The sequence below is a fragment of the Ruminococcus sp. AM26-12LB genome, from assembly GCF_003480785.1.
Taxonomy (GTDB): Bacteria; Bacillota; Clostridia; order Lachnospirales; family Lachnospiraceae; genus Blautia_A; species Blautia_A fusiformis.
In genome coordinates this window covers 2,236-59,906 of sequence record NZ_QUJX01000016.1, presented here as the reverse complement: position 1 = coordinate 59,906, position 57,671 = coordinate 2,236, and the positions used below count along the sequence as shown (strand labels likewise).

The window sequence follows — 57,671 nt, the reverse complement described above, 5'->3', positions numbered from 1 at the left end:
AATCCTTTTTCCTGAAATCTATGAATTTGCAGAAAGAAATATGACAGAAACCTTCTCTGGTCATATTATATATAGAAGAAATTTTTCAAAGGAATGTGATTATGGAATCTGAAAAAAAACAGGAACTTGTCATTGATGGAAATTCTTTTTATGAAATAGATCTGAAATGTCTGGAAGAGAAAAAACAGAAACAGGAGGAAACAAAAAAACGGCAGCAGAAAAGGCAGAGGAAATAACCTCTGCCTTTTCAAAAGATCAGCAGCAATTGTTGCAGCCGCATCCATTTCCGCACAAAAGCAGAAGAAGGATGATGATCCAACAGCTGTCGTTGCAGCCGTTGTTATTACAGCCACAGCCACTGTTGTTTCCACAGCAACACATCAGACAGATGATCCAAAGGATACAGGAGCAGCTGTTTCCACCGTTTCCAAACAGGGAATTTCCGCAGCCATTATTACAGCCACAGTTATTGTTACATCCACATCCTGTGCTACATCCGGAATCACAACCACATCCGCAATCACATCCACAATTGGTAGCCGCTAAGTCACTCATCGATAAGTCCTCCAGCAAATTTTATTTACACTTCATCATATGGCAGGAGTCCGTCCACAGTTACAAAAAAGTTGACAGTGTTTATTCATTACGATATAATAAACGAAATGTAACATTTTTGTAATTTTTGAGACAAACTAGCTTTTATATCTAAAACAGGAAATGGGGAAAATTATGAAGAGTTTCAGAACAAAAAAATGGCTGAAGGGTCTGATGCTTGCCATGCTGCTGATCGTGGGAAGCACAGTTTTTTCTGCTTCTGCAAAAGAGGTACAGGCTGCCACTGCAGGCTTTAAAACTATCGATGGAAAAACATACTACATAAAAAGTGATGGGAGCAAGCAGAAAGGCTGGATGACCCTGGGCGGATACAAGTACTACTTTAACACAAAGACCGGAGTACAGGTAAAGGGCTGGATGAAGGTCAATGGCAAATATACCTACTATTTTACAAAAGGCAAGGGTGTTATGGCAACCGGCTGGATGACAGATTCCAAAGGCCATAAGCGCTATTTCAATCCCAAAACAGGTAAGCTTACCACAGGCTGGGTAAACTGCAGCAAGGGAAGGAAACGTTATTTCACAAAAGGCGGAGGCATTATGGCAACCGGCTGGCTCACCAACAGCAAAGGGCAGAAACGTTATTTTTACAAAACTTCCGGTTATATGGCAATCAAATGGGTAAAAAACAAATCCAAAAATATCAGCTACTATTTTGCCACCAGTACCGGTTATATGTATACTGGTCTGAAGACGATCAATCAGAAGAACTATTATTTTAAATCCAACGGTGTCATGGCAGTAAGTACCTCCGTAACAGTGAATGGAATTACATACTCCATCGCAGCAGACGGAGTGGCCACTGCGAAGACTACCAAACCAAATCTAAATGTCAGCAATGGAGATGTCAAAGTTTACGATACCAAAAACAGCAGATATTACACTATGGTAAAAGAATATAAGAGCCATCCTGGAATAGCCAACGGCAAGACATCCGATGAAGCACTTCTGGCCGCGCTTTGCGAATCAGAAGCAGGCGATCAGGGCAAGATCGGAATGGAAGCAGTAGCACTTTGTGTTCTGAATCGTACGATCAAATCAGACAAGGAATTTCCATCTACGATACGAGGTGTGATCTATGAGAATATCGGAAGCAGCACAACCCCACAGTATTCTGTAGTGCGGAACGGGGCCCTTCTCAAACGTCTCAATGGTCAGTTTGAAAACCGTACTCTTGCTTATCAGGCTGCAAGAGAAGCAATGACTATTTTCAATAAACATGTCACTTCCGGCAAAGCCAGAACACTCAGAGGATTTAAACAGAAAGATTTTAATTATATGTATTTCATGATGACCAGCTATTTCTGGAACCAGAATCTGAATTTCAGCAAAGTGAAATATGAAACTTATAAAGGCCATACATTTTTTGTAGACTGGGTATAAGCAACATAGTCTCCGGCAGTAAACTTTGAACAAACAGGCGTATGGACATAAAATTGAAAATTTAAGGAGAAGCAAATATGCAGGTAAAAATCTATACGGATGGTGCAGCCCGGGGAAATCCGGACGGACCGGGAGGCTACGGAGCAGTTCTTCAGTACATCGATACCAAAGGCCAGTTACATGAACGTGAACTGTCCAGAGGCTACAAAAAAACCACAAACAACCGGATGGAGCTGATGGCAGCCATCGTAGCACTGGAAGCACTGAACCGCCCCTGCCAGGTGGATCTGTACTCCGATTCCAAATATCTGGTAGATGCTTTTAATCAGCACTGGATCGATGCCTGGCTGAAGAAAAACTGGAAACGTGGAAAAAACGAAGATGTGAAGAACGTAGATCTCTGGAAACGCCTTTTAAAGGCCAAGGAGCAGCATCAGGTAAGCTTCCACTGGGTTAAGGGACATGCAGATAATCCGTTAAATGAACGGTGTGATCAGCTTGCCACATCAGCGGCAGACGGCAATGACCTTTTCGTAGATGAGGGATTAAATGGCTTACAGAAATAAAAGTTCCACAGATCACTCACAGAAAACCCGAAACATACCGCGCGAATTTATGCGATCAGCGTAAATTCTGTGCATCGCGAAGCGTGTTACTGAGAACAGAGTAAAAAGTAACATTCTGCCACTTTAAGTTGTCAAAGCAATATTAAAATTTCTTGACAAACAAAAAAGCAGTTTGTATACTTCATATAGTATAGTAAAAGGCTTGGAAGGGAAGAAGTAGCTTGAGGAAAACCCCACAGAGAGCAGCCGGCAGGTGAGAGGCGCAGGGTAGAACTTTTGTGAATACATCCCGGAGCTGCGCACCGAATCGGGACTTGATACTGTAAATTATAAATTTTATAATAATAGCGTATTATAGATAGGCTGCGACGGAATGGCACCCGTTATTGTGCTGAAGTGGTTTTATATCTTGATATATATGGATATAACGGGATGTAGATTCACTTTATGAGGCAGGAAATGCGAGTTTTCTGTAAATTTAGGTGGTAACGCGGGACCCGGTTCTCGTCCTAAACGGACAGGAACCGGGCATTTTTTATATGACTATACAGGAGGAAAGAACAATGACAGTTTGGGAAGAACTGAAAGCACGTGGCCTGATCGCACAGGTTACAGACGAAGACGAGATCAAAGAGATGGTAAATAACGGGAAAGCCACATTCTATATTGGCTTTGACCCTACAGCAGACAGCCTTCATGTAGGTCACTTCATGGCTCTTTGCCTGATGAAGAGACTGCAGATGGCAGGAAACCGTCCGATCGCCCTTCTCGGCGGCGGAACAGGAATGATCGGTGACCCGTCCGGAAGGACCGATATGCGTCAGATGCTGACAAAAGAAACCATCCAGCACAATATTGACTGCTTCAAGCAGCAGATGAGCCGTTTCATCGATTTCTCTGATGGAAAAGCTCTTATGGTAAACAATGCTGACTGGCTTATGAACCTTAACTATGTAGAGCTTCTCCGTGAGGTAGGTGCTCACTTTTCCGTAAACCGTATGCTGACAGCAGAGTGCTACAAACAGCGTATGGAGCGAGGCTTAAGCTTCCTGGAATTTAACTACATGATCATGCAGAGCTACGACTTCTACATGCTGTACCAGAAATACGGCTGCAACATGCAGTTCGGTGGCGATGACCAGTGGAGCAACATGCTTGGCGGTACCGAGCTGATCCGCCGTAAGCTTGGCAAGGATGCCTATGCCATGACCATCACACTGCTTCTCAATTCTGAGGGCAAAAAGATGGGAAAAACACAGTCCGGAGCTGTATGGCTTGATCCGAATAAGACATCCCCGTTCGATTTCTACCAGTACTGGAGAAATGTAGACGATGCTGACGTTATCAAATGTATGCGTCTTCTTACTTTCCTTCCTCTTGAGGAGATCGACGAGATGGCCAAATGGGAAGGCAGCGAGCTGAACAAAGCCAAGGAGATCCTTGCATACCAGCTGACAGAGCTTGTACACGGTGAGGAGGAAGCCAAGAAAGCACAGGAGGGTGCCCGCGCACTGTTCTCAGGTGCAGATACTTCTCATATGCCTACAACAGAGATTTCAGAGGAAGATTTTGACGAGGAAGGAAAAATCGACCTGATCACACTTCTTGTAAAAACAGAGCTGGTACCAAGCCGTTCCGAGGGTCGCCGTGCGATCCAGCAGGGTGGTGTATCCATCGATGGTGAGAAGCTCACCGATATTTACCATACGGTTGAGAAGGATGCTTTTGCAGGGGACGGGATCGTTCTGAAACGAGGCAAGAAAAAATTCAAAAAGATCTGTGTAAAATAATTTCCCATATCTGTGACATTTCCGGGATAAAGCTACGGCATTCCGGAAATGCTGACAGGTAGGGTTGACACAAGGAGGATAACAACATGAAAAAGTACGGAGTGAACGAACTTCGTAAGATGTTCCTTGACTTTATGGAGAGCAAGGGCCATCTTGTAATGAAAAGCTTTTCCCTGGTTCCTCAGGGAGATAAGAGTCTTCTGCTGATCAATGCAGGTATGGCTCCGCTGAAACCATATTTTACAGGTGCTGAGAAGCCGCCAAGAACAAGAGTGACAACCTGCCAGAAATGTATCCGTACCGGAGATATCGAAAATGTAGGTAAAACCGCACGTCACGGTACTTTCTTTGAAATGCTTGGTAACTTCTCTTTTGGTGATTACTTCAAGAAAGAAGCCATCCACTGGTCTTGGGAGTTTCTTACTGAGGTTGTAGGGCTTGATGCAGACCGTCTCTACCCATCCATTTACCTGGATGATGATGAAGCCTTCAATATCTGGAACAAAGAAGTAGGGATTCCGTCTGAACGTATTTTCCGTTTCGGAAAAGAGGATAACTTCTGGGAGCATGGCGCAGGTCCATGCGGTCCATGCTCTGAGATCTACTATGACCGTGGCGAAAAATACGGCTGTGGCAAACCCGGATGTACGGTAGGCTGCGACTGCGACCGTTACATGGAAGTATGGAACAACGTTTTCACACAGTTCGAGAACGATGGAAACGGAAACTACACAACCCTGAAACAGAAAAACATCGATACCGGTATGGGACTTGAGCGTCTTGCTGTAGTTGTTCAGGATGTTGATTCTATTTTTGATGTAGATACAATTTGTGCACTTCGTAATCTTGTATGCGAGATCGCACATAAAGAATATGAGAAAAACTATGCAGATGACGTTTCCATCCGTCTGATCACGGACCATATCCGTTCCGCAACATTTATGATCTCCGATGGAATCATGCCAACCAATGAGGGACGTGGATATGTTCTCCGCCGTCTGATCCGCCGCGCAGCACGTCACGGACGTCTTCTTGGCATCGAGGGAACTTTCCTTGCAAAATTAAGTGCACAGGTGATCGAGAGCTCCAAAGCCGGATATCCGGAGCTTGAGGAGAAGAAAGAGTTCATCTTCCGTGTACTGACAAATGAGGAGAATCAGTTCAACAAAACTATCGATCAGGGACTTCGTATCCTTTCCGACATGGAAGAGGATATGAAAAAAGCAGGTGAAAAGACTCTTTCCGGTGACAACGCATTCAAGCTTTATGATACGTACGGATTCCCTCTTGACCTTACAAAAGAGATCCTTGAGGAAAAAGGCTACGGCATTGACGAGGAAGGCTTCCAGAAAGCAATGGAGGAACAGAGAGTCAAGGCACGTACTGCCCGTGAAGTAACCAACTATATGGGTGCAGACGCAACCGTATACGATGATATTGATGTAAACGTGACAACAGAATTCGTCGGCTACGATCATCTTACCTTTGATTCCAAGGTTACTGTCCTTACCACAGAAACAGAGATCGTAGATTCTCTCACAGAGGGACAGAAGGGTACCGTATTTGTTGAACAGACTCCTTTCTATGCAACAATGGGTGGACAGGAAGGTGATACCGGTGTGATCGAGACTGCAAACGGTAAATTTGTTGTTGAGGACACCATCAAACTCCGCGGCGGTAAATTCGGCCACGTAGGACATATGGAATCCGGTATGATTTCCTCAGGTGAGACAGTATCCCTGAAGGTAAACGAAGAAGCAAGAAAAGATACCGAGAAAAACCACAGTGCAACACATCTTCTTCAGAAAGCACTGAAAACCGTTCTTGGTTCCCACGTAGAGCAGAAGGGTTCTCTGGTAACTCCGGACAGACTTCGTTTTGACTTTGCTCATTTTCAGGCTATGACAGCAGAAGAACTCCAGGCAACAGAAGAGCTTGTAAACAAAGAGATCCAGGCAGGTCTTGATGTTCATACAGATGTCATGGATGTGGAAGAAGCCAAGAAATCCGGAGCAATGGCTCTCTTTGGTGAGAAATATGACCAGAAGGTACGTGTAGTATCCATGGGAGACTTTTCCAAAGAGCTCTGTGGTGGTACTCATGTAAAGAATACAAGCTCCATCATGCTCTTTAAGATCGTTTCCGAATCCGGTATCGCAGCTGGTGTACGCCGTATTGAGGCACTTACCGGCAAAGCAGTTATCGAATACTACAGAAAGCAGGAAGAGCTTCTCCATGAGGCTGCAAAAGCATTAAAGGCCAATACAGCCGAGGTTGTAGAAAAGATCAGTCACCTGCAGGCTGAAGTAAAGGCTCTTCAGAGCGAGAATGAATCCCTTAAGAGCAAAGCTGCCCAGAGTGCACTTGGCGATGTTATGGATAAAGTCGTTGAAGTAAACGGTGTAAAACTCCTTGCAGCCAAAGTTGAAGGCGTTGACATGAACGGTCTCAGAGACCTGGGTGATAAACTGAAAGAGCAGCTTGGCGAAGGTGTTGTCCTTCTTGCAGCAGTAAACGACGGCAAGGTTAATCTTCTTGCAATGGCAACGGATGCAGCTCAGAAAGCAGGCGCTCATGCAGGAAACCTGATCAAAGCAGTGGCAGCGATCGTTGGCGGTGGCGGCGGCGGACGTCCGAACATGGCACAGGCCGGCGGAAAGAATCCGGAAAAAGCCCAGGAAGCTATGGACGCAGCAGCAGGAATCCTTGAAAAACAGCTCACAAAATAACAAAGTTGTGCGTGATTTACAGTTTTGACATTTTTTTCATAAAAATCGAAAAAGATGTTGACGAAAGCACATGTTATGCTATATAATAACACTCGTGCAAGAAAAATACCCAGACAGTTGTATTTTAGCACAATCTACAACTGGAGGGAGGTTAGGTGTGAGTCTATGTCAAACGTTATCGTAAAAGAGAACGAGACTTTAGATAGCGCTCTTCGCAGATTCAAGAGAAGCTGTGCTAAGGCGGGAATCCAGCAGGAAATCCGTAAGAGAGAGCATTACGAGAAGCCAAGCGTTCGTCGTAAGAAAAAATCTGAAGCCGCAAGAAAACGTAAATATAATTAATTGTGCGCAAAAATCCCTGGCTGTATGGTCAGGGATTTTTAATTAAATAGAAACAGGAACGTTTGACGAAGGAAAGAAATATGAATTTGTTTATTAAACTGATTATCAAACCATTGCGATCGCTCCTTAAATTATTATTTAATCGAATTTTTTATGTAGCTCTGGCTCTTGTTGTGCAGCTGGCATGGTTGCTGATCGCCCTTTTCCGGCTTATGGAATACTCCAGATGGGTGACGATCGGAATGCAGGCCATAGGTTTTCTGGTTGTTCTGTGGATCGTAAATAAAAAGATCAATCCATCTTATAAGCTCGCCTGGACGATGCTGATCCTTATTTTTCCGGTATTTGGTGTTTCCCTGTACCTTCTTTTCGGTAAGTCACGGATCGGCACTGTAATGGAGCAGCATTATCAGAATCTTATTGATGAAACTGCTGAATACCTGGAAGGCTCAGAGCTCACAAGAAAACGTTTAAACGAAGACGACCGTTCCATGAGGATCCAGTCGGATTACATCTGGCAATATTCAAGATATCCGGTTCACGAGAATACCACAGCAGAGTATTTTCAGGTAGGAGATGATATGTTTCCGGTTCTGGTGCATGAACTGGAGCAGGCAAAGCATTTTATTTTTATCGAATATTTCATCATAAATGATGGGGTAATGTGGCAGACGATCCTTAATATCCTTGAAAAAAAGGCTAAAGAAGGAGTGGATGTCCGACTGATCTATGATGGCTTCGGCTGCCTTACCACATTGCCATACAAGTATGATCAGGAGATGCGCCGGCGAGGAATCAAATGCGAAGTATTCAACCGGTTCCGTCCGATTCTTAATATAATCCAGAATAACCGTGACCACCGTAAGATCTGTGTGATCGATGGCTGGACCGGTTTTACCGGCGGCATCAACCTGGCTGACGAATATATCAATCAGCGAAAACGGTTTGGCCACTGGAAGGATACAGCCGTTATGCTGAAAGGAGAAGGCGTCTGGAATATGACAGCTATGTTCCTGTATATGTGGGGAATCGTTACCAAAACAGATACTTCTCTTGATTTCGGAAATTATGTTCCGCACAGGTGGCACCCCAACGAATTTCCGGGAAACGGTTATGTCCAACCATTCTGCGATTCCCCCCTGGACGATGAGATCGTAGGAGAGAACGTTTATCTTAATATTATCAATCGCGCCAAAAACTATGTTTATATCTGCACACCATATCTGATCATAGATAATGAGATGATGACCGCCCTGTGCCTCGCTGCAAAAAGCGGTGTGGATGTCCGGATCATGACACCAGGTATCCCGGACAAAAAAATGGTATTCCTGCTGACACAGTCTTATTATAAGCAGCTTCTGGAAGCAGGTGTAAAGATCTACGAATACCAGCCGGGATTTTTACATGCAAAATCTTTTGTCTGTGATGACAAAGTAGGCGTCGTAGGAACCATAAATCTGGATTACCGAAGCCTTTATCTGCATTTTGAAGATGGTGTCTGGATGTATAAGAATGATGTGATCCTGGACATCCGGGATGATTTTACAGAAACTCTGGAGTACTGTGATCCCATTGATCTGGCATTCTGCCAGAAGAGAAATATTGTGGTACGTGCCATTCAGAACGTACTGAGAGTTTTTGCACCGCTATTATAAAAACTCTTTGACAGACAACTGTAAATTCTGTATGATATATCAGACGGGAGTTCAATGCTCCCGTCTGATATTGTCTAAAGAAAAATAATTTATAGATACATATGAAATTTTTAGTTATTGGAGGAATTGATTTGAGCCAGAACAAAGAAACAGAGATCCAGCTTCAGTACATTGAAAAATGTAAAGAACTTCTTGCCAAAAGCAGTACGAAACGTCCCACCTTCCACATCCAGAATGAAGGATGCCAGATGAACTCCATCCAGACAGAGTCTATTGCGGCCATCATGGAAAAAATGGGATATGAAATGGTAGATACCGAGGATGCTGATGCAGTTGTATTTAACACCTGCACAGTCCGGGAAAATGCCAATCAGAAGATCTATGGACATCTTGGACATTTAAAGAGCATCAAACGGGAGCACCCGGATATGAAGATCGTACTGTTCGGATGTATGATGCAGGAGCATCACGTAGTGGAAAAGATCCGCAAGGATTATAAATATGTAAATCTTGTATTCGGAACCCATAATATCCACAAATTCCCCGAGCTTTTTTACCGGACGCTGCAGACCGACGACCAGATCATTGATATCTGGAAGGAATCCGATGAGATCGTAGAGGGCATGCCAACTTCCCGCAAATACTCATTCAAAACAGGAGTCAGCGTAATGTTTGGCTGCAATAACTTCTGCAGCTACTGCATCGTTCCTTATGTCCGCGGCCGCGAAAAGAGCCGCGAGCCACAGGCCATCATTCGCGAGATCGAGGAACTGGTCGCAGATGGCGTTACTGAGATCATGCTTCTTGGTCAGAATGTAAACTCCTACGGAAAAACTCTGGAAACACCGGTAACCTTTGCAGAACTTCTGAAAGAAGTGGAAAAGATCGAAGGGCTGAAGCGTATCCGTTTTATGACTTCCCATCCGAAGGACCTGTCCGATGAGCTGATCCAGACCATGGCAGAGAGCCAGAAGATCTGTCACCATCTGCATCTTCCGCTGCAGTCCGGAAGCAGCAGAGTCTTAAAGGAAATGAACCGCCGTTACGACAAGGAGAAATATCTGGAGCTGGTAGATAAGATCCGTAAGGCGATCCCGGATATTTCGCTGACAACAGATATCATGGTCGGATTTCCGGGAGAAACAGAAGAAGATTTCCAGGAAACACTGGATGTTGTAAAAAAAGCAAATTACGATACTGCCTTCACATTTATTTATTCCAAACGAAGCGGAACCCCTGCAGCCGGCATGGAAAATCAGGTGCCGGAGGATGTGGTAAAAGACCGTTTCAGCCGTCTTCTTACCCTAGTACAGGAAAAGGGCCGGGAAAATTCCTCCCGTTTCCAGGGAACCATTCAGGAAATCCTGGTAGAAGACGAAAACCGGGAGAAAGGCACTCTTACTGGCCGTACCCAGCATAATCTCTTGGTTCATTTCCCGGGAGAAAAAGATCTCATCGGCAAATATGTAAAAGTAAGCCTGGATACCTGCAAGGGATTCTATTATTTCGGACATATCGTGGAAGAGTAGAATTATAGACAAGTCCCCACCCACTGCTTATTGCTTTTCGCAACCCCGTTGGGGACTTACCTGATTCGGCTAATTATAAGTTTATATTGCCCGCTCATTGCCATTATCGGATGAGCGGGCTTTTTTATTATAAAAATATTGTTTCTATTGACAAATACCCCATGAGGGTATATATTATTTCATATAAACAGGATACCCCATGAGGGTATTTATGGGAAAGGAGAGACAGCTTATGTCTGAAAAGAAAGTCTGTCCCTGCTGCTGTGAAAAACACACTGCGCGTTCAGAAGAGGAGAAAAAAAAGCTGATCAACCGTCTGAAACGTATTGAAGGCCAGATCAGAGGCATTATAGGAATGATGGAGAATGATGCCTACTGTAATGATATCCTGATCCAGTCTGCTGCAGTCAATGCTGCAGTGAATGCGTTTAATAAAGAGCTGCTTGCCAGCCACATCCGCACCTGCGTTGCCCGGGATATCCGGGAAGGTAAGGATGAGACCATTGATGAGCTGGTAGCAACCCTCCAGAAGCTGATGAAATAAAGGGACAAACTGGATTTTAGGAGGTACTGAAAGAAAATGGAACAATATAATGTAACTGGTATGAGCTGCGCCGCCTGCTCTGCCCGTGTGGAAAAAGCCGTATCGAAAGTTCCGGGGGTGAATAGCTGTTCCGTCAGTCTTCTGACCAACTCCATGGGAGTTGAAGGAACCGCTTCATCCGGTGAGATCATTGCCGCAGTGGAAGCCGCCGGATATGGTGCATCCTTAAAGGGCGGAACTGCCGGAGCGAAGATTTCCATGTCTGCGGCAGAAGAAGCGCTGGAAGATCATGAAACTCCGATCCTAAAGAAACGTCTTATCACATCCGTGGGATTTTTGCTGGTGCTGATGTATTTCTCCATGGGGCACATGATGTGGGGATGGCCACTGCCGAAATGGTTTGACGGCAATCACGTAGCCATGGGACTGATACAGCTGCTCCTGGCTGGTATCATTATGGTGATCAACCAGAAATTTTTCATCAATGGATTTAAGAGTCTGTGGCGCCGTTCCCCAAATATGGATACTCTGGTAGCTCTTGGCTCCATGGCATCCTTCCTGTGGAGCGTCTATGCACTGTTTGCCATGACAAGAGCACAGGTAGATGGAGATTCTGCTGCAGTTATGAATTATATGATGGATTTTTATTTTGAATCTGCAGCCATGATCCTGACACTGATCACCGTAGGAAAAATGCTGGAGGCCCGTTCTAAAGGAAAGACAACGGATGCGCTTAAAAGCCTTATGAAGCTGGCACCCAAAACTGCGGTCGTGGTACGAAAGGGACAGGAACTTACCGTTCCTATTGAGCAGGTTCAGAAAGGAGAAACCTTTGTCGTCCGCCCGGGAGAGAATATTCCGGTGGACGGAGTGATCCTGGAAGGAACCACCGCAGTCAATGAATCCGCACTGACCGGCGAGAGTATCCCGGTTGATAAAGAAACTGGAGATATGGTTTCTGCGGCAACTGTGAATCAGTCCGGATTTATCAAATGCGAAGCGACCAGAGTGGGAGAGGATACCACTCTTTCCCAGATCATCAAAATGGTCAGTGATGCGGCAGCCACCAAGGCACCGATCGCAAAGATCGCAGACCGTGTTTCCGGTGTGTTTGTACCGGCAGTGATCACAATCGCAGTGATCACAACGATCATCTGGCTTCTTGCAGGACAGACCTTCGGTTATGCTCTGGCAAGGGGGATTTCCGTTCTGGTCATCAGCTGCCCCTGCGCACTTGGCCTTGCAACACCGGTTGCCATTATGGTCGGCAACGGTATGGGTGCCAAAAACGGAATCCTTTTCAAAACAGCTGTTTCCCTGGAGGAAGCAGGAAAAGTCCAGATCGTCGCACTGGATAAAACCGGAACCATTACAAGCGGTCAGCCGGAGGTAACAGATATTCTCCCGGCAGAGGGAGTTACAGAAACAGAGCTTCTCTCTCTGGCCTGTGCACTGGAGAAAAAAAGTGAACATCCTTTGGCAAAAGCCGTTCTCAAAAAAGCCGAGGAAGAGAACCTTGCCACAGGTGAAGTAACCGGATTCCAGGCACTTCCGGGAAACGGACTTTCCGCTATACTTGGAAGTGACAAACTGACAGGCGGAAGCATGAAATTTATCAGCAGCCAGACAAAGGTTTCCGCAGACCTTAACAGGAGAGCCGAGCAGCTTGCAGAGCATGGAAAAACGCCCCTTCTTTTCACACGAAACGGTAAACTTCTGGGAATCATCGCAGTTGCGGATGTGATCAAGGAAGACAGTCCCCGTGCAGTAAAAGAGCTTCAGAACATGGGAATCCGTGTAGTTATGCTTACCGGTGACAATGAGCGTACCGCAAAAGCCATCGGAGCTCAGGCAGGAGTTGACGATGTGATCGCAGGAGTTCTTCCGGATGGAAAAGAAAGTGTGATCCGCGCTCTGAAGGAGCAGGGAAAGGTTGCCATGGTCGGTGACGGTATCAACGACGCGCCGGCACTTACAAGAGCCGATATCGGAATTGCCATCGGTGCAGGAACAGATATTGCCATTGATGCGGCAGATATCGTTCTGATGAAGAGCCAGTTAAGCGATGTTCCAGCGGCAGTACGTTTAAGCCGCGCCACACTTCGGAATATCCATGAGAATCTTTTCTGGGCATTTTTCTACAATATAATCGGCATTCCCCTTGCAGCAGGTGTCTGGATCCCGCTTTTCGGATGGACCTTGAATCCGATGTTCGGAGCTGCGGCCATGAGTCTTTCCAGCTTCTGTGTTGTAACAAATGCACTACGTCTGAATCTGTTTCAGATCCACAATGCAGCCAAAGACAAAACGATCAAAAATCCGGTAACATTACACATCAGTCATGATGAAAATATAAAAGAAGAAAAGGAGAACAAAACAATGGTAAAGGTAACGGTCAATGTAGAAGGAATGATGTGCGGACACTGTGAGGCCCACGTAAACAAAGCCATCCAGGCAGCTTTCGGAGCAGAAGATGTAGTTTCTTCCCACGAGAACGGAACAACTGTATTCTCTGTACCTGAGAAGGTTGACGAAGCAAAGGTTGAAGAAGTGATCAAGGAAGCCGGTTACGAGTTTAAGGGAATCACCCAGGAATAAACCGGATTTTTAAACCACATATTTGCCAAATGGCCAAAAGAAACAGTTCTGTAAAAGCGGAGCTGTTTCTTTTGGCTCATACAGAAAAAATTTTCCACTTCTATAAATCCGGCTAATATCTTTATAGTTTATTCTGAAAAAGCAGGATTATCCGCCAAATTGGTTTTTATTTTCAATTCTCTTATGCTATACTGATAGCGATTATGGATATAGGAACGATAACAGAAATCGTTAACATCATAGTAGTAGAGAGGAGCGCATTATGAGCGGATTTTTTGGAGTAGCATCGAAGGATGACTGTGTACTGGAGCTTTTTTACGGAGTGGATTACCATTCTCATCTGGGAACACGCCGCGGAGGTATGGCTGTTTACGGAGAACATGGATTTGACCGTGCCATCCACAACATTGAGAACACGCCTTTCCGTACAAAATTTGACGGAGATGTGGGTTCCATGAAGGGAAATATGGGAATCGGATGTATTTCTGATTATGAGCCTCAGCCCCTTCTGTTCAGTTCCAGGATCGGCAGCTTTGCCCTCACTTTTGTGGGAAAGATCAATAATTACGATGAACTTCTGCAGCAGCTGTATGATACGACCAAGGTACATTTTCAGGAGATGACCAACGGAACAGTCAATGTGACCGAACTGATCGCTGCACTGATCTGTGAAAAGGACAATTTTGTGGAAGGTATCCAGTACGTACAGGGACTGATCGACGGCTCCATGACTCTGCTTCTTATGACAAAAGACGGAATTTATGCAGCCCGTGACAAGATGGGCAGAACTCCTGTGGAAATTGGCCACAAAGAAGGGTCATACTGTATTTCCTTTGAAAGTCATGCCTATATCAACCTTGGATACGAAGATTATAAAGAACTTGGCCCCGGAGAGATCGTATTCGTAACAGCCGACGAAGTTAAAACTCTGGTTGAGCCCGGAAAGAAAATGAAGATCTGTTCCTTCCTCTGGGTTTACTACGGATATCCGACAGCCTCTTATGAAGGTGTAAATGTAGAGGAGATGCGCTACCGCTGTGGAAGCATGCTTGCAAAGAGAGACGGCGATTCCGTGCACCCGGACATTGTAGCCGGTGTTCCGGATTCCGGCATTGCCCATGCCATCGGATACGCCAATGAATCCGGCATTCCTTACGCAAGACCATTCATTAAATATACACCAACCTGGCCCAGATCTTTTATGCCGACCAATCAGAACCAGCGTAACCTTATTGCCAAAATGAAACTGATCCCGGTACGTGCGCTGATCAAGGATAAAAAACTTCTTCTCATAGACGATTCCATCGTACGTGGCACCCAGCTTCGCGAGACAACCGAATTTCTGTACCGCAGCGGAGCCAAAGAGGTTCATGTCCGTCCTGCCTGCCCGCCAATCATGTACGGCTGCAAATATTTAAACTTCTCCCGTTCCAAATCTGAGATGGAGCTGATCACCCGTCAGGTGATCGAGAAGAGAGAAGGCCCCAACTGTCCGCAGGAAGTTCTGGATGAATATGCAGATCCACATACAGAGAAATACGAGCAGATGGTACAGGATATCTGCAAGATGCAGAATTTTACAACTCTCCGTTATCACAGACTGGATGATCTTCTGGAATCCATTGGGATCGATCCTTGTAATGTATGCACATATTGTTTTAACGGTAAAGAATAAAAAATGTTTTGAAAATAGAGCTGCTGTTTCAGATGAACCTCCTTAACTCCCGGTTGCATTTTGGATATCTGCGGCTTATAATAAATGCGGATATATCTTTTGTGATATATCCGCGTTTTTTATATCAGTTTTTTATGTCATGGGAAATTATTTCGTAATGTTCCAATGACAGAGTATCACAAAAAAATTTTTCAGGAGTATAAACATGATTTTTCCTATAAAAGCCGTGATATTTGATGCAGACGGCGTCCTTCTGGATTCGCTCTCTGTTTGGAAGGAGCTTGGAAAACGATATATTACAGATCTGGGATATCAGCCGGTTGCGGAAATGGACGAAATCCTTTTTCCCATGAGTATGGAGCAGGGAGCAGCCTGGTTGAAAAACAGGTTTACTCTTGCGTATTCCGAAGAAAAGATCGTGATGGATCTGAAATCCCGGATCCGTAAATACTATTTTGAAGAGGTCCCGGCAAAATCAGGTGCCAGAGAACTTCTTCAATGTCTTGCAGAACAGAAAATCCCGGCTGCGGTGGCAACCTCAAGCCCCAGGGAACATATCTGCCGGGCGCTGGAAAGAAACGGACTTCTTTCCTTTTTTGATAAAATCTATACCACCAGTGAGATCGGAGAAAGCAAACATTCTCCGAGGGTCTATCTTACAGCTGCAGAAGCACTGGGAACGGAGCCATCCCGGACGCTGGTTGTGGAGGATTCACTCTACGCGTTGCAGACTGCCGGAAATGCAGGATTTCTGACTGCCAGTATTTATGACGCATTGGGAGAACCGGATCAGGAACAGATGAAAAAGGATGCCTATATCTACTGTCGGGATCTGACAGAGTTACAGAACCATATATTCACAGAAAACGGAGGAAACTAAAGATGAAAACAGCATTAACCATCGCAGGCAGCGATTCCAGCGGAGGAGCCGGAATCCAGGCCGATATTAAAACCATGATGGCAAACGGAGTATACGCCATGAGTGCCATCACCGCGCTGACTGCCCAGAACACCACCGGTGTCACAGCCATCCAGAATGCAACCGCAGAGTTCCTGGGTCAGGAGCTGGACTGTATTTTTACGGATATCTTTCCGGATGCAGTAAAGATCGGAATGGTTTCCGAAAGTGATCTGATCCATATGATCGCAGGAAAGCTCCGACAGTATCGGGCAAAAAATATCGTGGTGGACCCGGTTATGGTTGCCACAAGCGGTGCAAGACTGATCAGTGAGGAGGCGGTGGATGTTCTGAAGGAAGAACTGTTTCCTCTTGCAGATCTTCTCACCCCGAATATCCCGGAAACCGAGGTGCTTACCGGACGGAAGATCAAAAGCGCCGATGATATGATCGAAGCTGCAAAACAGGTTTCCGAGCAGTATCATTGTGCAGTTCTCTGCAAGGGCGGACATAAGCTCAATGATGCCAATGATCTTCTCTATGTGAATGGAACATATCAGTGGTTTGAGGGAAAAAGAATTGACAATCCCAACACCCACGGAACAGGATGTACTCTTTCCTCGGCCATCACTTCCAACCTTGCAAAGGGATTTTCCATGGTGGAATCTGTAAACCGTGCCAAGGACTATATTTCCGGAGCCCTTGCTGCCATGCTGGATCTGGGAAAGGGAAGCGGCCCTATGGATCATGGCTTTGCGATAAAGAACAGTTATACAGAGGAGGCATAAGATTATGACAGTTACAGAACGGATCACAGATCTTCGAAAACAAATGAAGGAAAAGGGAATCGATGCTTATCTGGTTCCGACCGATGATTTTCATGGTTCTGAGTATGTTGGGGATTATTTTAAATGCAGAAAATACATCACCGGATTTACCGGTTCTGCCGGAACTGCCGTGATCATGCAGGACATGGCCGGACTCTGGACAGACGGAAGATATTTTATCCAGGCTGCACAGCAGTTAGAGGGAACTCCGGTTACTCTGTTTAAGATGGGAGAACCGGACGTACCAACGATCCACAAATTCCTGGAAGAAAATCTGAAAGAGGGAATGTGTCTCGGCTTCGATGGCCGTACCGTAAGCGCAGAAGAAGCAGAGACGCTAGAAAGAATCCTTCAGAAAAAACAGGTACATTTTTCTGTAAATGAGGATCTCATCGGAAATATCTGGGATGATCGTCCGGCACTTTCCTGTGAACCGGTAATGGAATTATCCGAAAAATGGGCCGGAAGATCCAGAGCAGACAAGATCCGTGAGATCCGCAGCAAACTGAAAGAGAAGGGCGCAGACCTCTTTATCCTCACTTCCCTTGATGACATTGCATGGCTTTTAAATATCCGCGGAAATGATATCCACTGCTGCCCGGTAGTTCTTTCCTATCTTGTGCTGGATGACAGTGAGCTCCGTCTTTTTGTCAATGAAAAAGCCTTTTCGGATTCTGTTAAGGAAGCACTTTCCAAAGACGGTATTGCCATTTATCCATATGATGATATTTACACCTATGTACAGACGATTCCCGAAGAGAAAAAGGTATTTCTTTCCAGAAGCAATGTAAACAGCCGGCTGGTCAGCAGTATTCCAAAGACGGTAACGATCCTGGACGGTGAAAATCTGACCCTTCTCCCAAAAGCCATCAAAAATGAAACCGAAGTCCGGAATGAAAAGACAGCCCATATTAAAGATGGCGTTGCAATGGTGAAGTTTATCCACTGGCTGAAGAAGAATGTGGGAATGAAGGAGATCACCGAGCTTTCCGCTGCTGATAAGCTCTATGAATTCCGTTCCGCACAGGAGAATTTTCAGGGAAACAGCTTTGATCCCATCATTGCCTACGGTGCACATGGAGCCATTGTCCATTACAGTGCTACAGAAGAAACCAATATTCCACTTGAGCCAAAAGGGCTGGTTCTGATGGATACAGGCGGACATTATCTGGAGGGCACTACTGATATCACCCGCACCGTTGTACTTGGCCCGGTTACTGAAAAAGAAAAAAAATATTTCACAGCAGTACTCCGTGGACACCTGAACCTGGCAGCAGCAAAATTCCGTTACGGCTGTACCGGCCTGAATCTGGATGCCCTGGCTAGAGGACCTCTCTGGGCTATGGGAGAGGATTACAACCACGGAACCGGCCATGGCGTAGGTTATCTTCTCAATGTACACGAAGGACCGCAGAGCTTCCGCTGGAAAAGCCCTGCTGAGCTTCCGGCTCCTGTTCTGGAAGAAGGGATGATCACCTCCGATGAACCGGGATATTATGCGGAAAATGAATTCGGCATCCGTCACGAAAATCTTGTAGTTTGCAAAAAAGCCGAAAAAACATCCTACGGCCAGTTTATGAAATTTGAGCCACTGACTCTGGTCCCATTTGATCTGGAAGGTATCGATCCGGAACAGATGGAAGCAGGAGAGCGCAAATTGCTCAATCAGTATCATGCCCTTGTATACGAAAAGATTTCTCCGTATCTGAATGAAGAAGAGCAATCCTGGTTAAAAAAAGCCACACAGGAAATATAACCCGGAATTCACCTTAATATTTCCTTCCGACAGATACCATAAGAAACGCAAAACCATTTCAGGGATAAGAATAAATCCAACCAGGGAGGTACTTAGCGCCTATGAAAACAGAAAATAGAATTGATCACTACATCGATCTCCACGCACATCTGGACGGCTGCATTACAACAGAGATAGCCAGAAAACTTGCCGCATTGCAGCAGATCACGCTTCCGGCTGCCACAGATGAAGAGCTTCTTTCTCTCCTTTCTGTGCCGGATACCTGCGAAAATCTCAATGATTTTCTGAAATGCTTTGACCTGCCTCTTTCTCTTCTTCAGACAGAAGAGGCATTGGAAGAGGCTGTTTATCTTATTCTTTCTGAAATGAAGGAAGACGGTGTGATCTACGCAGAACTTCGTTTTGCCCCACAGCTCCATACACAGAAGGAAATGACTCAGGAAACAGCGATCCATGCTGCATTACGTGGTCTGAAAAGAACTCCCATCCCCGGTAATCTGATCTTATGCTGTATGCGCGGTGATCTTAACCAGAAAGAAAATCTGGAAACTCTGGAGCTGGCAAAAAAATATCTTGTTGAAGATGGTGGCGTGGTTGCTATCGATCTTGCAGGAGCCGAGGCACTCTTTCCAACAGAAAATTACGAGGCGCTTTTTGCAAAAGCAAGAGAATATCAGGTTCCATTTACCATCCATGCAGGCGAGGCCGGAAATGCAGAGGATGTAAAAACAGCTGTCCATATGGGGGCAGTCAGGATCGGTCATGGTGTGAGGATCGCGGGAAATAAGGAAGTGATACAGCTTGTAAAGGATAAGGGGGTTTTTCTGGAAATGTGCCCTACAAGCAATCGCCAGACAAAAGCTATGGAAGAAATGTCTGCTTATCCGCTGAAAACATTTCTCGAAATGGGACTTAAGGTAACCTTAAATACCGATGATCCGGCGATCGAAAGAACAACCCTTTCCCGGGAATTCCGATATATGGAATCTCTGTTAGATCTTACCCAGGAGCAGAAAAGGCTGTTGCTTCTGAATTCTGTGGAGGCAGCCTTTACTTCCAGGAACAGAAAATGGAAACTGAAAGAACAGCTTCTTTTCTGAACTGTATGAAAACTATCAGGCGAAAGGATAGCCCTGGACACCAATTTTGAACTGGAGCATGAAGATATGAGCCGTTTTTTTATTTCCGGGAATGGCACTGCACTGTCGCATGTATTGGAATGATCATAAAGAATAAACAGGACATCCGGATAGAAAATTTCTCATTACCCCATCTTGAACCCAAAATCCTTTTATGATAGAATTGAAAAATTATGTTGAGACGATACGAATTAACCGATGAAGAATGGATCCGTATAGCTTCATTACTGCCGCCTGAAAATTCTGGAAAACAGGGATGCCCACAAAAATGCAGCCGGACAATTCTGAATGGAATTGTTTGGATTGCTCGTAGCGGAGCTCCATGGCGAGACCTTCCAGAACGTTATGGCTCCTGGCAAACGGTTTATTCCCGTTTCCGTAAATGGATTGAAGACGGCACCCTTGATAATATTTTTCGTGTTTTGAGCTTAGAAGCCGAATTAACAGAACTGTCAATGGACGCTTCTATCGTCAAAGCTCATCAGCATAGTGCTGGAGCAAAAAAAGGGGGCCTCCAAACGAAATCGGACACAGCCGTGGTGGAGCCAGCACAAAAATCCATGCAGTTGTAGATGCATACGGTTATCCGGTTTATTTTATGATCCGTGAAGGGCAGCGTAACGATATCAATTACGCAATCCCTTTGCTGGATCATGTCAATCTAGGAAATGAGAGTACAGCTAATTGAATGAATCGAAAGGCTGTACTTTTGTTATAACTATAAAAGTTCTGGACAGCTACACTATCTGTAAATTATAACATATTATGCATCAGCTGCGATACAGGTATTTCCACAACAGTTACAAAAAGATGGTGAACCGGACTGAATCCACCATCTTTTTTCTTTATCTTCTGTTATTAATAACCTCTCTCGCCATATCTGCAAGTTCTCCGGCAGATAATTTTCCATCTATTTGCAGCAAATCATACTGGATGCCATCCTTATTCCAGTTAACGCTTTGAACCTGACTGACTTCAATCTGAGAAGCACTGTCATTGTAACTGAATATAACTTTTCCACTGGACTGGTCTTTTTTATCTTGTTCTGTCAATTCGTAATCATTTGATACCACTTTATTTATATAATGTACATAATACAAATTTGTTCCATTTACAGTGGCAATAATATCACCTGACGGAGTAAGTTTTGAGTTAAATTTCTGCTGTTCAAACGATACAACATCTCCATTCTTCTGATAATCAAAGGACACAGATTTAAAATTCTCAATTACATTTGCATTGCCATCCTTAAAACTGTTTTTTATAATATTGCCCTCTTTGAAGCAGTACCCGTTCTCAAAGGTATCAATCAATACCGGTCTATACCCAATATCCTTTGTAATCTGTTCTGACGTTGGAAGAGATGTATAATCAGCACGTGATGCAGATGAACCTGTCCACATTGAAATCTTTCCTGTTGCTGCCATAGCAGTAACTCCAATTGTAAGTGTTGCAGCTATCAACAAAGGTAATATTTTCTTTTTTGATCTCATAGTCGTTTGCTTCCTTTCTGTATCTGCGAAGTCAAGTTTTGCATAAACTCTCTGTCTGACATTCTCTGTATCAATATCAAGAGCATTGAGGGAAGCATCTGCCTGTTTTTGTATTCCCAATTCTTTAAGCAAATTTTTTCTTCTCATAATTTTTCCTCCGCATCCGATAACATTTTTCTGAGTTTTCTTTTTCCTCTTGAAAGTCTGGTCTTAACTGTAGAAATATTAAGTCCCATTGCTTTTGAAATATCCTTGATTTTTTCATCAAATTTATACCGCCTTACAAAAATCTCGCTGTCAGGTTCGCCAAGGCTCATAACTGTTTCCCATACATAATTATTGTGAAAATTCTCTTCCATGAAATTTTTGCCATCTGACAGCTCAATATCTTCAAGAGATGTATGGTCCATCTTTCTGTTTATCCGTTTCAGAGCAAAATTCCGGGCAACAGCAGCAAGATATGACCGTAATGTACCTTTCTGCAAATCTATCCTCCCGGTATTCTTCCAAAGTACAACAAACACATCTGCCACAATTTCTTCAATATCCTCTTTCGGCAGTGAATTGCCGGCCATATGATACAAAACAGTACTCAAATACGGCGTATAAATTCGGATTGCTTCATCTATTGAATTTTTTTCTCTGTTCCTGAGACGCTGCAAAAGTTCTTCTTCATCTGTCATATCAATCCTACTTTCTTTTTAATATTTTCAAAAATTAAAAGCTTTTAACCTTTACATTCTTATATATCTTGTCAAAGCGTAAAAAGTTTCAATTTTAGAAAATTATGATATTGATACACCACTTTACAACTTTTTTATAAAAAAATATCGTACAGGATTTCCTGATGTATAATGAATTTGGCATAAAACATTACAAAGGAAAGTGACCCTGTACGGCAAAAACATTATACAGCGAAAAAACACTGATAGGCAGACTTCAGCAATATTTTTTGATCTATTTTGAAACTTTTTCTGTTCCGACAGCAAATACCTTATTTCTGCTGATATTATCTATACTGAGCCGCACACAACGGTTCCAACTATCTGAATGGACACTGCTTTGTGAGAGTCATGCTCTGCGTACCTGTCTGGAATGGGGATAAAGTATCTCATCTTTCATTGCACATATACAGAGAAACTGGGTGAGAAAACAGTAAAAGCATATCGGATTGATCTAAGCAGTGTTTTGTTTTTGTCGCCTGTGAAGAGCAAGACAAAGAGAGGCTAGAGGAATATATTACGGAATTACATAAAAAATACAAATAGAACAGAGATTAAAAAAAGTGGATATTTCGTTGGCAATGGAAGAGGCAACGGAAAAAAATACTTTTATGAGAACCGATTTCCTTTCCGATGCATCTAATAAGTGTAAAAGTAAACATGAGTAGTAATCCGGCTGGACAAAAGGAGAAGACAAAGTTATGACAAAAGATGTATTTATTAAGGAGGTTCGGGATGCAGAAGCCATGCTGTATCATATATCAAAGTCCATTCTGAAGAATGACTCTGATTGTGGGGATGTTGTGCAGGAAACAATTCTTAAGGCATATGAAAAACTTCCCACTTTAAAGAAAGAAAAATATTTCCGAACATGGATCACAAGGATATTGATCAATGAATGCAAAGGGATTCTTCGGAAAAGAAAAAATGTTATTCCATATGAAGAATATATGGACAATATGAAAATGACTGAGGAGGACAGATACAGTCATTTGTATATGGCGATTATGGAACTTCCGGAGGATCTGAGGGTTTTGGTAACATTGTATTATTTAGAAGGATTTTCCTTGAAAGAGATCAGTGAGGCTCTGGATATTCCGGAAGGAACGATCAAAAGCAGACTTTCACGTGCAAGAGAGTTTTTGAAGGTGCAGTTATCCGAAGAAGAGAAAAGACCGGCAACTGGGAAAAACAACAAGCAATTAAAGAGAATAACAGGAAAGGGGAAAATGTCATGTTAGAGAAGAAATGGAATAATATCGCACCGGAAGTACCACAGGATTTTCATAATAAATTTGAAGATACACTAAAACAGATTGAACAGGCGGATTCAGTTGATAAAAAATACAAAAGAAAAAAAATCAGTGGACGATTATTGATTGCAGCAGCAGTAATCTGTACTGGTATGGCTGTTACTGTGGCTGCAAAAGAGTTCTTTAAATGGAATGATTACCTGGTGAAAAGACTGGATCCATCGGAGGAACAGCAGGAGACACTGCAGGAATCAACTTATATTCAGAATATAGACCAGTCTGTAACACAAAATGGTGTGACGGTTACCCTGACAGATTCTATTCAGGATCAGGGATTCCTGTATGCTTTTTTTGAAGTGAAAACAGAGGACAGTATTTCTATGACTGATCATACTTCTTTTGAGGAGATGACACATTTTAAGATCGATGGAAAAGAAGTATATGCAGTGGACGATAACAGATTTGGAAGTTTCAATACTGGGGTAGGACAGGATGTGTTACTGAAAACAGATCAAAATTCTACACATCTTAAATATTTTAACGCCTGTATATCTTATGACGGTGATTATGATCTGAGTAATAAAACAGTAGAAATCACATTAAAGAATCTTACGGAGGAAGGAGATTATGATACGACTGTTATTACAGATGGAACATGGGATTTTAAATGGACTCTGGGTGCAGTAAAGCCTCCGACAACTCTGGAAGTGAATCGGAAATGTGATTTTGGAGGTTATGAAATCACTGTGAAAGAAATGGAAGTAACGCCCCTTTTATGGTCATTATATCTTGATTATGATGAAGCTATGAAGGTGTATGAAGATGAAAAAAACAAATTTGAGTACGCAGGTACGGACTATGGCATGGATCTTTATGCCAGAACTAGTATTGACCAGGTGCGTTATAAAGATGGAACGGTTTTAACACTCGATCTGACCATGGGAGGCATCGCTGGCGGTGGAGAAAAACAGGATAAGGAAAATGGTGTCATGATCATCAGAAACAGCTTCCCGCAACTGGTTGATGTAGATAACCTGCAGGCGGTACATTTTGGGAACATTGACCAGTGGCTTGAAGTGCGGGAATAATAGTTTTTTCGGTGATACAGAAAAATCCTCCCATAATTAGATAATGAGAAAATAGGTAACCATACAGTCGGAAAAATGGCTCTGTAACAAAAGACCGTTTTTCCGGCTTTTCATTTTATCAGCAGTGAGGCATTCACACCGTTTGAAAATCTGTAAGAACTGAGTCATTGAGGTATGTCATGACGGGTAATCAAATATATGACATAGATTCTGCAATTGTAGAAAATAAGATTGACTTTTTGATTCTACAGATGTAAAATTAGAAAAGATTTCTACATCTGTAGAAAAATAGGGAGAACACAAGCTGAAGCGCAGACTCACAGACCACTATGATTACGATGTGACTATGTGGGATTCAATTGTGGTAAAAGAGTTGCTGCAGCGTATAAACTACATCAAATAGATACGGAGGATAAAATGTGCGGAATCTGTGGATTTACAGGTTACAGACAGGATCAGAAGACAGTAATTGAAAGGATGATGAAGGCCATTGAGCATAGGGGCCCGGATAGTGAGGGCTCTTTTTGCAGGGAGAAGATCACGCTGGGCTTTCGAAGACTTAGTATTATTGATTTAGAAGATGGGCAGCAGCCTATGGAAAGTGCGGACGGAAACCTTCATATTGTTTTTAATGGAGAAATCTATAATTATAAGGAACTGCGGGCAGAACTTGAGGCTTTCGGCATTTCTTTCTGTACTCATTCTGACACGGAGGTTCTGATAAATACTATTCAGCAGTATGGGGAGAAGGCACTGGATAAGCTCAGGGGAATGTTTGGGTTTGCTGTATGGAATGAACAGGAGCAGAGTTTGATGCTTGCAAGGGATTTTTTTGGAATTAAGCCTGTGTACTATGCCGAAATAGATGGACACTTTGTATTTGCTTCTGAAATTAAGAGTATCCTTGCATTTCCAGGCTATGAAAGGAAAGTAAATTAGAAGGCACTGGAGCAGTATTTGTCATTTCAATATTCCCCTCTGGAAGAAACTTTTTTCAGGGGGATTTATAAGCTTATGCCAGGTCATATGCTTTTATATAAAAACGGAAACTATGAGATAAAGACTTATTTCAAAACAAAGCTTGCACCAGGCCAATGGGACCGTAAGACGAATATGGAGCAGCTGCGGAATCAGCTTGCAGAGAATTTAAAGGATTCAGTGGAGCACCATATGTTAAGTGATGTGGAAGTCGGCGCGTTTTTATCCGGGGGAGTGGATTCCGGTTATCTGGCTTCTTCCTCTGGTGCAGATCAGGCATTTACAGTGGGATTCGATGAGGGAGACCGATATAGTGAAGTAAACAAAGCTGCCAAAGTGGCAGAAAAAGCTGGTTTAAAACACCATGTGAAAATCATATCCAAGCAGGAATTCTGGGATGCCCTTCCAGATGTTATGTATCATATGGATGAGCCCCTTGCTGATGCTTCTGCCGTTGCACTCTACTTTCTCTCAAAAGAGGCTGCAGGTCATGTCAAGGTTGTTCTTTCCGGAGAAGGAGCAGACGAGCTTTTCGGTGGATATAATATTTACAGAGAACCGGAATCATTGAAAAAAATTGCCTGGATTCCATTTGGTGTCAGACGTGTAATTGGAAAACTGGCTGCAAAGCTGCCGGATGTGAAGGGACGAGATTTCCTTATCCGTGCAGGAATGAAAGTGGAAGAACGTTTCATCGGAAATGCATATATTTACCGTGAAAAAGAGAAAGCGCAGATTTTGAAAAATAAAGTAACAGGACCTTCCACACAGGAATATTTAAGACCATTTTTTAAAGAACTTGAGTCAGAAAACAGAGGATCACTTCGAGACATGGAAAAAATGCAGTCTGTAGATCTGAGATACTGGCTTCCTGGCGATATTTTACAGAAAGCAGATAAAATGAGCATGGCACATTCATTGGAAGTCAGGGTACCATTTCTGGATAAAGAAGTTTTTGACTTTGCAGCAAAGCTTCCGAAAGAAGCCAAGATTGCAGCGGGTACAACCAAATATATTTTCCGTAAAGCTGTTTCAGAATTTCTTCCACAGGAAACCGATGAACGTAGGAAACTTGGTTTTCCAATTCCAATCCGTGTGTGGCTGCGGCAGGATGACTGGTATCAGAGGGTAAAGGAGTTATTTACCTCGAAAGAAGCAGAAGAGTTTTTTCATACAGATAAGCTTCTTTTACTTCTGAAAGAGCACAAAGAGAAAAAGGCAGATAACAGCCGTAAAATCTGGACAGTTTTGACATTCCTTATCTGGTATGATAGATTTTTTGCTACATGTTCGAAGTGAGAGAGTTGGTTATGAGACGGTAAAAATATAAATATACGAAAAATCCGTTGACAATGGTATTTGGGACTTTTATGATAAAACTCTATTTGTTTGTATAGAAACTTTCGGATTATTGGAGGAAGAGTTTAAGGAGTATGTGGGTGGAAATCTGAAAGATTTTACGGTTTTGGATGCTTTCGACTCATTGTTCTTAAATGGAAAGGCAAATTAGGAAGCGCAATTTCAGCAGTTTGCTTCCTTGGAAATCCACAATTGCAATCTGTGGCATCTAGGAAAGGAGTTATATTACTATCCTGTATATTTGTTGGATTTATTCTTTTGTTACTTTACAGAGAAATATTTGTTCATCTTAGCATAATTTACAGAAGAGAAAAATATAGTGCAGGTAGTAGTGTAAGAAATGTGATCGAACCAAAAGACCTTGGGATGCAGTCCGATTGTGACGATGCATGTAACTGGGATGATAAGGAGAATATTTATGATTGAAGCTGTAGCAGTACTTCCTTTTTTATAGTTGCAGGAACTCTATGGGGGATAATAGAAACTTTTAAATATAGGAAATTTTTTTCAAGAGACTGTGAAAACGGACAAATCTCCACTATTAAAGCGTACCGAATAAAGCGACGTGGATCCTGGCGGATTTTTGGTGACCGTATTCTAGATGAAAAATCGTTTCTGGTAATGAGGGAAAAGGAGTCAAAGTTAAAAATTCATTAATTCAATAGCGGGGTATTTTAAATGGCTGAACAAAATGTTTTTAATCTAATGCAAAACGATGAGATTGGACTGTTGTGGAAAAAGATATATCAATTACATCAAAAAACCAAAATTTATCTACTTACAGCCGAAGAAATATCAGAAAATGGGGATGCATTAATTCAGCCATTAAAAGAGCACCGGGATGCATATGATCATATTGTAAGGATTTTTGCAAGCACAACCAAAAAAGTGCCGGAAGGATACGATTACTATTCTTATATCAAAGGAAACCTTGAGAAAGCATATGGACATGAGTATCGTGCTTTTTTTGATACGGCAGACTGGCTTGCATACAATCTGCGGCATAATTTAAGAGAGCGCATAAATGTGATTCCATATAATAAAAGAAATCAATTAATCCCAAATTGCAAAGAAACAATCAAATTATTGAACCAATACCCATTTGAAATTTCTAATCTACGAAATGACAAGGATATAGTAAAAGAGTCTGACTCGGATGAGACAATAAAAGAATATGAAAATTTGCTTAAGCAATTAATAAAGTTATATAAAGAAATTGATTCAATTTGATGTTGCTACTAAAAACAATTAATAGACTGATTGATCGTCGAAAGGTATCTGTTTGTCCATATCAGTGATATGTTACTCCATAAGGAGAGTTCAGGAATATGTAGAATATTACACTTGCTAAAAAATCTGAGTGCAGAAGCGGCAGACCTTTTTTACAAGTGTAATACGGTTTTACTTTCAAGAGTGACTCAACGACTTGAATAATTGTGCGTCGCATTCTCGTTATTTCAGTGATGAGTTAGACGTGCAAATCTTTTCTAAAAAATACAAATAGAGGGAGTTTTATTGGACTAAATATTTTATAACAGCAGTTGCAGCCGGTATCTCATGATTTATAAAATGAGAATATCGGCTGCTTTTCATTATTTTTACCTCTAAAAGGTAATCTTCTGAAAACCAAAACTGTAGTTTGGATCTCAACTGAAAAAAATTAAATTTTTTTGTTACCATCCACTATTTTTTACGATATATAATATGAATGGAAATTTTTTTATTCAAAAAGGCGCCTTATCTGTTGCTGGTCAGATTATGGACAGTGACTTTTATCTTAAAGAAACCCGGAGGACAACCTGTAAATGAATGATGATGAAATTATAAACCTGTTTTTGAAAAGAGATGAGAATGGAATTATAGAATTGAGTACTAAGTATCATCCCTATTGCTACAAGATTGCCTGGAATTTATTGGCGAATAGAGAAGATGCCGAGGAATGTCTGAATGATACCTGGTTTTCAGTATGGTCACAGATTCCACCTACGCATCCTCCTGTATTGGCACACTTTTGCGGTCGGATTACAAGAAATCTTAGTATTGACTGCTTAAGGAAAAAGTTTGCAGGCAAGCGCCCGGATGTTCATATGGCAGATGTTATGGAGGAAATGGAGCAGCTAAATGTAACTTATACCGTGGAAGAACAGCTGGCGGAAAAAGAACTGATGGAAACCATAAATCGTTTTTTGGAAGAAATGTCTCCAAAGGACAGAAATATTTTTGTACGAAGATACTGGTTTTTAGATCCTGTTTCTGCAATATCCAAAAGGCATCATATGTCAGCGGGAAGCGTGAAAATGAATTTATACAGAAACCGGAAAAAGCTGTTGAAACTGTTGGAAAAAGAAGGAGGACGCATATGAAAAAGTTTGATTTTTCAAAAGAATTTGGTAATATTGATCCGAAATATATAGAGGAAGCAGAGCGGGAATGGAGTGAAAAAAAGGAAAACCGGAGACCAAAAGGGTGGAGCAAAGCAGCAGCTGCCTGTGTGATCGTCACCTTGGGTTCTGTTATCTTTTCTAATCCACATATCCAGGCTGCAATAAAAAATATTACATTGTCCATAGGAGAAACCCTTGGTTTCCCAAAAGGCATTGAATCTTATACGGAAGTGTTGAATACCTCTAAGGAAGACAAAGGAATTACTGTAACATTAAAAGAAGTTGTTCTGGATAATGGGGTTCTGTTAACAAAGGTGCATGCAGAAAAAACATCTTCCGGGCAAAAGGACACGGATGATGTCCAGGATGACTGGACCTTTGCCAATACACAGCTTGACATTGATTATCAGAAAACTACAATAAATGGACAGAAAATTGAAGAATACGAAAGCGGACACCTTCTGCCATATTCGGACGAAGATTTGCTAAATACTGGACTGGATGAAAATGTCTATGATGCTGTTCTGGAATCCCGGTTTTCCCTTGATGGTGATTTGGGAGAAAATCCAGAAGTACATTTGGTACTCGGTGCCTATCAAAATGAAAATCTTGGCGAAGATTATTTCGCAGAGTTTGAGTTTGATTTTTCTATTCCCCATGAGGAGCTTATGAAACAGACAGTTCATAAAAAGCTGGAAGATGTTTCTGTTAAAACAGAAGAAGGAACCGTAAAATTAACAGACTTTTCCATGAATAAACTGCAAAGTATAATTAAGGCAGAAATTCCGGAAGAACTTGAGGAAAAGCTGTATAATGGTAATGAGATGATGCTTATGGGGACAGACAGTAAAGGAAATCAGGTACAGTATGAACTGCGCAGTAATTCGGCAGCAGATGGTAAAACTCAATGGAGTTTTAAAACCAGTTTCTGGGGCATGTATCAGCTGGATTCTGACGGTCCGGTTCTTTTGCTCCCGGATATTGACAGCGATTATCTGGAATTACAGCTTTATACCAGAGAACCTTACATGGCTGCTGCAGACACTGTCTGGGGTGATGACGATTTTGTAGAAATTGGTGAGACTACAGAAGAGGTAGAAGAAGTTCCAGAGGATACTTTGGAGGGAGAAAATCCGTCAGATGCAGAGGATCAGGTTGAAACTCAAATTATCGGAGGGGCAGATGCTCCCACAGAAGTAAGGCTTCAAGACGATACAGACCAGAAAGAAAATACCGACGCAGCAGATAAAACGGATGAAGATTACGGAACCGAAGAAAGCGCATATTATGATGGAGCTACAGGTGAAATCACTGCAGAATCCGGCTGGACACCTGTCGGGGATAAAATAAGGATTCAGATTAAGTAGAGAAACGTGAATCTGTTTTCAAAAATCCCATGTCAAAGAAGCTTTGCATACCTGTTTTTTCGCTGTAAAAGGTAAATTGCTTTTCATTTGGCAGAAATTTTTATATAATCCAAGTGAGAAAGCAAAACCGATTGGAAGAACAGGAGCAGAGCAATATGAATATTGGAACGCAGATACTAAAAATACGAAAAGAAAAGGGACTGACCCAGGAGGAATTTGGAAAAATATTTCATGTTACCAGACAGACTGTGTCTAATTGGGAAAATGAAAAGAGCTATCCGGATCTGCAGATTCTCATAGACATCAGCAACCGTTTTGATATTTCTCTCGATGTCTTAATAAAGGAAGATGTCAAAATGGTAAAAACCATGGATAAAGAAAGAGTGCTTGGATCATTGAAACGGGAAAAGTCTGTTATTGACTTTTTTACTGGTGCAGGAACTGGAATTGTAATTTCCTGCCTGTTTTCAGCTGATACAATGGTCAGAACGGTTACCATTGTATTAGGCGTGGTCATGATCGGAATTGGCTGGTACCAGGAAGCAAAATATGACAAAAGATTGTTCAGATATATGAATAATGAAGAACGGTGAGGTGGAGAGCATGAAAATCTGGCGTGAACTGTTAGGCTATGTGAAATTGATTGTAATAGTAGTGGCAATTACTCTGGTTATCAATAATGTTGTTTTGATTAACGCAAAAATCCCTTCACCCTCCATGGAAAAAACACTTATGGTGAAAGACCGCCTTTTCGGCTTTCGGCTTGCGTATGGAATTAATCTTAATCTGTTCGGTTATGAAATTTCTGAAAAGTTCAAGGACCCGGAGCGATTTGATATTGTAATATTCAAATACCCAGATGATGAAAGCCGTCTTTTTATCAAAAGAGTGATCGGACTGCCGGGAGAGGTAGTGGAAATTAAGGATGGGAAAGTTTACATTGATGGTTCACCCACTCCATTGGATGACTCTTTCATTCCGGAGAAAATGATCGGAAGTTATGGTCCATATACAGTTCCGGAAAACAGTTATTTCATGCTTGGTGACAACCGGAATGATTCGAAGGATTCACGTTCATGGAAAAACAAATTCGTGCGATTTGACCAGCTTGTGGGGAAAGCTGTTGTAAGATACTATCCATCTTTCAAGTGGTTAGGATAATAAGAAACGCGAATATCAGTGGCTTATTAAGCACTGGAATATTCGCGTTTTTTATTTGATAATGGAAGTCGATTTTTGTCCTGTCTTGTGTATCCCAAAAGTGCCTGTTTTACAGGCTTTTCGGGGTATCAGTCATTTTGTCTGGTATTGTAAAGCAGTGTCAGATTTGTCGTAAATGTCGTAAATTTGTGGTCAAAAAATGATGAGAAATGGAGAGTGCTAACAAAATGAAACTAACGTATACGAATGTAAATGGATATCTGCTTCCAGATCTTACTTATAAATCCGGTGAGCAGATGGATCAACTTGGCAAGTATGGTTTTCTTCGCAGAGATTATCTGAAAAACCATCGAAATTCAACCTATCAGGTGATGCTTCTGCAGGATATGCTTATGATACTCCGGATGGAACTGGTGTAAGAGATTATATTCATGTTGTGGACCTGGCAAAGGGTCATGTAAAAGCACTTAAGAAAATCGAAGAAAATCCAGGGCTTGCGGTTTACAATCTGGGAACCGGAAAGGGCTGTAGTGTTCTTGATATTGTGAAGAATTTTGAAGCTGCAACTGGTGTGAAAATTCCATATGTGATCAAACCTCGCCGAGCAGGAGATATTGCAACTTGTTATTGTGATGCATCTAAGACAGAAAAAGAGCTTGGCTGGAAAGCAGAAAACGGTATCCGTGAGATGTGTGAAGATTCCTGGAGATGGCAGTCTAATAATCCGCAGGGATATGAAGAATAGGATGTATATTTAAAATAAGAGAGCTGTAAGATGCAGCCCTCTTATTTTTTTGAATGATACCGTCAGTTCTATTTCTGGTATAGATCACGTTTTTGGCAGCACATACATAGAGAATGTTTCTGCTGCTTCTTCACGGCAGGGAATCAATCATGTAAATATCACATCGTACAGTGACTATTTGTTAGACAGAGCAAAAGACAGTCTTGTACAAGGGGATTTATCAGAAATTTACGGGGACAGTAATAAGGTCATGACTGCTTCAAATAAAGACAATCCACTAAAAGTTGGAGATACCATTCAGATAGCGGGACAAGAGGTTGAAATTTTAGTGTATATAGTTTTTTGGCAATTATTGCTATGATTACACTGTTTAATACTATAAACAGCATTTCTACGAGCGTAACAGCCCGGATAAAACAGTATGGTGCTATGCGGGCTGTCGGTATGGACGGAAATCAGTTTACACGGATGATTGCCGAAGAAGCCTTTACTTATTCCATTTCTGGATTTGTAATCGGTGGCGTCATAGGGATTGCTCTTAGTCGTTTCCTGTATATCAAGCTGCTTACATGGTATTTTGGAACTCTGTGGAGCATGCCGGTAGAATTACTTGCTATTGTTATTGTGTTTTCTTTCGTTACCGCCATTGCTGCGGCCTACGCCCCGGCGAAGCACATACAATATGGCAATTACCGAAACAATCAATGAATGGTAATAGCCATTAGTTTTGATAAATTTTATTGATATATTGACAAATAATGTAAAATAATCTATTATATAGATGACCGATATATAGAGCGCCGATATATAACTTATTCTAAGAAGGGGGTGGACCAGATGGCTATTGAAAGAGCATTGGTTTCAGGAAGTATGGCAATGCTTGTAATGAAACTTTTGTCTGAAAAGGATATGTATGGATATGAGATGATCGACACACTGAGGCAAAAATCTCAGAATGTATTTGAGCTGAAGGCTGGAACTCTTTATCCATTGCTGCACAGCTTGGAAGAGAAAGGACTCCTGACAGTATATGAACAGGATGTAGCTGGAAAGACCAGAAAGTATTATAGCCTTACCAGACAGGGAAGAGGATTCCTGGAAAAGAAAATAGAGGAATGGAAAGAGTATTCTGCAGCAGTGACCAATGTGCTTATACTGGAGGTGTGAGTTATGGATGAATATCTGAAATTATTGCTGGAACAGATTCGCTGCACAAAAGCCAGACCATACATAAAACAGGAACTGCAGGATCATATGGAGGATCAGATTGCGGAAAACATGAAGGCAGGCATGGATCATGAACAGGCAGAGAAGGAAGCCGTCAGAGACATGGGGGATCCTGTGGAAACAGGAATCTCCCTTGACAGTATCCACAGACCTCAGGCTGCATGGAAACTTTTGGGAATGATTATATTTATCAGCATTGCAGGTGTTCTGATACATGCAGGGATTTCCGGAAAAGCCAGTGAGAATGCGGCAGCCGGTTCTGACAGATATGTGTTTCATGTTATGATCGGGCTGGCTGTCATGATGATTTTGTATCTGCTGGACTATACCGTACTGGCAAAATTTTCAAAAATAATTGCAGCTGTTTTATTGTCCGTCTGTTTGCTGGTTATATTGGAAGGAGGCCAGGTAAACGGAGCGAGGATTTTTATATCACTGCCAGGAGGCAGAAGAGGCATGGATGTACAAAAACTGATGCTGTTTTATGTCCCCATATATGGAGCAATTTTATATAAATATCATGGGTGGGGATATAAGGGACTGATAAGAGCAATCTTATGGCTGATTGCTCCAGTAATATTAGTTTACAGCCTGCCGGCACTCAGGACAGCTTGTGTGATGCTGGTAACTATGCTGACTATGTTGACGATCGCAATCAAAAAGGACTGGTTTACTGTCAGAAAGAAAAGAACTATCTGTGGAATCTGGGCTGTGTTTTTGACCGCGCCCATAGCAGCTTTCCTGGGTATGTACCTGAGAAACAGGCTGGCGGAATATCAAATTGCGCGCATACAGGCGATGTTTTCCAGTGGTAGCGAAACAGACTATCTCACAAAAATGTTGCATTCACTTTGGAGACAGAATAAGCTGATCGGGAAAAGCAAATCAGATGTAACGGGAATCCTGCCAGCATTTAACGCGGATTATATTCTGACCTATCTGTCATCTGTATATGGAATAATTGCAGCTATACTTTTGTGCTGTGTTCTTGCGGTTCTGATTTTTGCAATCTTTAACACTGCGTTGCGACAGAAAAATCAGCTGGGTATGATGATGGGATGCGGGTGCGGAATTGTATTTCTCATCAGTTTTTTGATAAATGTCCTTGAGAATCTTGGCGTATTTCCGCAATCAATAACATTTCTTCCGTTTTTTTCAGCCGGAGGAAGCTGTATTATAATTTCTTATGGACTCATGGGGATCGTGCTGAGTACTTACAGGTATAAGAATATTTATCCGCGACATCCTGAAACAGGCTTTATGTCCATTAATTCTAAGGTAAAAAAGTATCGTAATATTTAAAACCAATCAAAAACGCTGAGAATTGCTCCCAGCGTTTTTGGTTGGTTTTATTTTGGACAGTTTTCTGCATTCAGCACCAGCTGCTTGCGGAACTGTGAAGGGGACATGCCACACTGTTTTCGGAAAAATCGGCTGAAATATAATGGATTTTCGTACCCGACCAGGTTGGCTATTTCTGTGATATTATAATTGGTCGTTTCCAGAAGCATTTTTGCATTGGTAAGCCTCAGAGACTGCACGTATTGAGCAGATGTAGTATTGGCATACTGACGGAAGTTCTGGATGAACCAGCTGATACTCATATTGTGGGAAACAGCATAGTCCTCAATACTTATAGGTTTATTATAATGCATCCGAAAGTACTGTGCAGCCTGTTCCATATCGTTCATGTTCTGAAGGTTCTTTTTACGTGGCTTTTGCAGTGCTATTCTATGGAGGCTGATCAGGAGAATCATGAAATAATTTATCAGCATCTCCTCGTAATCAATTCGCTGCAGATTCAGTTCCTCGATCATAGACATAAATAGATTTTTGTACTCAATGGAGATACCGGTATAAATAATGCGGGTATCGTCGGCAATCCCATATCTTCTTAGAAAGTTCTTTACATTATTTCCAGTAAAGTGAACCCAGTAAACTTCGGTCTGATCCGCTCCATAATAATAGCGTTGTTCCTCACGTGGACGGTAGAGTACCATATTGCCGGCTTCTACAACAGTAGGTTTTCCATCAAAATAAAATGTGCCCGTCCGGATGCGATGTAAAGAAGCTGATAATCAAGCCGGTCTTTCGGGCGGTGGGTAGGAAGCTTTTCTACGGTGTATAGATGATAAGTACCGCAGCTTCCAATAAACAGGGGATGTTTTTTATCCATAAAATCAACCCTGGATTTGTGATAGTATGCTGATAATGTATACAAGTAATGTCCTCTTTGTCATATTGCACAAAACACAACAATATGAATTGTGCAATTTTACGATTCTACAAAATATTGTTAAAAAATAGTTGGCTATTATGTAAAAGTATAACATTTTGTGCATGTTTTGGCGAATGTTGTTTATGTATTTTTTTATAATAAAAAAGTATAATGATAGTACGACAAAAGCAAAATATCTGGGATTTGCTTTTTATTATCAATTTCAGGAAAAGAAATATAGGATGAAAGTTCCGAAAAAGTCATTGGATAAAGTAATGAAGAAAGTCAGGAAACTTACGAGCCGCAAGTGGAGCGTGAGTAATTCATACAAAGCGAAAAAGATAGCAGAGGTAGTAAGAGGATGGATTAATTACTTTAAAATTGGCTCAATTCTTACAGTAAGCCGAAAACTTGATACAGTAATCAGGTATAGATTCAGGATGTGCATATGGAAACACTGGAAAAATCCAAAAACCAGATATAAAAATTTGGTAAAACTGGGTATTAGTAAAAAGAATGCAAGGTGTGAGGCGGGATTTCATGGATATGCCCGAGTGTGCCGTACAAAAACTGTTTGTTATGCGATGTCAAATGCACGTTTGAAGAAATTTGGTTTACTCTCAGCCGAGGAATATCTTTGTAAAGCGAGATGTCAAGTTAACTGAACCGCCGGATGCGGAACCGCATGTCCGGTGGTGTGAGAGGTCGGCGGCAAAAGCCGTCTCCTACTCGATCAAACCAGCTCCGTTATACCAGGGAGGAAAATATCTCCTGTGTGGGAGGCGGCATTTATCCCAATATGCTGTGTGCACACCCACCGTTCCAGATCGATGGGAATTTTGGCTTTGCAGCTGCAGTTGCAGAGATGCTTATCCAGAGCAGGAAAGGGCATTTCCTGTTGCTTCCGGCACTTCCGGATGAGTGGAAAGACGGAAAAGTCGGGGGAATGAAGGCACAGGGTGACATCACAGTTGATTTTGAATGGAGAGAGGGCAGGATACACAGGGTTCGCCGCTGTTCTTCCCGTGAGCAGAAAGTAACGCTGGAATGCAATGGAATTTCGAAAACAGTATTTTTAAAACCTGATGGGACAGAGAATATGATTTTTGATTGATCTGTCCTGAGGGCCTGGAAATCATAGACAGTGGTAAGTAATGGGGTACAATAAAATACAGCCAATCGATTTTGCCAGAAACTATTGATATTTCTTAGGGTATCGCATATAATATAGTTAAACCAAAAGGTTTCGTGTAGCGGCACGTAAAAGCTGTACTGTGCCCGGGCAGGGTAATTACTGGGACTATTTGATACTCGGAAGGGTATTACGCCCACACCAGGGAGATACGGTGAGTCCGCGCCGGGGACTTAATGATACCGGCGACATTTTAGACGTTCGGAAGGATGTCGCGGCTGACAGCCAGCATAAAACCGCTTTTTAAGATTATGGGCACTGGATAACAAAAAGTTGTCCGGTGCTGTTTTTATATTATAGTGATGATTGGGAAAAGATAGATGGGAAAACAACAGGATAGAGAGAAAATCGTACAGGAGATTAAAATAGCTGCCGATCTGTATAGGAAGCATTTAGTAGGTAAAAGATTTCTATATGTATTTGAAGGCAGATATATTGAGGTGCTTTATAAAGCTGCCAATTTCAGGCACTTAACAGGTGTGGCCACAAACCTTTCCGCAAAAAAGTTTTATAGTTATGCAGCAAAAAAACTGCTTCAGGCTTCGCAGATATTTTTTACACCGCAGCACCCTTTTTCATTGTGTAAGCGTAAAATTAAGCATATCGGACAGATTGCAATGCTGGCTGGCTCAGAAGGCTTTATGTTGGAAGAGATTGTTACAGATACGAGAACTTATAAGTTTGGCACAACAGATCTTAATTTTACTCTATGCTTAAATAAAGAGTATGATGATCAGGGACAGCAAAAAGGCGATTGCTTTGTAGTAGAATCACTGCGAGATGAAGATTGTTTTTCTAAAAGTACAACAGCATATACAGTAACTCATATTTTCTCAGCACCGAATGATGCGAAAAAATATACAACTTTACTGTTTTTGGATGAAAATGCAATGATAGACAGTCTTCCGGATGAAATTAAAAACATGCTGGATCAAACTTTATTACATAAATAAAAATGGAGAGTCTTAGTTGGCGATTCAATTAATCTATCCTGAGGGTATGAGAATTATTGACAGCCGTATCATGTAAAACGCACATGGTACGGCTGTTTTTATACCCTAATAGGACCTGATGATCATAAAATTTGAACGATTTCGGGGGTGTTTTTATCTGAGATAATTTTTTTAAAAATATTTGCAACCTTTTTAGGGATTCGCACGTCTAATAAGTAGAAGCACATAAATGAAGCTTCTATAGTATACTACGGATGACTAGTCTGAGATAGGAGAGCCGGAACTACAATGAATGAGGTTTTGATACGAAAAGCGAAGAAAGGCGACAAAGATGCTTTCTGCCGACTTATGGATGAGAATGTACAGAGTATGTATAAGATTGCGGCAGCATATCTGAAAAATGATGAAGATGTTGCGGATGCAATACAGGATACGATTCTTTCCTGTTATGAAAATCTGAAAAGTCTGAAACAGAACAGATATTTTAAAACTTGGATGATTCGAATCTTGATCAACAAGTGTAAGGACATGATACAGAAGAAAAAGCTGGTTACTTATACGGATCAGATGCCGGAAACACCTTTTCACGAAGAAGAATATGCGGCGATGGAATGGGCACAAGTATTAGAAACATTGGATAGCAAATATCGTTTGGTTGTTCTTTTGTACTATATGGAAGGATTTAGTGTCCGGGAGATCAGTGACGCTCTGGATATGAAGGAAAGCACTGTGAAATCTCGTCTTCATCGTGGTAGAAAACAGATTGCAGAGATGTATGGATATAAGGTTAAGGAGGGACGTGTTTAATGATGACTTTAAATAATAATGAGAAAGACTTCCAGGAAAAACTTCAAAAGGATACAGAAATGCCGGCAATCGTGCATGAACGTATCAATCAGGCATATCGATTGATTGAAAATAATGCTGTGTTACAGAAAAAAGCACCAAAGGATCCATATCACTGGATGAAAATTGGAGGCAGGGTAGCAGGAGGTATGGCAGCGGTACTGGCAGTCGGATTTATATTCTGTGCAACCAATCCAGTAATGGCAAAGAATATTCCGGTTGTAGGAGGGCTTTTTGAAATCTTGCAGGATAATGTAAGTTTCTTTGGTGATTTTTCGGATTATGCAACAACCTTGGAATCCGTTGATGGAACAACGGCAGATGGCAGTGAAGCAGATGGGGACAAGACAGGTAATGCCACTAGTGAGAATGCTTACATTAAAACAGCAGATGGGCTGACAATTACATGTTCTGAGGTATATGCCAACAGCCAGGCAGTCTATATAACTATGCAGTTTAAGAGTGATAAGCCATTTCCAGAAACGTCAACCAGGGCGGAAAGTGGAACACCGGTCATTGATCTGGATATGACTGGAGGTGTGGACTTTGATTCAGAAGCTAATCGGGTGATAGACGGTCATGTGGAAGGACAGTTTCTGGATGACAACACCTATGCATGCATTTTCCGTTATGATCTTGCTCAGGCGGCAAAAGACTATACGGAATATAATGAGAAATACAATGAAATGACACAGCAGGTAATGGATGAGATGGGAATAACTCAGGCGGACTTAGATGATCAGACGGATGAAGGTTATGCACTGCTGGAAGAGTTTATCAATAAAGTATCTGAGCGTGGTGGAGCATATCAGAAATATATTAAAGATATTGAGATTCCGGATACTTTTAATCTGCATCTGGATATCTCGAAGGTAAGAGGGCTGGAAGCAGACTATGAGTGGTCAGAAGCGGATGATGAAAACTATGGAAGGGATGCCGGCTACTACAAATATGAAGGTAACTGGAGTTTCGATATCCCGGTTACAGTAGATGATTCCCGGACAGAAGTATTGGAACTGAATGATACAAACGATGCTGGTATCGGACTCAAATCCGTAATTCGTTCTCCGTATGAACTGACGGTAAATGAACTTTATAAGGAAGGATCCAACAGTGACTGCTTCATGGTAGCTCTTGATGCCAACGGAAACACACTTCCATATAATGAGTCTACTGGAAACTGTAATAACTTCGCAATTCAGGACAGGGATATTTCGACAGTAGATATTTATTTCCTGGATTATATCCAGTATATGGATGAACTGAAGGGGCAGCAGAATTTTGATAATCCTACGAAAGAAGACGGACAGAAATGGAAAAAACTTCTGGAGGAGAATGCGAAATATCATAAGACATTACATTTTGATAATGACAGTGAGACAGTGCAAAAAACTAAGTGATTCAAAGAAAGATAAGTAGGATATGAGACAAAAAGAAGTGATAGGGCAGTCAATGAGAACCACAAAATCGGCAAGACCAGGTTCAGTTGTTTATGTGCCGATGGATAAATCGGAATTCAGATCTATTATATTTTCAGAAAAGAAGAAAAATAAAATTAAGAAAATTGTAATATTGATTATATTGATGATTTTTGTTATAGGCTGTTGTATTTATGCAGGTATATCTTATTATTACTCATATCACTTCTTTTATGGGACGACCATCAATGGGATTGACAGTTCAAATAAGACAGCATATGAGGTTGAGCAGGAGATTGCTGGGAAAAAGGATAACTATACTATTCAGGTAAGGGCAAGAATGCAGGACCCGCAGGCCATTACAGGAAAAGACATTGATTATAAATACGTATCCAGCGGTGTGGTTCTCCAGCTGCTGAAAACTCAGAAATCATGGGAATGGATCGGCAGTCTTTTTGAAATAAAAAACTATATGGTTCAAGAAGAGACTTTTTTCAGCCGGGAGAAACTGGAAGAACAGGTAAATTCATTAAATTGTGCGAAAAAAGAGAATCAGATAGCACCGGAAAATGCGTATGTAAGTTTTGTTAACTCAGAATTCACTATTGTGCCAGAAACGGAAGGCAACGAATTAAATACCAAAGAAGCTTATCAGATGATATGCAGGGCAATCGATAACGATGCGGCAGAGGTAAATCTGGAAAGTGATCCAAAGGCTTATAAGAAAGCAGATGTGACGAAAGAAAGTTCAGAACTTCAGAATATGGTAAATACATATAAGAACCTGACAAAAGCAAATATCACATATACATTTGGAGACGAAACGGTAACACTCGATGGGAATACCATCAAAAACTGGCTGCAGTTTGACGAGAAAGGGCAGCTGCTCCAGAATGATGAAGCCTTCCGGCAGCATGTAGTGGATTATGTGGCACAGCTTGCAGCAGATCATGATACAGTTGGCACTGAAAGACAATTTCAGACCATAAGCGGAAGGACAGTGTATGTATATGGCTCAGCCTATGGATGGAAGATTGATCAGGACAAGGAAGTAGCACAGCTCATGCAGGAAATTCAGTCAGGAACCCAGACAACCAGGGAACCGGTATATTCTATGAGGGCAAATGCACACGGGATCAATGATCTCGGAAATACATATATAGAGGTAGATCTTACAGAGCAGTATATGTGGTATTATCAGAATGGAAATATTATTTTCCAATCAGAAATCGTATCCGGACTGCCAAGCGATCCGGATAGAAAAACACCCCCTGGAATATTCACACTGAATTCAAAGAGCAGTCCGTCCGTGCTGCGAGGTGAAATGACAGCAAATGGAACATATTCTTATGAACAGCCGGTAACGTACTGGATGCCATTCAATGGAGGAATTGGCTTTCATGATGCAGACTGGCAGCCGTATTTTGGTGGTGACAGATATCTTACAGGTGGTTCTCATGGATGCATCAATCTTCCACCAGAAAATGCCGGACAGCTTTATAGTCTTATTCAGTATGATGTCCCGATAATCTGTTTTTACTAATTCTATATTCAAGATGTACAGGACAGGAGCTAAGTTGTAATGCAGCTGGCTCCTGTTTTTCATTGTCAACAGTATCAGCCTGACGCATGATCACCATTTCGGTAATCCAGAACAAAGCAGACTTGATGTGGAAGTGGAAGAGCGATTGGTAAAAGCTAGCAATCTCTTCCTTTCACAAAGAGTGAAGAAGAGAAGGCACATTAATGGGATTGACGTATCAATACTGGAACCATATAATGGGTACAAAGAAAAATTTATTTATGGAAATAAACACATTGACAGAGCATGCAAAAGTGCTGTGATTAAAGTTTAAAAAGAATCCTTATGAATATCATAAGTAATGCTGTCAAGTATAACAAAGAAAAAGGAGAGATACTGCTCAGCTATTATGAAACACAGGTGGATGACAGACATATACTGTTTGAGTTTCACTGCAAGGATACCGGAGTTGGAATGAGTAAAGAATTTCAGAACCATATTTTTGAACCATTTACTCAGGAAACAGGCGGTGCAAGATCTGTTTATGGAGGAACAGGTCTTGGTATGCCAATTACAAAAAAACTGGTAGAGAAAATGGGCGGTACGATTAAATTTGAAAGCGAGAAAAATGTAGGAACCACATTCATGGTACAGCTCCCATTCCTTATTTCTGCTGATATGAAGCAGGCAGAAAGCCAGGAAGACGATGTATCAATTGAAGGTATGAGAATCCTTTTGGCCGAAGACAATGAATTGAATATGGAAATTGCGGAATTCCTTCTGACAAATGCAGGAGCAGAAATTATAAAGGCTTCAAACGGCAAGGAAGCTGTTGAAGCATTTGCAAAATCAGGTGTTGGTGAGATCAATGTAATTCTGATGGATATTATGATGCCAGTTATGGATGGCCTGGAAGCTACCAGAGAAATACGTACAATGAACAGAAGTGATGCATCTGCTGTTGTGATTATAGCTATGACCGCCAATGCTTTTACAGAAGATAAGACTAAAGCACTGAAGTCTGGAATGGACGATTATCTTACAAAACCACTGGAGTCAGAAAAACTGATTCGTGCCTTAAGTAGATACAAACACAATTAACAGTAACGTTCTTATTTCAGCCATAGAAACAGGGTGTGGTACGAAATATTATGCGTAAATTTATAAAATGGAACAGTAATTCAGACAAAGAGGGGCATATCAATTGGACAATGATATGCCCCTCTGCCGATGTTTGTTAACTGATGCATTTTGTTTATATATTCCCTTATTTTGTACATGGACTCTTTTATATGGAAGGTGTATAGTGGATAAAAACTATATGATAAAGATTATGGAGGCATAAGATCATGGCTGACTTGATAAATTTTGTTACACTGTTGAATGGAAAATTTGATAATAAGGATCAATTTGAGAAAATAAGTAAGACAAATCCACAGTATCCATATGCAAAGCATATCAATACAATATGTAATTCCAAAATTGCAAATCTCCCAAATGGTTTCGAAGGCGTATTTATGATTGAAGAGAGCTATTATTCTGTACAGGGAACTATCCGCTCTTCTTCACATTTGTTTCTTTTCATGGAAGAAAGCAATTCAATAAAACTTATTTCTTATGAGATACCGGAAGGATATGATAAAAAGAATTTTACTTACAAAATCTTCAAAGGTGCCGACTATGATCAGCTAAAGTGTTCTGCAAAATTTACTCCTGCATTTTTCAGAAAATCAGGTGATACATGGGAAGGCGGAAGTGTAAGTATGTTTTCTCCCGTATTGAAATTTTCTCTGCATGAAAAGTTCACTGAAAATCAATTGGAAGTATCAGAGTCCATGGAAGTAAATGGGAAAAGAACTTTTGGTTATGATGAGCCGATTATTTACAAACGAATAAAATAGAACATTGACAGGGGATGCTCTGCTAAAAAGATTGATTTATTAAGAAGAGCAGAATTCCTAAAGAAAGAGGAATACGTATGAACATTGTTTTTTCATCTGATAAGAAAGAATATAATACTATTAAAAAAGGTACTGAAATACTGCTGGCTGAAAATGACGGTTTCAACCAAAACATAGAATTGTTTGTTAAATTTCAGGACAGACCAGAAATATTGATCAATAAAAGAAAAAACCAGATTCATATCATCTGTCGGGAAATATCTCATTATTACCGGGCACTTAATTATGCCATACATCATATGGAAGAGGATGAATTTCAATATCAAGAGCATGTCTGCTTTGAAAGAAACGGTCTTATGCTGGATTGTTCCAGAAATGCTGTATTTACAGTTGAAAAGGTGAAATTCCTGATCAAGACACTGGCAAAACTTGGAATGAATGTACTCATGCTTTATACAGAAGATACCTATGAAGTAGAGGGGCAGCCTTATTTTGGGGCTTATCGAGGAAAATACACCAAGGACGAAATAAAAGAGCTGGATGCTTACGCTTCCATGTTTGGGGTAGAGCTTGTTCCGTGTATTCAGACCCTGGCTCATCTGCACAATGCGCTGAAGTGGCCGGGAATGGATAAGATTCGTGATTCTGCGGACATTCTCCAGCCTGAAAAAGAGGAAACTTATCAGTTTATTGAAAAGCTGCTCAGCTCAGTAAAAGAGAATTTTTCTACCAACAGGGTACATCTTGGAATGGATGAGGCTGTCATGCTGGGACTTGGAAATTATCTAAAAGAAAATGGATATAAAAAAGGGTCACTGATAATCAGGGAACATTGTAACAGGGTCGTAGATATTTGCAGAAAATTAGAATTAAAGCCTATGATATGGAGTGACATGTACATTACAGCAAATTCTACAGGCGGATACTATGATCTGCCCGAAAACACGGACTGCTCCAAATGGGAAAAACCGAAAAAAGATCTAGGATTAGTATATTGGGACTATTATCATGATGATACCAGAACCTATGAAAAAATGCTGGATATCCATGCGCAGCTTTCGGATAACGTTATTTTTGCAGGAGGATCTTGGATTTGGAACGGAATTTCCCCCAATTATTCTAAGACCTATGCGTGTACCAAAGCAGCGCTTTCTACTTGTAAAAAATACAATATAAAAGAGGTTCTCTGTACAGCATGGATGGATAATGGTGCAGAAACCCCGGTGGATGCTTTGCTTCCGGGACTTGTACTTTTTGCACACCTTGATTTTCACAGAGACTATGACGAAACAATCCTTAAGCAGGAGTTCAGGAACTGCACAGGCGGGGAATTTGATGATTTTATGGCACTTGACAATTTTGATTCCTTATTCTTAAATACGAAAGAGAATAAAGAGGCTCAAAATCCTTCAAAATATCTGTTATACCAGGATCCAATGTTAGGCATTTTTGATTATCATGTGAAAGAATCAGGTGTCAATACAAAATCTTACTACCAAAACATACAGAAATGTATGAAGGAATGTGCAAAAAAAACAGGAAAATATCAGCTTTTATTTTCATTTTATGAAAAACTGGCGGCGGTATTAGCTGATAAAGCCGATTTGGGCATGTGTATAAAATCAGCATATGACAGATCGGACAGAGCAGCGTTGAAAGATATCAGTCAGAATGTTATTCCTGGAATCATCTGCAATCTGACAGATATGAAATCATCAAGAGAAAAAATCTGGATGAACGATGCAAAGCCATTTGGTTATGAGATTCTGGATATAAAAATTGGTGGCGTAATTACAAGACTTAAAAGTACAGGATACCGGATTGACAATTATCTGAATGGAAATGTGCCTCGTCTGGAAGAGCTGGAAGAGGAAAGACTTCCCTATTTTACCAAAGGAATGGACAAGCGGGAGAACTTATGGAATCGCATTATCAGTGGATGTGATTTGAATGACACGATCTGATAAAGGTAAATGAGGGGAATCAGGCTACGTATGAAAATTCTAGTGATTTTAATAATTTTTGTATTTGCATTGTCTCTCTTTCGAATGATTCCGGAATGGAGTAAAAATAATAATAAATGTTCTCACCAGCGTTATAAACGATCAGAAAATAACGGTTTATACAGGAAATCAAAACTATTCTCATAGAATGGTTTTGGTTTCCTTTTTTGCTGTTACAAATCAGTTACAACTGCGATATAGAATTTAATGTATAATTAACCTGTGAAAAGATATTTATAAAAACATGTGAGGTAATAATTATGAAGGCAAGAATTCTTGTGATAGAAGACGAAATGTCAATCAATGACCTGCTATGTATGAATTTGGAGATTGCAGGGTATGAAACAGTAGGATATCTGGATGGAAATGAGGCATATGAAGCAATTATTCAAGATCATGCGTTTCAGTGTGCACTTGTAGATATCATGCTTCCCGGAAGAGACGGATATAGCCTGTTACCGAAACTGAAGCAGTATGAAATCCCCGTAATATTTCTTACCGCAAAGGGAGATATCGCGAGCAAGATAAAGGGATTAAAAGACGGTGCAGAAGATTATATTGTAAAACCATTTGAAATGCTGGAAGTGATGGTCCGTCTTGAAAAAGTACTGGAACGTAATGGCACTGTACAAGAACAGATTCAAATTGGTGATGTCATCATTGATACGGCTAGTCGTACTGTTACAAAAATGGGCATGGAAATCTATTTAAAGCCAATGGAATATAACTGTCTCATGGTGTTCGCCAAAAACCCGAACAAAGCACTGACCAGGAATCAGATTCTGCAGGAACTGTGGAATGAAGAGTTCTGCGGAGAAACAAGAACTGTGGATGCACATGTGGGTCGTATCAGGAAAAAGCTTGGCTGGCAGGATAAGATTAAAACAATTCCCAGAATCGGTTACAGACTTGAGGTGGATTTATGAAACTCTTAATAAAGATTTTTTCTCAGACTACATGTATCATTTTGTTGGTATCGTCAGGGATCTTTCTCTATACCACTTATTGTTGGAAAAATCAGAGTATACAGAATATCAACAGTTATGAAAGCAGTATATTCAGAACAAATATCTTACAGTTTGAAAATAAAACAAGCCTTTCTGACAATCAGAAACAGAATGCCGACAACGAAATGCGCCCCCAAATAGTTACTTATGCTTTTCGGCAGGTTTTTCATGACAGCGCGGTTTTATATCTTGATGGAAAAATGATCTATAATGGAACTGTTTATGAATTCGATGTAAAAAAGTTAAGAGAATTATGTGAAAGTAAGGCAAACATGGTGGATCATGGCAGCAACAGTGACGGTCATGGCCCTATGGTCAGTCAGATAAATGGAAGGACACTTTTGTTATTTTACTATGGCAATGTAAATATGGGATATCAGATTGTTACTTATAAAGATATAACAGATGTAATAGAAAAAAGTCATCTGCTGTTTTTTCAGACGGGTGGATTTACTTTATCTTTGATCGTGGTGATGGGAATTATCCTTTATTTGAGCCTTCGAAAAATCACAGCACCGCTTACAAGCCTAAGAGAAGCTACGCTTCTTGTTTCTGAAGGTATTTATGATTTTAAAGTACCGTCAGAGGGCAATACAGAACTTGCGCAGGTAGGTGCAACCTTTAATTTTATGACAGGTAAAATAAAAGAACAAATTGAAAGTCTTTCTAACATAAACCGGACACAAAAACAGCTTATTGGAAGTCTGGCTCATGAGCTGAAGACCCCAATGACTGCAATCATAGGCTATGCAGATACATTGCTTACTGTGCGCCTAACCCCGGAAAGGCAGGAGAAGGCTCTGATTTATATTGAAAATGAATGTCGCAGGCTGTCAAGACTTTCTATGAAAATGCTGGAATTAACTGGACTCTACGAAGCTTCGGAAGACTCATTCAATCCAGCTGAAATACAGGTGGATAACTTCCTGAAAGAAGTAAAAGAACTTATTGATTGCAGGCTTCAAGAAAAAAACATCTCTCTTGATGTATTTTGTGAACCAAAAGAATTGGTAAAGAAGTTTGATCAGGACTTAATGATAAGTGTAGTGACAAATCTAATTGATAATGCAGTCAAAGCTTCCAGGAAAGAATCTAAAATTGTGCTTGAGGCAACCCCAGACCATCTGATGGTTCAGGATTTTGGAAAGGGAATACCGAAAGAGGATCTGGAAATGGTGACGGAACCATTTTATATGGTAGACAAATCTCGTTCCAGGGCAAAAGGAAGTGTAGGACTCGGTCTTTCTTTATGTCAGAAAATTATAGAACTGCACGATTTCCAACTGAAGATTGAAAGCAATCCGGGAAAAGGAACTACCGTCTCTGTTTTCTGGTAATCACACTAACGTTTACATATCAGTTACAAATCGCGAAAGATTTGGTGTAATGCTCGATGATATACTTATAACAACCTTAGAAAGGAGATATTACCAGAAATGAGAAAAAACATAAAAAAGTTTGCAGGAATAGTGCTTTGTATTGGAATGTTTACAGGATGCGCACAGACCCCGGATTCTTCTTTGGTAAAGCCAAAGGGGAGCAAGGCTGTAGATGCTTATACGGAAGCGGATGATGTTAGCGGTTCTAAAGGAGAAGCATCTGAAAGCAAGAACGATGACGGTTCAGAGTCAAAGACAACCATCAGGAATCTCATTGATGCTCCTCAAAATTATAAAAGCCATGTGGAAGATGACAGTGCCAAGCTCGTGGTAAATACAGATGCAAGCGTAGAAATTCCGGAAGTGGAAAAGATATCTGCTATTTCTGTCACCGCGGCAGAAGTTACCCAGGAGCTTCTCGACCGTATTACAAACGCATTCTTCTCAGAGGCAAAACTTTATACCATGGATAGTTATTACGTGAAGACAAAGGATGAAATTAAAAAAACTCTGGATGAACTAAAAGAAGACGTTGCAAACGGAAACCTGGACCCGTATAACTATGGAACAGATGATGATGGGAATTATGTCTATGATATCTATGAAGATATTGAGACATGGGAATGGGAATACGAAACTGCTCCGGAAAAGAAAACCCTGACAGAGGCAAAACCTGTTGCCGGAAATTTTTTCGATTGTATTGCACAAATGCCAGACGATTCACAATACTATTATAAAATATCTTCCGATGGCTCCGATACCTTGTCAGTCAAGATCAAGAAAGCAGCAAACAAGGGCGGGGAAAAAATACCGGAGGATGCAATGTGGTGTGATTACGGATATTCTGAAGAGGAAGAAAAACCCACAGAAGAATCTATCGGGCTGTCCCTGGATGAAGCAAAAAAACTTGTAAAAGAAAAAGTTGAAAAAATGGGCATCACAGATTTACAGTTTTCTAACTGGAATTACGCGGTGTGCAAAAGTTTTGAAGGCGATAATAGTTCAGGTAATTTTGGAAATGGATATAGAATTGATTATGCACGTACCATAAATGGTGTGCCGGTCACTCAGACAATTGCAGATGGTGGGGCATTGGAAGATATGGACAGCACAATGGAAACATGGTCTTATGAAAGTCTCTGTTTCTATGTCGATAAAGACGGCATAGAAAGCATGACTTATTCAAATCCCTACACAATTGGTAAAATAAAGACAGAGAATTTAAATCTTCTTTCGTTCAGCGAGGTTATGAAAATTTATGAAAAAATGATGGTGGTAACAAACGCTGATAATATGCAATATGAAAATTCCAGGGTCTATAATATTGATCGGATCGTTCTTGGTTATGCCAGAATATATGAGCCGTCTACTGACGCACACACAGGTATTCTGATTCCCGTCTGGGATTTTTTCGGCAGCATGACTTCAGAAGGTGAATATAACGGAGAAACAGAATCAAATACCAGTAAAAATCCGAATGAAAGTTTCCTTACCATTAATGCCGTGGATGGCAGTATCATAGACCGGAATCTGGGTTACTGACATGAGACAGGTATTTGGAATTGTAAGGTACAATTTCTTCGGATTTCTACGCAATCCCAAAGTTATTTTTATATTTCTGTTAGAATTTGTACTGAGTTTCCTGCTTACAGGCAGAATCATGGTTGTAATGGAGACCTACGATACACCGGTACAGGCCATTGAACCATTTATCTGGACATTTGGGGATGGGATAGCAGTACTGTCCAGTTCGCTGCTCTTGCTTCTTATGTTTTCTGACCTGCCGAAGATGACACCTATTACTCCATACCAGCTGACCCGGACAACCAAGAGGAAATGGCTTTTAGGTCAATTCATTTATGTTATTCTTGTAACTGTTTTATATACGGTTTTGATGCTGCTGTTTACGGCCGTGCTGTGTATGAAAAAGAGTTATCCAGGTAACCTGTGGAGCGAAACTGCGGCCATGCTTGGTTATTCAGAATTAGGAAAAAACCTGCAGGTCCCTTCTACAGTAAGGGTCATGGAAAGTATCTCACCCTATGGCTGTATGCTGCAGGTTTTCTTCCTTCTGTTTTGTTATTCGCTGACCTTAAGCTTTGTAATCCTTGTAGGAAATCTCTATAAAGGGAAGACTAAGGGGATGATTTTTGGTCTTCTTTACAGTGTCTTTGGTTTTTTATTGGACCCGAAAGTACTGGCTGCAATTTTACATAAAGAAAAATACGAAATGTATCAGGTAAATGTATTAATCTGCTGGATCAGTCCTCTGAACCAGGCAGTATACGGAAAACATAACTTAGGTTATGACCCATTGCTTCCGAAAATCTCGCATTCCTATATGTTTTTTCTGGGTATTTTAGTTCTTCTTGCAGTTTTTGCAATTAACCGGATGAAAAAATATACCTTTGAATTTCTTGGAGAAAAGACATGATCGGAAGGGGGAAAACCTATGTGGGGTGAAACAAAACGTATGTGTTTTAATAAAAATTTTCTGGCAGCATGGCTGATAGCCTGCATTTCCATAGCCATTGGACAGACTTATCCCAGCTTAAAAAAAGCACTGACATGTGGTACTTTTATCAGTATACTGGAAGGTTCTCTAAAAAGCCAGGCAGTATCTTTTGCCATTCCGGTAGCAGCCGTATTGCCATGGAGTGATTCCGTTCTGCAAGAATATAAAAGTGGATTTTTAAAGGAGATACTTCCCAGAACGACTCGCAGACAGTATATCGAAGGTAAAGTCTTTTCCATTATGGTATCTGGTTTTATGGTCTGGACGTTATCTATACTAACGGTACTTTTTATCAATTTTATTGTGTTCTATCCGCTGGAGATAAAGGGTGCTATTCAGAAAGAAGCACTTCTGGACTTACTCATGAAGGCATTTCGGACAGGACTTATCGGAAGTATCATAAGTACTTTCGGTGGAAACTGCGGGATTTTATGGGATTCTGCTTACATGGCATATGGAATCCCTTTTGTAAGCTTTTATTTCGGAATTATCCTTCATGACCGCTATTTTAAGAATCAGATATGGTTTTATCCAGTAGAATGGATACTGGCTGATGAAAATTGGGGACCGGACAAAATAGGACTTTGGCTATTTCTACTGTTGTTTTTATTAGTAATGCTGGGAATTCTGGGAGGTGTTTTATATGGAAGATTGGAAGAAATCTGAAGGGACATTTAATCTGGCCTGTGATCCGCAAAGAGCAAGTGGAATGATGCAGAACACCTGCGTAAAAATAGAACACGTGACCAAACGTTTCGGTGAAGACATCGTGTTACAGGAAGTAAATCTTTCCCTGAAAACAGGGAACGTCTATGGGATTGTTGGAAATAACGGTTCCGGAAAGACCGTTCTTATGAAATGCATCTGTGGGTTTCTCCCTGTAACTACGGGCACTATTTTTGTATTTGGAAAAAAAATAGGACATGATGTGGATTTTCCTGAAAGTCTTGGAGTTATTATCGAGACTCCCGGTTTTCTTACACAATATACGGGCTTTAAAAATCTGGAGATCCTGGCAGACATGAATGGCCGGATTTCGAAGGCCGATATCCGCATAGTCTTAAAAAGGGTAGGATTGGATCCGGATATGAAGAAACCAGTCGGAAAATATTCCCTTGGAATGCGTCAACGCCTTGGTATTGCACAGGCCATTATGGAAGATCCTCTTTTTTTGATTCTGGATGAGCCGTTTAATGGACTGGATAAACATGGCGTGGAAGAAATAAGAGAACTTCTGCTGGATTTAAAAGCAGCAGGAAAAACCATTTTGCTGGCAAGCCATAATGAAGAGGACATCAGAATCTTATGTGACCACGTATATGAAATGGATGGAGGAATCTTAAGAGAAAGGACTGCCTGATAATGAGAAATTTATTTGTGAAAACGGCATTAGTATTGTGTACGACAATAATATTTCTTCCAGCTACCGTTTTTGCCACAGAGCCTCAAAACACGGAGATTACATCTGCTGAAGAAGGATTTACGGACTCGGATCCGTCCGTATCTTATGAGAATGACAACTCGTTAACCCTTGATGAAAAAGAGGATGAATCTACGAGTACCGAACCTCCGAGTACCGAACCTCCGGCAGAGGATGAAAAGACTCCTGATAAAGCTGATAACGATAAAGAAAATCCGGATCCGGATATTTTTACATCAGGAGATGACTTTGGTGATGGTTCTAAATCGAATCCTTTTCATGTTGTAATAGACAGTGATAATCAGGAGGACGGTGACGCCCCACAGATAACAGATCCGGTTATAGACAACGGAGGGTATTCGGGCGGTGGGGGAGGAGGTAATTCAACATCAGACTCATCAAGTGAAAAAATATTACATAAACCGCAGGTATTATTAGAAGACAGCAATCTTTCAGGTGGACGATTGGAGGCTGGTTCTACAACAGAAATGTCGCTGACATTTCGAAATAAAAGCTGCAGTCAAAATGTATTTGGTTTAAAAATTTCCCTTTCTACAGAGAACAAAGGAATCGAATTTGAGAAAAACTCTTTTTATGTACAAGTCCTGGCTCCTGGTGAAGCAATTACTTTGGAACAGATGATTACTATAACAGAAAACTGTGATCCTGGCCAGGCTGTCATTACTTTTTCTCTGGATTATGAAGATTCGAAAGCAACTGCAACTACCGGTACAGAATTACTGTCTTTTCAGATCATCCAACCGGTTCGTGTTAAATTGGAAGCTTCAGATATTCCATCTGTTTTATACGCTATGGATACAGTAGAAATCCCGGTAAAAGCAATGAATCTAGGAAGAGACAAAATATATAATGCAAGTGTCAGCTTAAAAGCTGATGAATTAAGCTCAAACGATACTGCATTCTTAGGGACCATAGAGGCCGGAGATTTATCCCAGGGAAGTCTTCGCATATATGTAAAAGGAAAAACAGGAAAATGTGCAGGTCAATTAATCCTTACGTATGAGGATGCCGATGGCAAATCGTATGAGGAAGAAATAAAATTTGATTCTGAAATCAAAGAAACCCAGATAAAGTCTTTAAAGGTTGAAGATGACCAGGAGAAAACCAATAACTGGTGGTATTCCATAGCTGCAGTTGTTGCAGTACTGCTTATTTCCATAATCCTGATTCTGGTCAGAAAGCTTCATAAGAAAAATATCCTTCTTGAAGAAGCGAGAAAGGCGGCTTCTCATTGAAAAGAAAAAAAATAGACAGCTTTACCTTATTTGTCATACTTCTGCTGACATTGACACTTACATTATCAGGAATTCTGCTGGCAGGCATGAAAGAAGAAAAACGGCAATTTACTGTGCTGCTCCCACTTGGAGATCTGGCTTATGATGAAGATTTTTTGCAGAAAGCGAAGAAGATAAAAGGTATAAAAGAAATCTGGCCAGTCATAGAAGTCCCGGTTGTCATCAAAATTGAAGATTATACGGAAACAACGACTTTTTCAGGAATTGATATGAATGCGTTTGGAAAAAATCCAACTCAGAATGAACTGGGGAAGATGCCGTTGTTATTGCTGGGAAATGGTTCCCTACGGGATATGAAAGACTATAATAATCATGCCATTTCAAAAAAACAACAGGAAAAATTTTTAGAAATGGGTGAAAACCTGAATATTTTTTATTCCCTGGATGAAAAAGAGAAGGAAACTTCCAAAGCCATAGATGATCTTACCACTTTATCCGGCAATTCCGCAAGAGGACCGCAAACCTCATATATGCCCTGTAAAGCCGCTGTAGTAACAGAAGGCAACGAAATCTACATACCCATTTCCCAGGCACAGGATCTCTGCAGAGAAATAGGAGAGCCTTCTGAGATCAGTAAAGTATATCTAAAAATAAATGGAAAAAATAACCTGGAGAACGCAAAGAAAATACTTTCAGGAATTTAACATAATATATAGCAATTCGGCGATTGCCTTCGAAATGGTCTCGCGGCGGGCCGCTGCTTTAAATGGGCGTATCAATTTGTCTGCTGTACGACGGTTTTTTTTCTTTTGCCATCGACCGGCAGAATGGCTTAGTTATTATTTCTGAACGGAGTCCGCTTCTTCTTGTGTGAGTTGACCATTTTTAACTGCATCAGAAATAGCTTTGTCTAATTCCTCAACTGTGGAATAATCCCCGATGTGTACTGCTTTTCCGTTATCTTTTGTTATATCAACACTATAAGAGGAAACTACATCTTCAGTAGGTGGAATCATGGAGTAGGTATCGCCGTCACCGTTGTCTTTGGAATACAATACTCCTTTTTTGATACTTTCCAGAGTTCCTTTATAGCTGTCCATCATAGCAGCTACGCTTTCCTGTGTAAATTCATGGAATACGCCTTCCCCATCATACCAACCATCTCCGGTTCCAATCAAAGATTCCATTTCTTTTTTCTGTTCGTTCATCCACGCCTCATATTCATCAGCTGTCCACCACTGCACATCTGGTGCTGCATTGTTCTTCTCATAATCTGCCTCATCGACCCAATTTTTACCGTCAACGCTGATTTGTCCACCGTCTGTATCCTGATAGAGAATATCTGCACTGGATGTGTTTCCTGTTTCGGATGTTGAAACCTTTGGTGTATCCGAAGCCAATGCACTTGCATAACTTGCATAAGTAACTCCTGCAATGCTTAAACAGATTGCTCCACACAGTCCTATTGACCAAATTTTTTTGTTCTTCATTGATAAAACCTCACTTTCTAAAAATTGTAGCTACCCTCTTGAGGACAGCTATAATATAACAAAGCAACTTGGATATAATTTGCAAGGATTATGGATTTTAGATGGAGTTGTCTATCGGCTGCCTGCAAGGCAATTCAAACCAAAACAGTACACCATTGTTTGTATTTGAAATGCCGTACTTTGCTTGGTGCATTTCCATGATTTTGCCAACAATATAAAGCCCTAATCCGCTTCCGCCGGAATTACGGTTACGAGATGTATCTGCCCGGTAGAAGGCTTCAAACAAATGTGGAATAGAATCGTCAGGCACACGGACACCTGTGTTTTCAATTTCACCACGAATTGTACCATGCGTTTCGGACAAAGATATACGAATCAGTTTACCACTTGGAGAATAGTGAGTTGCGTTTACCAATATATTTTGAATCGCCCGTTCCATCTGTGCTTGTTCCACTTCACAATAAAGACGGGTAGGAATATTTGCTTCAAGGCACTGTTCCTTTTCTTCCAATAAATCTGTTACAGTGGCAATCTGTACCCGAAATATTTCCGCAAAATCAACGGTTTTATATTCAGTTTTTTGAGTTCCTTCCGCTTTGGAAACATACAGCAGCTCTTTTACCAACTTTTCCATCCTATCGACAACGGCCAGGGAACGCTCCATGTACTCTATATGGTTTTCATAACCGCAGACTCCGTTCAGCATTCCCGCCAAATGTCCTTTCAAGATGGTTAGTGGTGTTTTCAGTTCATGGGATGCTGCCGAGAAAAAGTCTACCCGCTGTCTTTCTAACTCCTGTTCCTTTTCAATATCTGTTTTGAGCTGTTGGTTGGCAGTTTGAAGGTCGTTCAATGCAGTGGATAGCGAAGCAGACAATGAATTTAGATTTTGCGCCAAACACCCTAATTCATCTTCTCGTCCTGTACCACATTGACCGGAAAAATCCAATTCTGCCATTTGCTTTGAAATCTTGCTCAGTCGCACAATAGGTCGAGTGATGTACCGTGTATAGAGCCATGCACAAAGGAGCGAAAGCAGAAAGATCATTAGGATAACATACGGAAGAATAGACAGCAATACCTTTGTTGCCTGCTGTACAACGAACAAATCCGTTTGAACTGCCAATTCATAAGCAGTACCGTTTTTTAACGTGAACGGGTAAAAATTTGTCGTGGTTTCCCCAGACGGTTGCATATCTATGAACGATTCATCTTCATCGAATGTAACTGTGCAATCTGCCGAAGCAGTAGAGGTTTCCATTGATGCCTCGTCGGGATATATCATACGACCGTTACTATCCTCAATCCAAAAAGCAGCATTTGTTTCCTTTGAAAAATTAGATATGTCATTTTCGCAATCAGATATATTGTCAAAGGATGTCATTTGCTCAACAAGGTGCATAGCGGATTTCTCCGTAGCCGAATTTATCAAATTGGAGTATGTCGTAGGTAACAGTTTTGAAATGAAAAAATATGTTCCGCCGCAAGCTGCACCCAGTAGAAGAAATGTAATTATAAAAATCTTGACGGATAACCGTTGCTTAATGTACTTTGTCAATTCTGTATCCCACCCCTCTGATTGTTTTGATATAGTCAGCATTCAGCTTTTTGCGAATGTTCTTTATGTGACTGTCAACGATCCGATCTTCGACCTCCAAATCGTCCGCCCACAATCGGTCAAGTAGCATTTGCCGAGTAAAGACCTTTCCCTGATTTTCAAGCATAAGCCTAAGAAGCGCAAACTCTTTGCTGGTTAAAACAACCTCGTTTCCGCCTTGATATACATGGAATCCGTCAACGTCCATACTCAGCTCTTTATAAGTAAGCAGGGGTTGATTTTGATTTTCCACAGTCCTACGGCGAAGAATAGCCGCAATCTTGCACAGCAGGATTTTGGGCGAAAAGGGCTTTGGAATGTAATCGTCAATCTGCTGTTCAAAACCCTTCAACTGTTTTTCTTCATCCGAAAGCGCAGTAAGCATAATAATAGGGACTTGTGACCGCCTACGAATGACCTCACATACACCATAACCGTCGATTTTAGGGAGCATGATGTCTAACAGCACAAGGTCGATGGTATCCCCAAACATTGCAATCCCTGCCACACCGTCAGAAGCAACAGCAACTTCATATCCCGCATCAATCAGATGGTTCTTTAATATATCCTGAATGTCAATATCGTCCTCAACAATTAAAATCTTCTGCATTGTTCCACCTCCGATTTTTCAAATATAGCAGAGAAATATGTATCTATTATGGAGTCTCAAATTTTATCCGCATTTATTTTACCGCCATTCTTTCAATCTATCAATGTTGTCATCGGGTATGTAGAATAAAATACTACTAAAACATAAAACTGCGTATCGTCCTCATAATCAAACCTGAATACCTTTTACCAAATCGTCACCTTGCTGGACATTTCCGTAGACCAGTTCTTTTATCCTGACAGGCAGAACAGCGAAAGTAACTGCTGCCAGCACATTGATGTCCTTATAAACTCTAATGAAAAAGAATTTGTCGTGATAGAAGCCACAACCGAGGGCATTAAGAAAGCCAGAGAAACGGAGGTTCCAGGAAAATCTACATACCCATTTCCCAGGCACAGGATCTCTGCAGAGAAATAGGAGAGCCTTCTGAAATCAGTAAAGTATATCTAAAAATAAATGGAAAGAATAACCTGGAGAACGCAAAGAAAATACTTTCAGGAATTTAACATAATATATAGCAA

Annotated in this window: 55 protein-coding genes, 1 pseudogene and 1 other annotated feature; of the genes and pseudogenes, 48 read left to right on the top strand and 8 right to left on the bottom strand. The window is 41.1% G+C overall.

From position 1 onward, the window contains the following. Nucleotides 1-101: 101 nt before the first annotated feature. Nucleotides 102-236, top strand: a complete 135-nt coding sequence (locus tag DW694_RS17265; RefSeq protein WP_268872674.1) for a hypothetical protein — start codon at nt 102-104, stop codon at nt 234-236. Between the two features lie 19 nt (nt 237-255). Here DW694_RS17265 and DW694_RS12810 read toward each other — a convergent pair whose 3' ends face one another. Continuing rightward, nucleotides 256-555 (bottom strand): hypothetical protein, encoded by a 300-nt coding sequence (locus tag DW694_RS12810; protein ID WP_015524939.1) that lies wholly within the window; start codon nt 553-555, stop codon nt 256-258. Between the two features lie 174 nt (nt 556-729). On the opposite strand from DW694_RS12810, the gene DW694_RS12805 reads away from it, so the two are divergent. The 15 genes from DW694_RS12805 (at nt 730) to DW694_RS12735 (ending at nt 20,618) form a co-directional block, all read left to right on the top strand. Further along, the gene (locus tag DW694_RS12805) at nt 730-1,998 is read left to right on the top strand and encodes a cell wall hydrolase (RefSeq protein ID WP_118753136.1); all 1,269 of its coding nucleotides are present in this window, start codon (nt 730-732) and stop codon (nt 1,996-1,998) included. A gap of 77 nt (nt 1,999-2,075) precedes the next feature. Beyond that, nucleotides 2,076-2,564, top strand: a complete 489-nt coding sequence (gene rnhA, locus DW694_RS12800; protein WP_118753135.1) for a ribonuclease HI — start codon at nt 2,076-2,078, stop codon at nt 2,562-2,564. A 194-nt stretch (nt 2,565-2,758) separates the two neighbouring features. Further along, nucleotides 2,759-3,079, top strand: a binding site (T-box leader). 48 nt (nt 3,080-3,127) lie between these two features. Continuing rightward, nucleotides 3,128-4,354, top strand: coding sequence for a tyrosine--tRNA ligase (tyrS, locus tag DW694_RS12795; RefSeq protein ID WP_118753134.1), 1,227 nt, complete (start codon nt 3,128-3,130; stop codon nt 4,352-4,354). 86 nt (nt 4,355-4,440) lie between these two features. Then, nucleotides 4,441-7,083 (top strand): alanine--tRNA ligase, encoded by a 2,643-nt coding sequence (gene alaS, locus DW694_RS12790; RefSeq protein ID WP_059085722.1) that lies wholly within the window; start codon nt 4,441-4,443, stop codon nt 7,081-7,083. Between the two features lie 165 nt (nt 7,084-7,248). Further along, nucleotides 7,249-7,425, top strand: coding sequence for a 30S ribosomal protein S21 (rpsU, locus tag DW694_RS12785; protein ID WP_004222305.1), 177 nt, complete (start codon nt 7,249-7,251; stop codon nt 7,423-7,425). A gap of 80 nt (nt 7,426-7,505) precedes the next feature. Then, on the top strand, nt 7,506-9,080 hold the full coding sequence (gene cls / locus DW694_RS12780) for a cardiolipin synthase (protein WP_118608712.1): 1,575 nt from the start codon (nt 7,506-7,508) through the stop codon (nt 9,078-9,080). Between the two features lie 131 nt (nt 9,081-9,211). Further along, entirely contained in the window at nt 9,212-10,609 is a 1,398-nt protein-coding gene (miaB, locus tag DW694_RS12775) for a tRNA (N6-isopentenyl adenosine(37)-C2)-methylthiotransferase MiaB (protein WP_331522966.1), read from the top strand. A gap of 232 nt (nt 10,610-10,841) precedes the next feature. Beyond that, nucleotides 10,842-11,153, top strand: coding sequence for a metal-sensing transcriptional repressor (locus tag DW694_RS12770; protein ID WP_118368760.1), 312 nt, complete (start codon nt 10,842-10,844; stop codon nt 11,151-11,153). A gap of 36 nt (nt 11,154-11,189) precedes the next feature. Further along, the gene (locus DW694_RS12765) at nt 11,190-13,751 is read left to right on the top strand and encodes a heavy metal translocating P-type ATPase (RefSeq protein ID WP_118608714.1); all 2,562 of its coding nucleotides are present in this window, start codon (nt 11,190-11,192) and stop codon (nt 13,749-13,751) included. A gap of 262 nt (nt 13,752-14,013) precedes the next feature. Then, on the top strand, nt 14,014-15,426 hold the full coding sequence (locus tag DW694_RS12760) for an amidophosphoribosyltransferase (protein ID WP_022427230.1): 1,413 nt from the start codon (nt 14,014-14,016) through the stop codon (nt 15,424-15,426). Nucleotides 15,427-15,631: 205 nt separating this feature from the next. Further along, a complete protein-coding gene (locus DW694_RS12755) occupies nt 15,632-16,306 on the top strand; it encodes an HAD family phosphatase (protein WP_022427229.1) in 675 nt (224 codons plus the stop codon). Nucleotides 16,307-16,308: 2 nt separating this feature from the next. Beyond that, nucleotides 16,309-17,112, top strand: a complete 804-nt coding sequence (thiD, locus tag DW694_RS12750; protein ID WP_022427228.1) for a bifunctional hydroxymethylpyrimidine kinase/phosphomethylpyrimidine kinase — start codon at nt 16,309-16,311, stop codon at nt 17,110-17,112. A 4-nt stretch (nt 17,113-17,116) separates the two neighbouring features. Then, nucleotides 17,117-18,907: an aminopeptidase P family protein gene (locus tag DW694_RS12745; protein WP_022427227.1), complete on the top strand. Its 1,791-nt coding sequence runs from the start codon at nt 17,117-17,119 to the stop codon at nt 18,905-18,907. Nucleotides 18,908-19,008: 101 nt separating this feature from the next. Beyond that, nucleotides 19,009-20,007, top strand: a complete 999-nt coding sequence (gene add / locus DW694_RS12740; RefSeq protein WP_022427226.1) for an adenosine deaminase — start codon at nt 19,009-19,011, stop codon at nt 20,005-20,007. Between the two features lie 212 nt (nt 20,008-20,219). After that, nucleotides 20,220-20,618, top strand: a complete 399-nt coding sequence (locus DW694_RS12735) for an IS5 family transposase (RefSeq protein WP_227574064.1) — start codon at nt 20,220-20,222, stop codon at nt 20,616-20,618. A 273-nt stretch (nt 20,619-20,891) separates the two neighbouring features. Here DW694_RS12735 and DW694_RS12730 read toward each other — a convergent pair whose 3' ends face one another. After that, nucleotides 20,892-21,686, bottom strand: a complete 795-nt coding sequence (locus DW694_RS12730; RefSeq protein ID WP_118753133.1) for a hypothetical protein — start codon at nt 21,684-21,686, stop codon at nt 20,892-20,894. Then, the gene (locus tag DW694_RS12725) at nt 21,683-22,222 is read right to left on the bottom strand and encodes a sigma-70 family RNA polymerase sigma factor (protein ID WP_092070503.1); all 540 of its coding nucleotides are present in this window, start codon (nt 22,220-22,222) and stop codon (nt 21,683-21,685) included. Before DW694_RS12725 ends, DW694_RS12730 begins: the two co-directional genes overlap by 4 nt. A gap of 740 nt (nt 22,223-22,962) precedes the next feature. On the opposite strand from DW694_RS12725, the gene DW694_RS12720 reads away from it, so the two are divergent. From DW694_RS12720 to DW694_RS12655, 14 genes and pseudogenes are all read left to right on the top strand, one after another. Beyond that, nucleotides 22,963-23,502: an RNA polymerase sigma factor gene (locus tag DW694_RS12720; RefSeq protein WP_118753132.1), complete on the top strand. Its 540-nt coding sequence runs from the start codon at nt 22,963-22,965 to the stop codon at nt 23,500-23,502. Next, a complete protein-coding gene (locus DW694_RS12715) occupies nt 23,496-24,602 on the top strand; it encodes a DUF4179 domain-containing protein (protein ID WP_118753131.1) in 1,107 nt (368 codons plus the stop codon). Before DW694_RS12720 ends, DW694_RS12715 begins: the two co-directional genes overlap by 7 nt. A gap of 417 nt (nt 24,603-25,019) precedes the next feature. Then, entirely contained in the window at nt 25,020-25,541 is a 522-nt protein-coding gene (locus tag DW694_RS17510) for a hypothetical protein (protein WP_353615820.1), read from the top strand. 6 nt (nt 25,542-25,547) lie between these two features. Continuing rightward, on the top strand, nt 25,548-26,879 hold the full coding sequence (gene asnB / locus DW694_RS12710; RefSeq protein ID WP_353615822.1) for an asparagine synthase (glutamine-hydrolyzing): 1,332 nt from the start codon (nt 25,548-25,550) through the stop codon (nt 26,877-26,879). A gap of 738 nt (nt 26,880-27,617) precedes the next feature. Beyond that, nucleotides 27,618-28,169: a hypothetical protein gene (locus DW694_RS12705; RefSeq protein WP_118753130.1), complete on the top strand. Its 552-nt coding sequence runs from the start codon at nt 27,618-27,620 to the stop codon at nt 28,167-28,169. 575 nt (nt 28,170-28,744) lie between these two features. Beyond that, nucleotides 28,745-29,302, top strand: a complete 558-nt coding sequence (locus tag DW694_RS12700; RefSeq protein WP_059085740.1) for a sigma-70 family RNA polymerase sigma factor — start codon at nt 28,745-28,747, stop codon at nt 29,300-29,302. Beyond that, nucleotides 29,299-30,690 (top strand): DUF4179 domain-containing protein, encoded by a 1,392-nt coding sequence (locus tag DW694_RS12695; protein WP_118071921.1) that lies wholly within the window; start codon nt 29,299-29,301, stop codon nt 30,688-30,690. The genes DW694_RS12700 and DW694_RS12695 overlap by 4 nt, the downstream gene beginning before the upstream one ends. 155 nt (nt 30,691-30,845) lie before the next feature. Beyond that, entirely contained in the window at nt 30,846-31,283 is a 438-nt protein-coding gene (locus DW694_RS12690) for a helix-turn-helix transcriptional regulator (RefSeq protein WP_118753129.1), read from the top strand. A 10-nt stretch (nt 31,284-31,293) separates the two neighbouring features. Further along, entirely contained in the window at nt 31,294-31,851 is a 558-nt protein-coding gene (lepB, locus tag DW694_RS12685; protein ID WP_118753147.1) for a signal peptidase I, read from the top strand. Nucleotides 31,852-32,060: 209 nt separating this feature from the next. Further along, a complete protein-coding gene (locus DW694_RS17505) occupies nt 32,061-32,270 on the top strand; it encodes a TnpV protein (RefSeq protein WP_353615819.1) in 210 nt (69 codons plus the stop codon). After that, nucleotides 32,243-32,596 (top strand): annotated as a pseudogene (locus DW694_RS12675) (GDP-mannose 4,6-dehydratase); the annotation flags it as partial. The gene DW694_RS17505 and the pseudogene DW694_RS12675, both read left to right, overlap by 28 nt. Nucleotides 32,597-32,938: 342 nt before the next feature. Next, nucleotides 32,939-33,304, top strand: coding sequence for an ABC transporter permease (locus DW694_RS12665; protein WP_117592302.1), 366 nt, complete (start codon nt 32,939-32,941; stop codon nt 33,302-33,304). A 129-nt stretch (nt 33,305-33,433) separates the two neighbouring features. Then, entirely contained in the window at nt 33,434-33,763 is a 330-nt protein-coding gene (locus DW694_RS12660) for a PadR family transcriptional regulator (RefSeq protein WP_055066334.1), read from the top strand. Nucleotides 33,764-33,766: 3 nt separating this feature from the next. Further along, nucleotides 33,767-35,125 carry an FtsW/RodA/SpoVE family cell cycle protein gene (locus DW694_RS12655; RefSeq protein WP_118071922.1) on the top strand — a complete coding sequence of 453 codons (1,359 nt, stop codon included), beginning with the start codon at nt 33,767-33,769 and terminating at the stop codon, nt 35,123-35,125. Between the two features lie 47 nt (nt 35,126-35,172). On the opposite strand, the gene DW694_RS12650 is transcribed toward DW694_RS12655, so the two are convergent. Further along, the gene (locus DW694_RS12650) at nt 35,173-35,823 is read right to left on the bottom strand and encodes an AraC family transcriptional regulator (protein ID WP_330606753.1); all 651 of its coding nucleotides are present in this window, start codon (nt 35,821-35,823) and stop codon (nt 35,173-35,175) included. Between the two features lie 11 nt (nt 35,824-35,834). Next, complete coding sequence (locus DW694_RS17500) at nt 35,835-36,044, bottom strand: hypothetical protein (protein ID WP_330410783.1); 210 nt, start codon at nt 36,042-36,044, stop codon at nt 35,835-35,837. A 119-nt stretch (nt 36,045-36,163) separates the two neighbouring features. Between DW694_RS17500 and DW694_RS17495 the strand changes: the two genes are divergently transcribed. The 18 genes from DW694_RS17495 (at nt 36,164) to DW694_RS12560 (ending at nt 54,157) form a co-directional block, all read left to right on the top strand. Further along, nucleotides 36,164-36,706, top strand: a complete 543-nt coding sequence (locus DW694_RS17495; RefSeq protein WP_353615821.1) for a group II intron maturase-specific domain-containing protein — start codon at nt 36,164-36,166, stop codon at nt 36,704-36,706. 20 nt (nt 36,707-36,726) lie between these two features. Continuing rightward, complete coding sequence (locus DW694_RS12640) at nt 36,727-37,155, top strand: glycoside hydrolase family 95-like protein (protein ID WP_118753128.1); 429 nt, start codon at nt 36,727-36,729, stop codon at nt 37,153-37,155. A gap of 398 nt (nt 37,156-37,553) precedes the next feature. Next, the gene (locus DW694_RS12635; protein WP_005423087.1) at nt 37,554-38,186 is read left to right on the top strand and encodes a PBECR4 domain-containing protein; all 633 of its coding nucleotides are present in this window, start codon (nt 37,554-37,556) and stop codon (nt 38,184-38,186) included. Between the two features lie 288 nt (nt 38,187-38,474). Beyond that, nucleotides 38,475-38,993, top strand: coding sequence for a sigma-70 family RNA polymerase sigma factor (locus tag DW694_RS12630; protein ID WP_005423085.1), 519 nt, complete (start codon nt 38,475-38,477; stop codon nt 38,991-38,993). Beyond that, nucleotides 38,993-40,432, top strand: a complete 1,440-nt coding sequence (locus DW694_RS12625) for a DUF4179 domain-containing protein (RefSeq protein ID WP_118753127.1) — start codon at nt 38,993-38,995, stop codon at nt 40,430-40,432. The genes DW694_RS12630 and DW694_RS12625 overlap by 1 nt, the downstream gene beginning before the upstream one ends. A gap of 358 nt (nt 40,433-40,790) precedes the next feature. Continuing rightward, nucleotides 40,791-41,993, top strand: coding sequence for a L,D-transpeptidase family protein (locus tag DW694_RS12620; protein ID WP_286187088.1), 1,203 nt, complete (start codon nt 40,791-40,793; stop codon nt 41,991-41,993). Nucleotides 41,994-42,120: 127 nt separating this feature from the next. After that, the gene (locus tag DW694_RS12615; protein WP_005423080.1) at nt 42,121-42,306 is read left to right on the top strand and encodes a hypothetical protein; all 186 of its coding nucleotides are present in this window, start codon (nt 42,121-42,123) and stop codon (nt 42,304-42,306) included. An 11-nt stretch (nt 42,307-42,317) separates the two neighbouring features. After that, nucleotides 42,318-43,073 (top strand): hybrid sensor histidine kinase/response regulator, encoded by a 756-nt coding sequence (locus tag DW694_RS12610; protein ID WP_118753125.1) that lies wholly within the window; start codon nt 42,318-42,320, stop codon nt 43,071-43,073. A gap of 248 nt (nt 43,074-43,321) precedes the next feature. Further along, nucleotides 43,322-43,873 (top strand): hypothetical protein, encoded by a 552-nt coding sequence (locus DW694_RS12605; RefSeq protein ID WP_118753124.1) that lies wholly within the window; start codon nt 43,322-43,324, stop codon nt 43,871-43,873. 77 nt (nt 43,874-43,950) lie between these two features. Beyond that, nucleotides 43,951-45,837: a beta-N-acetylhexosaminidase gene (locus tag DW694_RS12600; protein ID WP_118753123.1), complete on the top strand. Its 1,887-nt coding sequence runs from the start codon at nt 43,951-43,953 to the stop codon at nt 45,835-45,837. Nucleotides 45,838-46,136: 299 nt separating this feature from the next. After that, the gene (locus DW694_RS12595) at nt 46,137-46,802 is read left to right on the top strand and encodes a response regulator transcription factor (RefSeq protein WP_005423065.1); all 666 of its coding nucleotides are present in this window, start codon (nt 46,137-46,139) and stop codon (nt 46,800-46,802) included. A gap of 281 nt (nt 46,803-47,083) precedes the next feature. After that, nucleotides 47,084-48,220: a HAMP domain-containing sensor histidine kinase gene (locus DW694_RS12590; RefSeq protein ID WP_252196590.1), complete on the top strand. Its 1,137-nt coding sequence runs from the start codon at nt 47,084-47,086 to the stop codon at nt 48,218-48,220. 99 nt (nt 48,221-48,319) lie between these two features. Next, entirely contained in the window at nt 48,320-49,804 is a 1,485-nt protein-coding gene (locus DW694_RS12585) for a DUF6034 family protein (RefSeq protein ID WP_118753121.1), read from the top strand. Nucleotides 49,805-49,922: 118 nt separating this feature from the next. Continuing rightward, entirely contained in the window at nt 49,923-50,696 is a 774-nt protein-coding gene (locus tag DW694_RS12580; protein WP_227574037.1) for a hypothetical protein, read from the top strand. Between the two features lie 18 nt (nt 50,697-50,714). Then, complete coding sequence (locus DW694_RS12575) at nt 50,715-51,443, top strand: ABC transporter permease (RefSeq protein ID WP_227574036.1); 729 nt, start codon at nt 50,715-50,717, stop codon at nt 51,441-51,443. Nucleotides 51,444-51,489: 46 nt separating this feature from the next. Continuing rightward, the gene (locus DW694_RS12570) at nt 51,490-52,137 is read left to right on the top strand and encodes an ATP-binding cassette domain-containing protein (protein ID WP_167515474.1); all 648 of its coding nucleotides are present in this window, start codon (nt 51,490-51,492) and stop codon (nt 52,135-52,137) included. A 17-nt stretch (nt 52,138-52,154) separates the two neighbouring features. Further along, on the top strand, nt 52,155-53,453 hold the full coding sequence (locus DW694_RS12565; RefSeq protein ID WP_227574035.1) for a hypothetical protein: 1,299 nt from the start codon (nt 52,155-52,157) through the stop codon (nt 53,451-53,453). Continuing rightward, nucleotides 53,450-54,157: a hypothetical protein gene (locus DW694_RS12560; protein WP_227574034.1), complete on the top strand. Its 708-nt coding sequence runs from the start codon at nt 53,450-53,452 to the stop codon at nt 54,155-54,157. Before DW694_RS12565 ends, DW694_RS12560 begins: the two co-directional genes overlap by 4 nt. 135 nt (nt 54,158-54,292) lie before the next feature. On the opposite strand, the gene DW694_RS12555 is transcribed toward DW694_RS12560, so the two are convergent. From DW694_RS12555 to DW694_RS12545, 3 genes are all read right to left on the bottom strand, one after another. Beyond that, nucleotides 54,293-54,943 carry a hypothetical protein gene (locus DW694_RS12555; RefSeq protein WP_110104237.1) on the bottom strand — a complete coding sequence of 217 codons (651 nt, stop codon included), beginning with the start codon at nt 54,941-54,943 and terminating at the stop codon, nt 54,293-54,295. Between the two features lie 97 nt (nt 54,944-55,040). Beyond that, nucleotides 55,041-56,345: a HAMP domain-containing sensor histidine kinase gene (locus DW694_RS12550; protein ID WP_158526520.1), complete on the bottom strand. Its 1,305-nt coding sequence runs from the start codon at nt 56,343-56,345 to the stop codon at nt 55,041-55,043. 139 nt (nt 56,346-56,484) lie between these two features. Beyond that, nucleotides 56,485-57,150, bottom strand: coding sequence for a response regulator transcription factor (locus DW694_RS12545; protein ID WP_110104239.1), 666 nt, complete (start codon nt 57,148-57,150; stop codon nt 56,485-56,487). Nucleotides 57,151-57,671 lie beyond the last annotated feature (521 nt).

What these genes read in the sequence shown, in the direction of transcription:
- DW694_RS12715 (WP_118753131.1), top strand. Translation starts at nt 23,496, where the DNA reads ATGTTAGAGAAGAAATGGAATAATATCGCACCGGAAGTACCACAGGAT.
- DW694_RS12605 (WP_118753124.1), top strand. Translation starts at nt 43,322, where the DNA reads ATGGCTGACTTGATAAATTTTGTTACACTGTTGAATGGAAAATTTGAT.
- DW694_RS12550 (WP_158526520.1), bottom strand. Translation starts at nt 56,345, where the DNA reads ATGCACCTTGTTGAGCAAATGACATCCTTTGACAATATATCTGATTGC.
- DW694_RS12630 (WP_005423085.1), top strand. Translation starts at nt 38,475, where the DNA reads ATGAATGAGGTTTTGATACGAAAAGCGAAGAAAGGCGACAAAGATGCT.
- DW694_RS12545 (WP_110104239.1), bottom strand. Translation starts at nt 57,150, where the DNA reads ATGCAGAAGATTTTAATTGTTGAGGACGATATTGACATTCAGGATATA.
- DW694_RS12640 (WP_118753128.1), top strand. Translation starts at nt 36,727, where the DNA reads ATGTCCGGTGGTGTGAGAGGTCGGCGGCAAAAGCCGTCTCCTACTCGA.
- thiD (WP_022427228.1), top strand. Translation starts at nt 16,309, where the DNA reads ATGAAAACAGCATTAACCATCGCAGGCAGCGATTCCAGCGGAGGAGCC.
- add (WP_022427226.1), top strand. Translation starts at nt 19,009, where the DNA reads ATGAAAACAGAAAATAGAATTGATCACTACATCGATCTCCACGCACAT.
- DW694_RS12610 (WP_118753125.1), top strand. Translation starts at nt 42,318, where the DNA reads ATGAATATCATAAGTAATGCTGTCAAGTATAACAAAGAAAAAGGAGAG.
- DW694_RS12590 (WP_252196590.1), top strand. Translation starts at nt 47,084, where the DNA reads ATGATCTATAATGGAACTGTTTATGAATTCGATGTAAAAAAGTTAAGA.
- DW694_RS12725 (WP_092070503.1), bottom strand. Translation starts at nt 22,222, where the DNA reads ATGACAGATGAAGAAGAACTTTTGCAGCGTCTCAGGAACAGAGAAAAA.
- DW694_RS12595 (WP_005423065.1), top strand. Translation starts at nt 46,137, where the DNA reads ATGAAGGCAAGAATTCTTGTGATAGAAGACGAAATGTCAATCAATGAC.
- DW694_RS12575 (WP_227574036.1), top strand. Translation starts at nt 50,715, where the DNA reads ATGTGGGGTGAAACAAAACGTATGTGTTTTAATAAAAATTTTCTGGCA.
- DW694_RS12660 (WP_055066334.1), top strand. Translation starts at nt 33,434, where the DNA reads ATGGCTATTGAAAGAGCATTGGTTTCAGGAAGTATGGCAATGCTTGTA.
- DW694_RS12555 (WP_110104237.1), bottom strand. Translation starts at nt 54,943, where the DNA reads ATGAAGAACAAAAAAATTTGGTCAATAGGACTGTGTGGAGCAATCTGT.
- DW694_RS12760 (WP_022427230.1), top strand. Translation starts at nt 14,014, where the DNA reads ATGAGCGGATTTTTTGGAGTAGCATCGAAGGATGACTGTGTACTGGAG.
- DW694_RS12720 (WP_118753132.1), top strand. Translation starts at nt 22,963, where the DNA reads ATGACAAAAGATGTATTTATTAAGGAGGTTCGGGATGCAGAAGCCATG.
- DW694_RS12690 (WP_118753129.1), top strand. Translation starts at nt 30,846, where the DNA reads ATGAATATTGGAACGCAGATACTAAAAATACGAAAAGAAAAGGGACTG.
- tyrS (WP_118753134.1), top strand. Translation starts at nt 3,128, where the DNA reads ATGACAGTTTGGGAAGAACTGAAAGCACGTGGCCTGATCGCACAGGTT.
- DW694_RS12745 (WP_022427227.1), top strand. Translation starts at nt 17,117, where the DNA reads ATGACAGTTACAGAACGGATCACAGATCTTCGAAAACAAATGAAGGAA.
- alaS (WP_059085722.1), top strand. Translation starts at nt 4,441, where the DNA reads ATGAAAAAGTACGGAGTGAACGAACTTCGTAAGATGTTCCTTGACTTT.
- DW694_RS17505 (WP_353615819.1), top strand. Translation starts at nt 32,061, where the DNA reads ATGGAGAGTGCTAACAAAATGAAACTAACGTATACGAATGTAAATGGA.
- DW694_RS12810 (WP_015524939.1), bottom strand. Translation starts at nt 555, where the DNA reads ATGAGTGACTTAGCGGCTACCAATTGTGGATGTGATTGCGGATGTGGT.
- DW694_RS12695 (WP_118071921.1), top strand. Translation starts at nt 29,299, where the DNA reads ATGAAAAAGTTTGATTTTTCAAAAGAATTTGGTAATATTGATCCGAAA.
- DW694_RS12700 (WP_059085740.1), top strand. Translation starts at nt 28,745, where the DNA reads ATGAATGATGATGAAATTATAAACCTGTTTTTGAAAAGAGATGAGAAT.
- DW694_RS12570 (WP_167515474.1), top strand. Translation starts at nt 51,490, where the DNA reads ATGCAGAACACCTGCGTAAAAATAGAACACGTGACCAAACGTTTCGGT.
- DW694_RS12620 (WP_286187088.1), top strand. Translation starts at nt 40,791, where the DNA reads ATGCAGGACCCGCAGGCCATTACAGGAAAAGACATTGATTATAAATAC.
- DW694_RS12755 (WP_022427229.1), top strand. Translation starts at nt 15,632, where the DNA reads ATGATTTTTCCTATAAAAGCCGTGATATTTGATGCAGACGGCGTCCTT.
- DW694_RS12805 (WP_118753136.1), top strand. Translation starts at nt 730, where the DNA reads ATGAAGAGTTTCAGAACAAAAAAATGGCTGAAGGGTCTGATGCTTGCC.
- DW694_RS12650 (WP_330606753.1), bottom strand. Translation starts at nt 35,823, where the DNA reads ATGGTACTCTACCGTCCACGTGAGGAACAACGCTATTATTATGGAGCG.
- DW694_RS17495 (WP_353615821.1), top strand. Translation starts at nt 36,164, where the DNA reads ATGTTTTGGCGAATGTTGTTTATGTATTTTTTTATAATAAAAAAGTAT.
- DW694_RS12705 (WP_118753130.1), top strand. Translation starts at nt 27,618, where the DNA reads ATGGCTGAACAAAATGTTTTTAATCTAATGCAAAACGATGAGATTGGA.
- DW694_RS12730 (WP_118753133.1), bottom strand. Translation starts at nt 21,686, where the DNA reads ATGAGAAGAAAAAATTTGCTTAAAGAATTGGGAATACAAAAACAGGCA.
- DW694_RS12600 (WP_118753123.1), top strand. Translation starts at nt 43,951, where the DNA reads ATGAACATTGTTTTTTCATCTGATAAGAAAGAATATAATACTATTAAA.
- DW694_RS12765 (WP_118608714.1), top strand. Translation starts at nt 11,190, where the DNA reads ATGGAACAATATAATGTAACTGGTATGAGCTGCGCCGCCTGCTCTGCC.
- DW694_RS12635 (WP_005423087.1), top strand. Translation starts at nt 37,554, where the DNA reads ATGGGAAAACAACAGGATAGAGAGAAAATCGTACAGGAGATTAAAATA.
- DW694_RS12580 (WP_227574037.1), top strand. Translation starts at nt 49,923, where the DNA reads ATGGTTGTAATGGAGACCTACGATACACCGGTACAGGCCATTGAACCA.
- lepB (WP_118753147.1), top strand. Translation starts at nt 31,294, where the DNA reads ATGAAAATCTGGCGTGAACTGTTAGGCTATGTGAAATTGATTGTAATA.
- rpsU (WP_004222305.1), top strand. Translation starts at nt 7,249, where the DNA reads ATGTCAAACGTTATCGTAAAAGAGAACGAGACTTTAGATAGCGCTCTT.
- DW694_RS12585 (WP_118753121.1), top strand. Translation starts at nt 48,320, where the DNA reads ATGAGAAAAAACATAAAAAAGTTTGCAGGAATAGTGCTTTGTATTGGA.
- DW694_RS17510 (WP_353615820.1), top strand. Translation starts at nt 25,020, where the DNA reads ATGTGCGGAATCTGTGGATTTACAGGTTACAGACAGGATCAGAAGACA.
- DW694_RS12770 (WP_118368760.1), top strand. Translation starts at nt 10,842, where the DNA reads ATGTCTGAAAAGAAAGTCTGTCCCTGCTGCTGTGAAAAACACACTGCG.
- DW694_RS12655 (WP_118071922.1), top strand. Translation starts at nt 33,767, where the DNA reads ATGGATGAATATCTGAAATTATTGCTGGAACAGATTCGCTGCACAAAA.
- DW694_RS12625 (WP_118753127.1), top strand. Translation starts at nt 38,993, where the DNA reads ATGATGACTTTAAATAATAATGAGAAAGACTTCCAGGAAAAACTTCAA.
- rnhA (WP_118753135.1), top strand. Translation starts at nt 2,076, where the DNA reads ATGCAGGTAAAAATCTATACGGATGGTGCAGCCCGGGGAAATCCGGAC.
- cls (WP_118608712.1), top strand. Translation starts at nt 7,506, where the DNA reads ATGAATTTGTTTATTAAACTGATTATCAAACCATTGCGATCGCTCCTT.
- DW694_RS17265 (WP_268872674.1), top strand. Translation starts at nt 102, where the DNA reads ATGGAATCTGAAAAAAAACAGGAACTTGTCATTGATGGAAATTCTTTT.
- DW694_RS12735 (WP_227574064.1), top strand. Translation starts at nt 20,220, where the DNA reads ATGTTGAGACGATACGAATTAACCGATGAAGAATGGATCCGTATAGCT.